This is a genomic window from Variovorax sp. PEI5, from assembly GCF_056679935.1.
Window position 1 is genome coordinate 3164723 of record NZ_CM155257.1, and the last position, 56842, is coordinate 3221564.

General features: G+C 70.8%; 51 protein-coding genes (2 of these 51 cut by a window edge). 24 read left to right on the top strand and 27 right to left on the bottom strand.

The features are described from left to right. The 10 genes from murD to AC1MLT_RS14565 form a co-directional block, all read left to right on the top strand. On the top strand, nt 1–658 hold the 3' end of the coding sequence (gene murD / locus AC1MLT_RS14520) for a UDP-N-acetylmuramoyl-L-alanine--D-glutamate ligase (protein WP_481032901.1). Its footprint begins 1343 nt before the window's first position; 658 of the gene's 2001 nt are visible here — the last part of the coding sequence; the start codon falls outside the window, past its left edge; its stop codon occupies nt 656–658. Between the two features lie 119 nt (nt 659–777). Beyond that, the gene (gene ftsW / locus AC1MLT_RS14525; protein ID WP_481035036.1) at nt 778–1980 is read left to right on the top strand and encodes a putative lipid II flippase FtsW; all 1203 of its coding nucleotides are present in this window, start codon (nt 778–780) and stop codon (nt 1978–1980) included. A gap of 29 nt (nt 1981–2009) precedes the next feature. Then, entirely contained in the window at nt 2010–3092 is a 1083-nt protein-coding gene (gene murG / locus AC1MLT_RS14530) for an undecaprenyldiphospho-muramoylpentapeptide beta-N-acetylglucosaminyltransferase (RefSeq protein WP_481035037.1), read from the top strand. Next, nucleotides 3089–4555: a UDP-N-acetylmuramate--L-alanine ligase gene (murC, locus tag AC1MLT_RS14535; protein ID WP_481032902.1), complete on the top strand. Its 1467-nt coding sequence runs from the start codon at nt 3089–3091 to the stop codon at nt 4553–4555. The genes murG and murC overlap by 4 nt, the downstream gene beginning before the upstream one ends. Further along, a complete protein-coding gene (locus AC1MLT_RS14540) occupies nt 4552–5550 on the top strand; it encodes a D-alanine--D-alanine ligase (RefSeq protein ID WP_481032903.1) in 999 nt (332 codons plus the stop codon). The genes murC and AC1MLT_RS14540 overlap by 4 nt, the downstream gene beginning before the upstream one ends. Nucleotides 5551–5552: 2 nt before the next feature. Next, entirely contained in the window at nt 5553–6338 is a 786-nt protein-coding gene (locus tag AC1MLT_RS14545) for a cell division protein FtsQ/DivIB (protein WP_481032904.1), read from the top strand. A 23-nt stretch (nt 6339–6361) separates the two neighbouring features. Then, nucleotides 6362–7591 (top strand): cell division protein FtsA, encoded by a 1230-nt coding sequence (gene ftsA / locus AC1MLT_RS14550; RefSeq protein WP_481032905.1) that lies wholly within the window; start codon nt 6362–6364, stop codon nt 7589–7591. Between the two features lie 181 nt (nt 7592–7772). Then, nucleotides 7773–8987 (top strand): cell division protein FtsZ, encoded by a 1215-nt coding sequence (gene ftsZ, locus AC1MLT_RS14555; protein ID WP_481032906.1) that lies wholly within the window; start codon nt 7773–7775, stop codon nt 8985–8987. Nucleotides 8988–9071: 84 nt separating this feature from the next. After that, the gene (gene lpxC / locus AC1MLT_RS14560) at nt 9072–9995 is read left to right on the top strand and encodes a UDP-3-O-acyl-N-acetylglucosamine deacetylase (RefSeq protein WP_481032907.1); all 924 of its coding nucleotides are present in this window, start codon (nt 9072–9074) and stop codon (nt 9993–9995) included. 22 nt (nt 9996–10017) lie between these two features. Further along, nucleotides 10018–10239, top strand: a complete 222-nt coding sequence (locus tag AC1MLT_RS14565; RefSeq protein ID WP_481032908.1) for a hypothetical protein — start codon at nt 10018–10020, stop codon at nt 10237–10239. Between the two features lie 12 nt (nt 10240–10251). Here AC1MLT_RS14565 and ruvC read toward each other — a convergent pair whose 3' ends face one another. The 7 genes from ruvC to AC1MLT_RS14600 all read right to left on the bottom strand — a co-directional run bounded on the left by ruvC (nt 10252) and on the right by AC1MLT_RS14600 (nt 17520). Beyond that, complete coding sequence (gene ruvC / locus AC1MLT_RS14570) at nt 10252–10800, bottom strand: crossover junction endodeoxyribonuclease RuvC (RefSeq protein ID WP_481032909.1); 549 nt, start codon at nt 10798–10800, stop codon at nt 10252–10254. A gap of 107 nt (nt 10801–10907) precedes the next feature. Further along, nucleotides 10908–12017, bottom strand: a complete 1110-nt coding sequence (locus tag AC1MLT_RS14575; RefSeq protein WP_481032910.1) for a porin — start codon at nt 12015–12017, stop codon at nt 10908–10910. Between the two features lie 134 nt (nt 12018–12151). Continuing rightward, nucleotides 12152–12934 (bottom strand): transglycosylase domain-containing protein, encoded by a 783-nt coding sequence (locus AC1MLT_RS14580; protein WP_481035038.1) that lies wholly within the window; start codon nt 12932–12934, stop codon nt 12152–12154. Between the two features lie 5 nt (nt 12935–12939). Further along, nucleotides 12940–13830: a shikimate dehydrogenase gene (aroE, locus tag AC1MLT_RS14585; RefSeq protein WP_481032911.1), complete on the bottom strand. Its 891-nt coding sequence runs from the start codon at nt 13828–13830 to the stop codon at nt 12940–12942. Between the two features lie 35 nt (nt 13831–13865). Further along, nucleotides 13866–14735, bottom strand: coding sequence for an energy transducer TonB (locus AC1MLT_RS14590; RefSeq protein WP_481032912.1), 870 nt, complete (start codon nt 14733–14735; stop codon nt 13866–13868). An 87-nt stretch (nt 14736–14822) separates the two neighbouring features. Next, nucleotides 14823–16901 carry a ribonuclease catalytic domain-containing protein gene (locus tag AC1MLT_RS14595; protein ID WP_481032913.1) on the bottom strand — a complete coding sequence of 693 codons (2079 nt, stop codon included), beginning with the start codon at nt 16899–16901 and terminating at the stop codon, nt 14823–14825. Between the two features lie 31 nt (nt 16902–16932). Then, nucleotides 16933–17520, bottom strand: a complete 588-nt coding sequence (locus AC1MLT_RS14600; protein ID WP_481032914.1) for a YqiA/YcfP family alpha/beta fold hydrolase — start codon at nt 17518–17520, stop codon at nt 16933–16935. 72 nt (nt 17521–17592) lie between these two features. Between AC1MLT_RS14600 and AC1MLT_RS14605 the strand changes: the two genes are divergently transcribed. The 5 genes from AC1MLT_RS14605 (at nt 17593) to AC1MLT_RS14625 (ending at nt 24520) form a co-directional block, all read left to right on the top strand. After that, nucleotides 17593–18372, top strand: coding sequence for a response regulator (locus tag AC1MLT_RS14605; RefSeq protein WP_481032915.1), 780 nt, complete (start codon nt 17593–17595; stop codon nt 18370–18372). A gap of 3 nt (nt 18373–18375) precedes the next feature. Next, the gene (locus AC1MLT_RS14610) at nt 18376–20259 is read left to right on the top strand and encodes a sensor histidine kinase (protein ID WP_481032916.1); all 1884 of its coding nucleotides are present in this window, start codon (nt 18376–18378) and stop codon (nt 20257–20259) included. Nucleotides 20260–20291: 32 nt separating this feature from the next. Continuing rightward, the gene (rodA, locus tag AC1MLT_RS14615; RefSeq protein WP_481032917.1) at nt 20292–21446 is read left to right on the top strand and encodes a rod shape-determining protein RodA; all 1155 of its coding nucleotides are present in this window, start codon (nt 20292–20294) and stop codon (nt 21444–21446) included. 241 nt (nt 21447–21687) lie between these two features. Continuing rightward, entirely contained in the window at nt 21688–23160 is a 1473-nt protein-coding gene (gene tldD / locus AC1MLT_RS14620) for a metalloprotease TldD (RefSeq protein WP_481032918.1), read from the top strand. A gap of 241 nt (nt 23161–23401) precedes the next feature. Further along, complete coding sequence (locus tag AC1MLT_RS14625) at nt 23402–24520, top strand: 3-deoxy-7-phosphoheptulonate synthase (protein WP_481032919.1); 1119 nt, start codon at nt 23402–23404, stop codon at nt 24518–24520. Between the two features lie 54 nt (nt 24521–24574). Here the strand turns inward: AC1MLT_RS14625 and mpl are convergent, their stop codons facing one another. After that, the gene (mpl, locus tag AC1MLT_RS14630; protein ID WP_481032920.1) at nt 24575–25993 is read right to left on the bottom strand and encodes a UDP-N-acetylmuramate:L-alanyl-gamma-D-glutamyl-meso-diaminopimelate ligase; all 1419 of its coding nucleotides are present in this window, start codon (nt 25991–25993) and stop codon (nt 24575–24577) included. Nucleotides 25994–26062: 69 nt separating this feature from the next. On the opposite strand from mpl, the gene AC1MLT_RS14635 reads away from it, so the two are divergent. The 8 genes from AC1MLT_RS14635 (at nt 26063) to AC1MLT_RS14670 (ending at nt 33456) form a co-directional block, all read left to right on the top strand. Next, a complete protein-coding gene (locus tag AC1MLT_RS14635) occupies nt 26063–26659 on the top strand; it encodes a hypothetical protein (RefSeq protein WP_481032921.1) in 597 nt (198 codons plus the stop codon). Beyond that, nucleotides 26656–27240, top strand: a complete 585-nt coding sequence (locus AC1MLT_RS14640; protein WP_481032922.1) for a TlpA family protein disulfide reductase — start codon at nt 26656–26658, stop codon at nt 27238–27240. The genes AC1MLT_RS14635 and AC1MLT_RS14640 overlap by 4 nt, the downstream gene beginning before the upstream one ends. A 142-nt stretch (nt 27241–27382) precedes the next feature. Further along, a complete protein-coding gene (accB, locus tag AC1MLT_RS14645) occupies nt 27383–27835 on the top strand; it encodes an acetyl-CoA carboxylase biotin carboxyl carrier protein (RefSeq protein WP_481032923.1) in 453 nt (150 codons plus the stop codon). A gap of 2 nt (nt 27836–27837) precedes the next feature. After that, the gene (accC, locus tag AC1MLT_RS14650; RefSeq protein ID WP_481032924.1) at nt 27838–29187 is read left to right on the top strand and encodes an acetyl-CoA carboxylase biotin carboxylase subunit; all 1350 of its coding nucleotides are present in this window, start codon (nt 27838–27840) and stop codon (nt 29185–29187) included. 5 nt (nt 29188–29192) lie between these two features. Beyond that, a complete protein-coding gene (prmA, locus tag AC1MLT_RS14655; RefSeq protein ID WP_481032925.1) occupies nt 29193–30077 on the top strand; it encodes a 50S ribosomal protein L11 methyltransferase in 885 nt (294 codons plus the stop codon). Nucleotides 30078–30202: 125 nt separating this feature from the next. Next, on the top strand, nt 30203–31513 hold the full coding sequence (locus AC1MLT_RS14660; RefSeq protein ID WP_481032926.1) for a zinc-ribbon and DUF3426 domain-containing protein: 1311 nt from the start codon (nt 30203–30205) through the stop codon (nt 31511–31513). 67 nt (nt 31514–31580) lie between these two features. Further along, nucleotides 31581–32483 (top strand): carbohydrate kinase family protein, encoded by a 903-nt coding sequence (locus AC1MLT_RS14665; RefSeq protein ID WP_481032927.1) that lies wholly within the window; start codon nt 31581–31583, stop codon nt 32481–32483. Between the two features lie 178 nt (nt 32484–32661). Beyond that, nucleotides 32662–33456, top strand: a complete 795-nt coding sequence (locus AC1MLT_RS14670) for a hypothetical protein (protein WP_481032928.1) — start codon at nt 32662–32664, stop codon at nt 33454–33456. 88 nt (nt 33457–33544) lie between these two features. Here the strand turns inward: AC1MLT_RS14670 and AC1MLT_RS14675 are convergent, their stop codons facing one another. From AC1MLT_RS14675 to AC1MLT_RS14705, 7 genes are all read right to left on the bottom strand, one after another. Then, the gene (locus AC1MLT_RS14675; protein ID WP_481032929.1) at nt 33545–34762 is read right to left on the bottom strand and encodes a ribonucleotide-diphosphate reductase subunit beta; all 1218 of its coding nucleotides are present in this window, start codon (nt 34760–34762) and stop codon (nt 33545–33547) included. Between the two features lie 152 nt (nt 34763–34914). Then, nucleotides 34915–37854: a ribonucleoside-diphosphate reductase subunit alpha gene (locus AC1MLT_RS14680; protein ID WP_481032930.1), complete on the bottom strand. Its 2940-nt coding sequence runs from the start codon at nt 37852–37854 to the stop codon at nt 34915–34917. Nucleotides 37855–38216: 362 nt separating this feature from the next. After that, the gene (ampD, locus tag AC1MLT_RS14685; RefSeq protein ID WP_481032931.1) at nt 38217–38864 is read right to left on the bottom strand and encodes a 1,6-anhydro-N-acetylmuramyl-L-alanine amidase AmpD; all 648 of its coding nucleotides are present in this window, start codon (nt 38862–38864) and stop codon (nt 38217–38219) included. Beyond that, nucleotides 38861–40453 (bottom strand): sigma-54-dependent transcriptional regulator, encoded by a 1593-nt coding sequence (locus AC1MLT_RS14690; RefSeq protein ID WP_481032932.1) that lies wholly within the window; start codon nt 40451–40453, stop codon nt 38861–38863. Before AC1MLT_RS14690 ends, ampD begins: the two co-directional genes overlap by 4 nt. After that, entirely contained in the window at nt 40450–42171 is a 1722-nt protein-coding gene (locus AC1MLT_RS14695) for a sensor histidine kinase (RefSeq protein WP_481032933.1), read from the bottom strand. The genes AC1MLT_RS14690 and AC1MLT_RS14695 overlap by 4 nt, the downstream gene beginning before the upstream one ends. Before the next feature lie 13 nt (nt 42172–42184). Further along, nucleotides 42185–42439 carry a PP0621 family protein gene (locus AC1MLT_RS14700; protein ID WP_481032934.1) on the bottom strand — a complete coding sequence of 85 codons (255 nt, stop codon included), beginning with the start codon at nt 42437–42439 and terminating at the stop codon, nt 42185–42187. A gap of 13 nt (nt 42440–42452) precedes the next feature. Beyond that, nucleotides 42453–43268: a cytochrome C assembly family protein gene (locus AC1MLT_RS14705; protein ID WP_481032935.1), complete on the bottom strand. Its 816-nt coding sequence runs from the start codon at nt 43266–43268 to the stop codon at nt 42453–42455. A gap of 140 nt (nt 43269–43408) precedes the next feature. Between AC1MLT_RS14705 and ffh the strand changes: the two genes are divergently transcribed. Beyond that, nucleotides 43409–44803: a signal recognition particle protein gene (ffh, locus tag AC1MLT_RS14710; protein ID WP_481032936.1), complete on the top strand. Its 1395-nt coding sequence runs from the start codon at nt 43409–43411 to the stop codon at nt 44801–44803. A 20-nt stretch (nt 44804–44823) separates the two neighbouring features. Here ffh and AC1MLT_RS14715 read toward each other — a convergent pair whose 3' ends face one another. The 12 genes from AC1MLT_RS14715 to AC1MLT_RS14770 all read right to left on the bottom strand — a co-directional run. Beyond that, on the bottom strand, nt 44824–45525 hold the full coding sequence (locus AC1MLT_RS14715) for an ankyrin repeat domain-containing protein (protein ID WP_481032937.1): 702 nt from the start codon (nt 45523–45525) through the stop codon (nt 44824–44826). Nucleotides 45526–45529: 4 nt separating this feature from the next. After that, a complete protein-coding gene (locus AC1MLT_RS14720) occupies nt 45530–46057 on the bottom strand; it encodes a GlcG/HbpS family heme-binding protein (RefSeq protein ID WP_481032938.1) in 528 nt (175 codons plus the stop codon). A 122-nt stretch (nt 46058–46179) separates the two neighbouring features. Further along, complete coding sequence (locus AC1MLT_RS14725) at nt 46180–46818, bottom strand: response regulator transcription factor (RefSeq protein ID WP_481032939.1); 639 nt, start codon at nt 46816–46818, stop codon at nt 46180–46182. Continuing rightward, on the bottom strand, nt 46815–48374 hold the full coding sequence (locus AC1MLT_RS14730) for a sensor histidine kinase (protein WP_481032940.1): 1560 nt from the start codon (nt 48372–48374) through the stop codon (nt 46815–46817). Before AC1MLT_RS14730 ends, AC1MLT_RS14725 begins: the two co-directional genes overlap by 4 nt. Before the next feature lie 113 nt (nt 48375–48487). Beyond that, the gene (gene mdoH / locus AC1MLT_RS14735) at nt 48488–50500 is read right to left on the bottom strand and encodes a glucans biosynthesis glucosyltransferase MdoH (RefSeq protein ID WP_481032941.1); all 2013 of its coding nucleotides are present in this window, start codon (nt 50498–50500) and stop codon (nt 48488–48490) included. A 6-nt stretch (nt 50501–50506) separates the two neighbouring features. After that, a complete protein-coding gene (locus tag AC1MLT_RS14740) occupies nt 50507–50713 on the bottom strand; it encodes a hypothetical protein (RefSeq protein WP_481032942.1) in 207 nt (68 codons plus the stop codon). Nucleotides 50714–50895: 182 nt separating this feature from the next. Continuing rightward, nucleotides 50896–52323, bottom strand: coding sequence for a sigma 54-interacting transcriptional regulator (locus AC1MLT_RS14745; RefSeq protein WP_481032943.1), 1428 nt, complete (start codon nt 52321–52323; stop codon nt 50896–50898). Nucleotides 52324–52384: 61 nt separating this feature from the next. Beyond that, nucleotides 52385–53122: a hypothetical protein gene (locus AC1MLT_RS14750; RefSeq protein WP_481032944.1), complete on the bottom strand. Its 738-nt coding sequence runs from the start codon at nt 53120–53122 to the stop codon at nt 52385–52387. 93 nt (nt 53123–53215) lie between these two features. Beyond that, nucleotides 53216–54643, bottom strand: a complete 1428-nt coding sequence (locus tag AC1MLT_RS14755) for a sensor histidine kinase (protein ID WP_481032945.1) — start codon at nt 54641–54643, stop codon at nt 53216–53218. After that, nucleotides 54643–56019, bottom strand: a complete 1377-nt coding sequence (gene miaB, locus AC1MLT_RS14760) for a tRNA (N6-isopentenyl adenosine(37)-C2)-methylthiotransferase MiaB (protein WP_481032946.1) — start codon at nt 56017–56019, stop codon at nt 54643–54645. The genes AC1MLT_RS14755 and miaB overlap by 1 nt, the downstream gene beginning before the upstream one ends. 83 nt (nt 56020–56102) lie before the next feature. Beyond that, nucleotides 56103–56600 carry a hypothetical protein gene (locus AC1MLT_RS14765; RefSeq protein WP_481032947.1) on the bottom strand — a complete coding sequence of 166 codons (498 nt, stop codon included), beginning with the start codon at nt 56598–56600 and terminating at the stop codon, nt 56103–56105. Nucleotides 56601–56676: 76 nt separating this feature from the next. Next, nucleotides 56677–56842, bottom strand: partial view of an alpha/beta hydrolase gene (locus AC1MLT_RS14770; RefSeq protein WP_481032948.1) — the 3' portion only. 848 nt of this gene lie beyond the right edge of the window; the window shows 166 of its 1014 coding nt (coding positions 849–1014); the start codon falls outside the window, past its right edge; the stop codon is at nt 56677–56679.

Genomic DNA, 56842 nt, shown 5'->3' on the forward strand with positions numbered 1-56842 from the left:
CCGGCGCGGCGCCGCCGCCGCCGCGGACGACGAGATCGTCCTGCAGCGCCTGATGCCGGCCGATGCGCTGCGCATCCGCGGCCACCACAACGCCCAGAACGCGCTGGCGGCCTTGGCCCTGGCCGGCGCGGCCGGCTGCGCGCTGGCGCCGATGCTCTACGGCCTGCGCGAGTACCGGGGCGAGCCGCATCGCGTCGAGCCGGTCGCCATCGTCGACGAGGTCGAGTACTTCGACGACAGCAAGGGCACCAACGTGGGCGCCACCGTCGCCGCGCTGGGTGGGCTGGGCGCCGAGCGCCGCGTCGTCGCCATCCTGGGCGGCGAGGGCAAGGGACAGGATTTCGCGCCGCTGGCCGAGCCGGTCGCGCGGTTCGCGCGCGCGGTGGTGCTGATCGGGCGCGACGCGCCGCTGATCGAGGGCGTCCTGGCCGCCACTGGCATCGCGCTGCTGCATGCCGCGTCGATGGACGAGGCGGTGGCGCTGGCCGCCCGGCGCGCCCGCCCGGGCGATGCCGTGCTGCTGTCGCCGGCCTGCGCCAGCTTCGACATGTTCAAGGACTACGCCCACCGCGCCGCCGTCTTCGTGGCCGCCGTGGAGGCACTGGCCGATGCGTCCGCGATGGCATCGCGGCAAGGCATCGAGGAGAACCATTCATGAGTCGCAACGCCGCCACGGCCACCGCCCCCGTCGAGACGCCCGAGGCCGCCGAGGCGCCCGCCAGCCGCCTGCGCCGCTGGTTCGGCCGCGCCGCCCAGAGCGGCATCGACGCGCTGCCGATGCATCTGCCGGTGCGCCTGGGCGGCGCCGACGTGGCCCAGACCAAGGCCGCGCCGGTGCGCGTGCTGGGCTTCGACCAGGCGCTGGTCTGGGTCACCTTCGCCCTGCTGGCCTGGGGGCTGGTGATGGTCTATTCGGCCTCCATCGCCATGGCCGACAACCCGCGCTTCGCCCGCGCCGGCAATGGACCGACCTTCTACCTGGTGCGCCACGCCCTGTTCATCGCCATCGCGTTCGTCACGGCGCTGCTGGCCTTCCAGATCCCCATGAAGACCTGGGAGCGCGTGGCGCCCTGGCTGTTCGTGCTGTCGATCCTGCTGCTGGTGGCGGTGCTGGTGCCGCACGTCGGGCGGGTGGTCAACGGCGCGCGGCGCTGGCTGCCGCTGGGGATCATGAACTTCCAGCCCTCCGAGCTCGCCAAGCTGGCCATGGTGCTCTACGCATCGAGCTACATGGTGCGCAAGATGGAGATCAAGGAGCATTTCTTCCGGGCCGTCTGGCCCATGGGCGCGGCCGTGGTGATCATCGGCATGCTGCTGCTGGCCGAGCCGGACATGGGCGCGTTCATGGTCATCGCCGTGATCGCCATGGGCATCCTGTTCCTCGGCGGCGTCAACGCGCGCATGTTCTTCGTCATCGCGGCCCTGATGCTGGTGGCCTTCGGTGTCATGGTGATGACCAGCGAATGGCGGCGCGAGCGGCTGTTCGCCTACCTCGATCCGTTCAGCGAGGCCCACGCGCTGGGCAAGGGCTACCAGCTCTCGCATTCGCTGATCGCCATCGGGCGCGGCGAGATCTTCGGCGTCGGCCTGGGCGGCAGCGTCGAGAAGCTGCACTGGCTGCCCGAGGCCCACACCGACTTCCTGCTGGCCGTGCTGGGCGAGGAGTTCGGCCTGGTCGGCGTGCTGCTGGTGCTGGGCATGTTCCTGTGGCTCACCCGCCGCGTGATGCACATCGGCCGCCAGGCGATCTCGCTCGACCGGGTGTTCTCCGGCCTGGTGGCGCAGGGCATCGGCATCTGGATCGGCTTCCAGTCGTTCATCAACATGGGCGTGAACCTGGGCGCGCTGCCGACCAAGGGCCTGGGCCTGCCGCTGATGAGCTTCGGCGGCTCGGCCATCCTGATGAACCTGGTGGCGCTGGCCGTGGTGCTGCGCATCGACTACGAGAACCGCGTGCTGATGCGCGGCGGACGGCTGTGAGCACCGGAGCGCGCCGCACGGCGCTGGTCATGGCCGGGGGCACCGGGGGGCACATCTTCCCGGGCCTGGCGGTGGCCGAGGCATTGCGCGAACGCGGCTGGCGCGTGCACTGGCTGGGCGCGCCCGGCGGCATGGAGGAGCAGCTGGTGCCGCCGCGCGGCTTCGCCTTCGAGCCGGTGCGCTTCGGCGGCCTGCGTGGCAAGGGGCCATGGACCGTGGCGCTGCTGCCGCTGCGGCTCCTGCGCGCCTTCTGGCAGAGCATCGGCGTGCTGCGCCGGGTGCGGCCCGACGTGGTGGTCGGCCTGGGCGGCTACATCACCTTCCCGGGCGGCCTCATGAGCGCGCTGCTGGGCCGGCCCTTGGTGCTGCACGAGCAGAACTCGGTCGCCGGGCTGGCCAACCGGGTGCTCGCGAGCGTCGCCCACCGGGTCTTCACGGCCTTCCCCGATGTGCTGAAGGGCGCCGAGTGGATCGGCAACCCGCTGCGCGCCGCCTTCGTGACGCAGCCCGAGCCCGGCGCGCGCTTCGCCGGCCGCACCGGCCCGCTGCGGCTGCTGGTGGTCGGCGGCAGCCTGGGCGCGCGGGCGCTCAACACGATCGTGCCGCAGGCCCTGGCGCGTCTCGCGCCCGGGATGCGGCCGAGCGTGGTCCATCAGAGCGGCGCCAGGCAGATCGACGAGCTGCGCGCCAACTATGCCGCCGCCGGCGTCGTGGCCGAGCTCACGCCCTTCATCGACGACACCGCTGCCGCCTATGCCGACGCCGACCTCATCGTCGCGCGCGCGGGCGCCAGCACCGTCACCGAAATCGCGGCCGTCGGCGCAGCAGCGCTGTTCGTGCCTTTCCCGTCGGCGGTGGACGACCACCAGACCACCAATGCCCGCTTCCTCGTCGACGCGGGCGGCGGCTGGCTCGTCGCCCAGCCCGACCTCACTCCCGAACTCCTGGCCGATTTGCTCAAGACAACCGAACGCTCCACGCTGGTGGACAAGGCGCGGTGCGCCCGCACGATGAAGAAGACCGAGGCGGTCGACCGGATGGTCCGCGCCTGCGAGGAACTCGCCGACCGGCGCGCCGCGCGCAAGGCCGCGCGCGAAGGACGCGCCTCGTGAAGCACGCCATCCGCCACATCCATTTCGTCGGCATCGGTGGCGCCGGCATGAGCGGCATCGCCGAGGTGCTGCTCAACCTGGACTACCGCATCTCCGGCTCCGACCTGTCCGACAGCGCCACGCTGCGGCGCCTGGCCGGCCTGGGCATCGTCACGTACGTGGGCCACGACGCCGCCAACATCGAGGGCGCCGACGCGGTGGTCACCTCCACCGCGGTGCAGGCCTCGAATCCGGAAGTCGTCGCCGCGCGCGAGAAGCGCATCCCGGTGGTGCCGCGCGCCATGATGCTGGCCGAGCTGATGCGCCTGAAGCAGGGCATCGCCATCGCCGGCACCCACGGCAAGACCACCACCACCAGCCTGGTGGCCAGCGTGCTGGCCGCCGCCGGCTTCGATCCGACCTTCGTCATCGGCGGCCGCCTCAACAGCGCCGGCGCCAACGCCCGGCTGGGCAGCGGCGACTACATCGTGGTCGAGGCCGACGAGTCCGATGCCTCGTTCCTGAACCTGCTGCCGGTGATGGCGGTGGTCACGAACATCGACGCCGACCACATGGAGACCTACGGGCACGACTTCGGCAACCTGAAGAAGGCCTTCGTCGACTTCCTGCACCGCATGCCGTTCTATGGCGTGGCGATCCTGTGCACCGACGACGCGGCGGTGCGCGAGATCGTGCCCGAGGTCACCTGCCCGGTGACCAGCTACGGCTTCAACGAGGACGCCCAGGTGCGTGCGGTCGACGTGCGCGCCGTCGGCGCGCAGATGCACTTCACGGCGCAGCGCCGCAATGGCGTCACGCTGCCCGACCTGCGCGTGGTGCTCAACCTCGCCGGCGAGCACAACGTGCTCAACGCGCTGTCGGTGATCGCCGTGGCGGCCGAACTCAACGTGCCCGACGCGGCGCTGCTGCAGGGCCTGGCCGACTTCAAGGGCGTCGGCCGGCGCTTCCAGAACTATGGCGAGGTGCCGGCCGCCCAGGCCGGCGCTGCCGGTGCCGCCGGCGGCTTCACCCTGATCGAGGACTATGGCCACCATCCGGTGGAGATGGCCGCGACCATCGCCGCGGCGCGCGGCGCCTTTCCCGGCCGCCGGCTGGTGCTGGCGTTCCAGCCGCATCGCTACAGCCGCACGCGCGACTGCTTCGAGGATTTCGTGAAGGTGCTGGGCACGGCCGATGCCGTGCTGCTCGGCGAGGTCTATGCCGCCGGCGAGGCGCCGATCGTGGCGGCCGACGGCCGCTCGCTGGCGCGCGCCCTGCGCGTGGCCGGCAAGGTCGAGCCGGTGTTCGTCGACGAGATCGGCGCCATGGCGCAGGCGGTGATCGACAACGCCCGCGCCGGCGATGTCGTGGTGTGCATGGGCGCCGGCTCCATCGGCGGCGTGCCGGGCCGGGTGGTCGAGCTCGGCGGGACCGCTGCGCCCCCGGTCGCGGGCCAGTTCACGCGCGAAGGACGCATCCTGTGACGACGACGACCAACCCCATCGACACCCCGGCGGCGATCGACGTCGCCGCGCTCGGCAAGGTCGCCGTGCTGCAGGGCGGCACCTCGGCCGAGCGGCCGATCTCGCTGCTGTCGGGCGCCGGCGTGCTGGAGGCGCTGCGGTCGCGCGGCGTCGACGCCCACGCCTTCGATCCGGCCGAGCGCGAGCTGGCCGAACTCCGGCGCGAGGGCTTCGCGCGCTGCTTCATCGCGCTGCATGGCCGCCATGGCGAGGACGGCACGGTGCAGGGCGCGCTCGAACTGCTGGGCATCCCCTACACCGGCTCGGGCGTGATGGCCTCGAGCGTGGCGCTCGACAAGGTCATGACCAAGCGCATCTGGCTGGCCGACGGCCTGCCAACCCCGCGCTACGTGCGCCTGGCGGCCGACCTGCGGGGACCCGAGCAGGTGCGCGCGGTGCCCGAGGTGCTGGGCCTGCCGCTGATCGTCAAGCCGCCGCGCGAGGGCTCCTCGATCGGCGTCACCAAGGTGCGCGATGCTTCGCAGATGCAGGAAGCGGTGACCCTGTCGGCGACCTACGACGCCGATGTGCTGTGCGAGGAATTCATCGAGGGCGAGGAGGTGACCTGCGCCGTGCTGGGCACCGGCGCCGGCGCCCGGGCCCTGCCGGTGGTGCGCATCGCCGCGCCCGAGGGCGCCTACGACTACCAGAACAAGTACTTCACCGACGACGTGAAATACCACTGCCCGAGCGGCCTGCCCGAGGCCGAGGAGCAGGAGATCCGCCGCATCACGCTGGCGGCCTTCCGCACGCTCGGCTGCCGGGGCTGGGGCCGGGCCGACGTCATGATCCGCGCCAGCGACCGCAAGCCCTTCCTGCTGGAGATGAACACCTCGCCCGGCATGACCACCCATTCGCTGGTCCCGATGTCGGCGCGCGCCGCGGGCATCGGCTACGAGGAGCTGTGCCTGCGGGTGCTCGCCATGGCGACGCTCGACTCGGCGGGCGCGCACTGACCATGGCCACCACCGCGCCCACCCCCTTCGACGTCCGGCTGATGAATTTCACGGCCACGCTGGTGTTCGTGCTGTTCGCGCTGACGCTGGTGGTCGCGCTCGCGTGGTGGGTGCTGCGCCAGCCCTTCTTCCCGATCGCCGCGCTCAAGGTCGACGGCGAGGTCACTCACAACAGCGCCGTCACGCTGCGCGCCACCGTCACGCCGCAGATCACCGGCAACTTCTTCACCGCCGACCTGGCGCGCGCGCGCACCGCCTTCGAGTCGGTGCCCTGGGTGCGCCAGGCGGTGGTGCGGCGCGAATTCCCGAACAAGCTGCGCGCCACCCTGGTCGAGCACGTGCCGGTCGCCCATTGGGGCGACGAGGCCAGCTCGCGGCTGGTCAACGGCTTCGGCGAGATCTTCGAGGCCAACGCGGCCGAGGTCGACGACAAGCTGCCGCGCCTGGACGGCCCGCCCGACCAGGCCGGCCAGATCCTGGGCATGTACCGCCTGCTGGTGCCATTGTTCGCGCCCTACGAGATCGGCATCGAGGAACTCGGCCTGTCGAGTCGCGGCAGCTGGCACGTGCTGCTCGACACCGGCGCCGTGCTCGAACTCGGTCGCGGACGCAGCGAGGAGGTCGTCGCCCGCACCGAGCGCTTCCTGCGCACGGTGGCGCAGGTGGCGGCCCAGTACGGTCGCACCGTGGCATCGGTCGAGGGCGCCGATCTGCGCCATCACGAGGGTTACGCCCTGCGCATGCGCGGCGTCACCACCGTGGTGAACGAGCCCCCCAAGAAAAAATGAGCGAACAGCGAGGACACACACGCATGCCCAGAGAATACAAAGACCTCGTCGTCGGTCTCGATATCGGAACCGCCAAGGTGATGGTGGTCGTGGCCGAGGTGCTCGGCGGCGGCGCGCTCAAGCTCGCCGGCCTCGGCGTCGCGCCCAGCAACGGCCTGAAGCGCGGCGTGGTGGTGAACATCGACGCCACGGTGCAGAGCATCCAGCAGGCCCTGAAGGAGGCCGAGCTGATGGCCGACTGCAAGATCGGTCGCGTCTACACCGGCATCACCGGCAGCCACATCCGCGGCATCAACTCCAGCGGCATGGTGGCGGTCAAGGACAAGGAAGTGACGGCGGCGGATGTCGCCCGGGTGGTGGAGACGGCGCGCGCCATCAACATCTCCAGCGACCAGCGCCTGCTGCTGGTGGAGCCGCAGGAGTTCGTCATCGACGGCCAGGACGTCAAGGAACCGATCGGCATGAGCGGCATGCGGCTCGAGGCCAAGGTGCACATCGTCACCGGCGCCCAGAGCGCGGCCGAGAACATCATCAAGTGCGTGCGCCGTTGCGGCCTGGAGGTCGACCAGCTGATGCTCAACCCGCTGGCCTCCAGCCTGGCGGTGCTGACCGAGGACGAGCGCGAACTCGGCGTGGTGCTGGTCGACATCGGCGCCGGCACCACCGACGTCGCCATCTTCACCAATGGCGCGATCCGCTTCACGGCCGTGATCCCGATCGCCGGCGACCTCATCACCAGCGACATCGCGATGGCCTTGCGCACGCCGACCAAGGACGCCGAGGACATCAAGGTCGAGAGCGGCTGCGCCAAGCAGCTGCTGGCCGATCCCGACACGCAGGTCGAGGTACCGGGCCTGGGCGATCGTGGTCCGCGCATGCTCAGTCGCCAGGCGTTGGCCGGCGTCATCGAGCCGCGCGTCGAGGAGATCTTCTCGCTCGTGCAGCAGGTGGTGCGCGAGTCGGGCTACGAGGAGGTGCTGTCGTCGGGGGTGGTGCTCACCGGCGGCAGCGCGGTGATGCCGGGCATGGTCGAGCTGGGGGAGGACATCTTCCTCAAGCCGGTGCGCCGCGGCATCCCGAAGTATTCGAGCGCCCTGTCGGACATGGTGGCCCAGCCTCGCGCGGCCACCGTCATGGGTCTCCTGGAGGAGGCCCGCTTCGCCCGCATGCGCGGCTACAAGGTGGCGCAGAAGAACGGTTCGGTCAAGACCGCCTTCGGCCGTTTCAAGGACTTCATCGTGGGGAACTTCTAGCCATGCCACCTTCCCCCATGTCGAGGATCGACCGGCGCTGTCCGCGCCTGCATTTCAACGAGCGATGGCGGCGCACCGGTCCGCCCTCGCGACAGCGCTGCGATGGGATCCAGCGAACGACGACGACGACGCGATTTTCAGCAACTACGGCAACAGCAACAGCAAATTCAAGGAGTCAGAAATGGCCATCGAAATGATCGAAGTGGAAGAGTTCAACCAGGGCACGCAGATCAAGGTCATCGGCGTGGGCGGCGGCGGCGGCAACGCGGTCGCGCACATGATCGAGCGCGGCGTGCAGGGCGTGCAGTTCTCCTGCGCCAACACCGACGCGCAGGCGCTCTCGCGCAGCAACGCGCCCAAGCTGATCCAGCTCGGCAGCAACGGCCTGGGCGCGGGCGGCAAGCCGGCCAAGGGTCGCGAGGCGGCCGAGGCGGCGATCGACGAGATCCGCACGGCCATCGATGGCGCGCACATGCTCTTCATCACCGCCGGCATGGGCGGCGGCACCGGCACCGGCGCGGCGCCCGTGATCGCCCGCGTGGCCAAGGAGATGGGCATCCTGACGGTCGGCGTGGTGACCAAGCCCTTCGACTGGGAGGGCGGCAAGCGCATGAGCAACGCCGACGAGGGCCTGGCCGAGCTGGAAGCCAACGTCGACTCGCTGATCGTGATCCTGAACGAGAAGCTGCTCGACGTGCTGGGCGACGACGTGACGCAGGCCGAGGCCTTCGCGCATGCCAACGACGTGCTCAAGAACGCCGTCGGCGGCATCTCCGAGATCATCAACGAGTACGGCGGCGTCAACGTCGACTTCGAGGACGTGCGCACCGTGATGGGCGAGCCCGGCAAGGCCATGATGGGCACGGCCGCGGCCAGCGGTCCCGACCGCGCCCGCATCGCCGCCGAGCAGGCCGTGGCCTGCCCGCTGCTCGAGGGCATCGACCTGTCGGGCGCCAAGGGCGTGCTGGTGCTGGTGACGGCCTCCAAGAGCTCGCTCAAGCTGGCCGAGTCGAAGCTCGCCATGAACACGATCCGCGCCTACGCCTCGGCCGACGCGCACGTGATCTACGGCGCCGCCTACGACGAGGCGCTGGGCGACGAGATGCGCGTGACGGTGGTCGCCACCGGCCTGTCGCGTCCGGTCGACGCGCGTCGCCAGGCGCCCGCGCTCGAGGTCATCCGCACCGGCACCGACAACATCCCGTTCCCGATGCCCTCGAACGGCGGCATGGGCCAGGCCGGTCACCACCACCACCAGCCGAACTACGAAGGCATGGCGGTGCCCAGCGTGTGGCGCACCAACCGCACCATGGCCGCGGCCAAGGTCGACGCGCTCTCCTCGGGCGGCATGGACGACTTCGAGATCCCAGCCTTCCTGCGCCGCCAGGCCGACTGATGACCCCCGGGCGGGCCCGCGCCTATGGCGGGCATAGCCGGCACGGTGGCGCGTCGTGGAGTTCGCGCTCCTAGAATCGCTGCCGTGCTGCAACAACGAACGCTCAAATCCATCACCCGCGCCGTCGGCGTCGGGCTGCACAGCGGCCAGCGCGTGGAACTCACGCTGCGCCCCTCGCCACCCGACACGGGCATCGTGTTCCGCCGCGTCGACCTGCCCGAGCCGGTCGACATCCCGATGACGGCCGAGTCCGTGACCGACACGCGGCTCGCGTCGACGGTCTCGCGCAGCGGCGCCAAGGTGCAGACCATCGAGCACCTGATGTCGGCCTGCGCCGGCCTGGGCATCGACAACCTGATCATCGACATCACGGCCGACGAGGTGCCGATCCTCGACGGCTCGGCCTCGTCGTTCGTGTTCCTGCTGCAGAGCGCGGGCATCGAACTGCAGAAGGCGCCCCGGCGCTTCATCAAGGTGCTGGCGCCGGTCGAGGTGCGCGAGGGCCAGGACGCCGATGCCAAGTGGGCGCGCCTGGAGCCCTATCACGGCTTCAAGCTGAGCTTCGAGATCGACTTCGACCACCGCGTGGTCGATTCCACCGGCCAGCGCTTCGAGTTCGACCTCGGCCAGGGTTCCTACAGCCGCGACATCGCGCGCGCGCGAACCTTCGGCTTCACCAAGGAGGTCGAGTACATGCGCAGCCGTGGCCTGGCGCTCGGCGGCGGGCTCGACAACGCCATCGTCATGGACGACACCAAGGTGCTGAACGTCGGCGGGTTGCGCTACGACGACGAGTTCGTCAAGCACAAGATCCTCGACGCGATGGGCGACCTGTACGTGGTCGGCCGGCCGCTGCTGGCGTCGTACAGCGCCTTCCGTTCCGGCCACGCGCTCAACAACAAGCTGCTGCGCGAGCTGCTCGCGCATCCCGAGGCCTACGAGATCGTCACCTTCGACGACGAACGACGCGCCCCGCGCGGTTTCGCCGAAGTCGCGCGCGCCTGGTAGGCCCCACGAGGACGCGCCTCCGATGTCGTCGCCCCAGCCGCTGCCGCTGCATCACTGGGGCAGCACGCTGCTGTCGCTGGCCCTGGGCCTGTCCGGGCTGCTGCTGCTGGCCACCCTCGCGTGCTTCGTCGTCTACCTGACCACGACGCAGGTGCGCTACCGGCGCCGCGGCGCGATCCTGGGAGCGTGGACGCTGTTCATGCTGGCGGTCTGCCTGGTGTGGGCGATCTCCGCGCGCGCCTGACCCGGCGTACCCTCAGCGCGTGCGGCCCTGGCGGTACATGCCGGAGGTGCTGCGCGACAGGCCGGCGGCCTCGCTGAGCCGGGCCATCGAGCTGCCGACGTGCGCATGCGTGATGGCGATGCCCAGGGCATCGGCGGCGTCGCTGCCGGGCAGGCCGGGCAGGTCCAGCAGGCGTTTGACCATCTCCTGGACCTGCGCCTTGGCCGCCTGGCCGTGGCCGGCGACGGCGCGCTTCATCTGCAGCGCCGTGTATTCGGCCACCGGCAGGTCGCGCGTCACCAGCGCCGTGATGCAGGCGCCACGCGCCTGTCCCAGCAGCAGCGTGGACTGCGGATTGACGTTGACGAAGATGATCTCGACGGCGGCCGTCTCCGGCTGGTAGCGCGCCGTGACCTCGCCGATGCCGTCGAACAGCACCTTCAGGCGCGCCGGCAGGTCGCCCAGCGCCATGTGGCGGGTGGTGATGGTGCCGCTGGCGACATAGCGCAGGGAGGCGCCCTCCGCGTCGATCACGCCGAAGCCGGTGCTCTGCAGGCCGGGATCGATGCCGAGGATGCGCATGGGACGGGAAGCCCGGGCGCGCGCCGCGTGCGCGCGCCGTCGAGGCGGGAGAGTGGGGAAGACCGCGACTGTAGTCGAGGTCCCGCGCCGATGCCCGGCGCCGCGCGTCAGAAGCGGTGGCGCACGCCGATGGTGTAGCCGTTGCGGCTGCGCGGACCGCCGGCGCTGGTCGTGCCGTTCAGGTTGGCATCGCCCTTCAGGCGCGTGGTGTCGAGCTCGACATAGGCATCGGTGCGCTTGGACAGCGCATAGTCGGCGGCCATGACGAAGAACGTCGCCCGGGCGTCGCCGGCGACGGTGGGACCGGACTGCTTGGTGCGGAACAGGTGGGCACCCAGGTTGAGCTGCGGCGTGATCTGGTAGCCCACGCCGACCTTGGCGATCTGGCGCTTGTCGGCGGCCAGGAAGGCCGGCCCGCCGAAGTTGCCATTGGCCGGGGACGTGCCGCTCCAGAGCGACGACAGGATCGCCAGGTCGACCGGCGCGGTCAGCAGGCCGTCGACGACCTTGTTCTGGCCGATGCCGGCGTTGAAGTACCAGCGGTTGACGCGATAGGAACCGCCCAGGGTCCAGGCCTCGATCTTGCGGCCCGAGCCGAAGACATAGTTCTGGAACGCGCCGCCGACGGCCAGGCCATCGGCCGCGTAGCGCAGGTAGGCGCCGGCGGTCCGCCCGCCGGTGGGCGCGTCCTCGCTCGGCGAGTACTGCACGCCGGCGCGCAGCGGGCCGTAGTCGATCACGTACTTGAGCATGTTGCTCGCGCGCGCGCTCAGCGAGAACCCGATCTCGGGCTTGAAGGCGTCGAAGTAGGGCGAATAGGGAAACGACGCATAGGTGCTGGTGACGACGTCGAACAGCACGTTGTACTGGCGCCCCAGCGTCAGGCGGCCGAAGCTCGCGCTCTGCAGGCCGACCCAGGACTGCTGGAAGTAGTTGGCCGTCGCGGGCGTGCCGTTGTCGGCGCCGAACCGGTTCTCCAGGTTGGCCAGCGCCTTCAGGCCGCCGCCGAGGTCCTCGGTGACGTTGATGCCCCAGCGGCTCTGCGACATGCCGCCGCCGATCATCTGCGTGAGCTTGCCGTCGCCGGCCGCGCCCTCGTTGGTCGTGTGGCGGATGGCCGCGTCCACGATGCCGTAGAGCTGCACCGACGATTGGGCCCAGGCGGCCGGCGCCAGTGCGGCGATGAGTGTGCTGGCCAGCAGCGGTTTCTTGCGCATCGATCCACCTCGTCTTTGTTATGGACAAAGACTTTAGGGGAAATGAGCGCCGTCGAAGGACCTCATCGCGTACTCGATTTCCCGGATGGGACGGTGTCGCGCGTTCCGATAGACGCGAGCCTCGGACGCCCGGCTCAGGGCAGTTCGGCCGCCGGCATGCGCGCGACGATGGTGGCGACGCGGCCGTTGAGGTAGGGCGAATTCGGCCGGCGCTCGAATGCCTTGGGACTCGGCAGCATGACGGCCAGCCGGGCCGCCTCGTTCGCGCTCAGGCGCGCGGCCGGCTTGCCGAAGTAGTGCCGGGCCGCGGCCTCGGCGCCGAACACGCCTTCGCCCCACTCGACGCTGTTGAGGTAGATCTCCAGGATGCGGCGCTTGCTCAGCAGCATCTCCAGGGTCGTCGCCAGCACCACTTCCTGGGCCTTGCGCAGCAGGGTGCGTTCGCCCGACAGCAGCAGGTTCTTGGCCAGCTGCTGGGTGATGGTCGAGCCGCCGTGCACCTTGGGCGCGGCCGGCTCCTTGCCACGCGCGCGCACCTGGGCGGCGCGGCGCGCGGCGATCTCCTCGGCCCGGGCGTTGTGGGCGCGGGCGCGTTCGATGGCCTCCCATTCGACGCCCCGGTGATAGACGAACTCGGCATCCTCGCTGGCGATCACGGCGCGCTTGAGGGTGTCGGCGATGCGGTCGTAGGGCACCCACTCCTGGGCCCAGGACGGCGCCGCGTCGTCGCGCCGCGCGGCCGGGCCGGCGGTGGTGTTGACGCGGCCCTGCGTGGCGATCTTCCAGGCCTCGGAACGCTGGAACGTGGTCGACTGCGGATCGACGACCACCATGAGCGCGATGCGTCCGATGAAGAAGAGCTGCAGCGCCAGCCCGGCCACGGCCAGGCAGGCCAGCCAGCGCACCAGGGCCCGCAGGGCGTTCAAGCGTCGCGCGCCGGCGGGGCCGCCGGCATGGCCGCGGCGCGCAGCACCCCGCGCAGTTCGGCCAGCACCTGCGCCGCGGGCGGACGCACGCCGCGCCAGCCCTCGAAGGCCTCGGCCGCCTGTTCCACCAGCATGCCCAGCCCGTCGCGCGGCACGGCGCCATGGGCCTCGGCCCAGGCCATGAAGCCGGCCGCGGCCGGGCCGTACATCATGTCGACGGCGAGGGCGCCACGACGCAGCACGCGTGCCGCCACCGGCACCTCGCCGCCCGCCAGGCTGGAGGCGGACCCGTTGACGACGAGGTTGAAATCCCCCGGCACCTCCTGCAGTTCGCAGGCCTCGAGCCGCATGCCGCGCGCATGCGCGAGATCGTTGTGCCGGCGCACCAGGGCGATCGCCTTGTCGAGCGTGCGGTTGGCCACCGTCACGCGCCGCGCGCCGGTCTCGATCAGCGGGCCGAGCACGCCGGCGGCGGCACCGCCGGCGCCGATGAGCAGCACGTCGGCGCCGGCCAGCGCCATGCCGGCGTTGCGCACGATGTCGTTGACCAGCCCGACGCCGTCGGTGTTATCGCCGCGGATGCCGCCATCCGTGGCCGGGTCGCCGAAGGTCAGGGTGTTGACCGCGCCGGCCAGGGCGGCGCGCGGGGTCAGGTGGCCGGCGGCGACGTCGGCGGCATCGAACTTGAAGGGCACGGTGACATTGCAGCCGCGCGCCGTGCCGGCCGGATCGGCGCGGAATGCCGCGACCGCCTCGGCGAAACCGCCCAGCGGCACCAGCCGGCGGCGGTAGTCGAGGGTCTGTCCGGTGAGTTCGGCGAAGCGGGCCTGGATCCAGGGCGAGCGGCTGTGCTCGACCGGATTGCCCATCACGCAGTAGAGGTCCATGGCGGGAGTGTTCCTTGATTGGCGTGGGCGCGATCCTAGCGGCTCGTCTTCAGCGTCTCGTCGCGACCGAACTGGAATCGCGACGGCAGCACGATCTGGTCGGCCTGGGTGCGCATGGCTTCGGGGAAGCGGCCGAAGTTGCCGATGCTCGTCACGATGGCCTGGGCGCGCCGGTCGAGCATGTCGCTGCCCGAGCCCTGGATGATCTCGGCGCCGAGCAGCCGGCCGTCGGCATCGACGGTGACCAGCATGGTCAGTTCGCCATAGAGCTTGCGGCCGGCGAGTTCGGGGAAGTTGCGCGTGCCGCGCGCCTCGATGCTGCGACGCAGGCGGTCGACATAGGCCGCATAGGCGGCCTCGCGCGTCGCCGGACTGACATAGCGCTTGCGCGGCTGCGCGTTGTCACGGTTCAGGCGGCGTTCGATCTCGGCGAGCTGGTCGACCAGCTCGCGCCGGCGTTCCTCGGGCGCGAGCGCGGCCTGGCGTTCGGCCGGCGTCGTCTCGGGCCGGGGCGGTGTCGGCGGCGCGATGCCGGCCGGACCGACCAGTGCCGCGAGGATCGGTACGGCGGGCGTCTCGGCCGGCGCCGCCTCGGCCTCGCGGCGCGTCTCCTCGGCCGCGTCGCCCTCGGCGGCGAAGGCCGAGCGTGGCAGGGGGCTGGTCGCCCGGCCCCGGGCGGCGGCGCCACCGCCGGCGAGCGTGTGCTGGGCCAGCGCCGCCGGATGCTCGGGCGCCTCGGATCGTTCCCGGGACCGGGCGTTGACGAGGATCAGCTCCAGCGGCGCGCTGGCGGCGGGCCGGGCCGGCGCGGGCGGATCGACGAAGTGCACCGCCAGCGCCAGCGCGTGCAGCGCGACCGACAGGCCGAGCGCGACGGGCAGGACACCGGGGCGTCGGGAGGACATGGCGACGGGGCGGGGCGGCGGAGGGGCCGGTGCCGGCTCGGATGCGGGCGTGGACGTGAGCGTGGACGCGCGGGGAGCGGTCCGGCCTCAGGCCGGCGTGCCGGCCGCCTGAGGCGCGGCGCCGGGCGCGTCGGCATCGGCCAGATCCACCGCGATGGCGATCGGACCGGCCACTTCCTCGTCGTCGTCGCCGGCATCGTCCGGGGTCGCGGCGGCGGCATCGGCGCCGGGCAGGTCCAGCCGCTCGAGCACGGTGCCGTGGACGTCGAGCGCGATCTCGTCGATCTCGCCGAGCTTCACGCGCAGGCGGGCGCCGCGCGGCTGCGCTCCGGCCACCGGGAACACCAGGGGCAGCGTCTCGGCCCGCACCAGCGCGCCATTGGGCAGGTCCTTGATGACGCTGACCTCGAGTTCGGTGATGCCCTGCTGCTGCAGGTACTTCAGGGTCCAGAAGCGCTCCATGCCCCCCTGGTGGGCGTTGTAGGTGGCATAGGCGGCGTCGAAGCCCGACAGGATCGAGAACAGGTCGGCGTCCTTGGGCTTGAAGGGCGCGGCCAGCGGGGCGGTCCTGCCGTGGCGCGCGGCCGCGATGATCTGCCACTGGTTGACCAGGTCGGTGTAGCGGCGCAGGGGCGAGGTGCTCCAGGCATAGCTCTTCACGCCCAGGCCGGCGTGCGGCAGCGAGCGCGTGCCCATGCGCACCTTGATGCCGGGCGCCAGGCTGGCCTGGCTGCGATAGAGCCCGGGCACGCCGAGCTCGCCGAGCCAGGCGCCCCAGCTGCTGTTGGCCAGGATCATGGCCTCGGCCACGATCAGGTCGAGCGGCGCGCCACGCTGGCGCGTGGTGATGCCGACCTGCTCGTCGCCCACCGGTTCGCCGGTGTGGCCCGTGAGGCGGAAGTTGTAGTCGGGCCGGTTGAAGTTCTCCGGCTTGCCGCGCGCCACCTCGCGCTGCGCCTTGAGCTGGCGGGCGAGCCGGAACAGGAAGCTCAGCGGCGCGCGCAACGCCGCCACGGCCTCGGGCGTGTCCGGATGCGTCGCGTCCGCGTCCTCCAGCCAGGCCTGGGTGATGATGCCGTCGAGCTGGTCGTGGCGCAGGTTGGCGACGATCGGCACGCGTTCGAGCCGGGTCTCGGTGCCCTGGAGCTCGAGCGTGGTCTCGTCGAAGCGCGCGTAGAGCGACACCGCCGGGCGGTCGCCGCCTTCGAGCAGGGTGTAGGTCTGCACGATGTCGTCGGGCAGCATGGTGATCTTGTGGCCCGGCATGTAGACCGTCGACATGCGCGCGCGCGCCACCTGGTCGATGGCGCTGCCCGGCACCAGCGCCAGGCCCGGCGCGGCGATGTGCACGCCGACCGTGACGGTGCCGCTGCCCAGCCCCTGCACCGACAGGGCGTCGTCGATCTCGGTGGTCTGCGAGTCGTCGATGGAGAAGGCCGCGACGCCCTCGGCGCGCGGCAGGTCGTCGGCGATCGCCGGCGCCGCCAGGGCCGGGAAGCCGGTGCCCTTGGGGAAGTTCTCGAACAGGAAGCGCCGCCAGTGGAACTGGTAGGGCGAATCGATGGCGCCGGCGCGCTCGAGGAGTTCGAGCGGCGCGCGCTGGGCGGTGCGCGAGGCCTCGACCACGGCGCGGTACTCCGGCGCGTTCTTGTCGGGCCGGAAGAGGATCTTGTAGAGCTGCTCGCGCACCGGCGCCGGGCACTCGCCGGCCACCAGCTGCGCCGCCCAGTCGGCGATCTGCGCCTGCACCTGCTTCTTCTTCTCGATGGCGGCGAGCGCCTGCTGGATGATCTCGGCCGGCGCCTTCTTGAAGCGGCCCTTGCCGGCGCGGCGGAAGTAGTGCGGCGCGTCGAACAGCGCGAACAGGGCGGCGGCCTGCTGCACCAGCGTCGGGCTGGACTGGAAATACTCGGTGGCCAGCTCGGCCGAGGAGAACTCGCCCTCGGGCGCGAATTCCCAGGCCAGGTCGAGGTCGACGGTGGCGGCCAGTTCGCGCGCCTGCGCGATCAGCTCGGCCGGGGCCGGCTTGTCGAAGCGCAGCACGATGTGCGCGCTCTTGGCCTTGACCCGCTTGCCGGTGTCGAGCTCGACCTGGGCCGAGGCCTCGGCCTCCGAGATGACGCGACCGCCGAGATACTTGCCGGCTTCTTCGAACAATACAAACATGGGCCGGATTCTCCCACGCCCGATCCGGCGCTCAGACCGGGTCCAGGAAGGCCAGTACGTCGTCCAGGTGCCGCGCCTCGAAGTCCGACAGCGCGTGGTCGCCGCCCTCGAGCAGCCGTACCCGGCTGCCCGGATAGCGCGCCGTCATCTCGCGCCAGTCGAGCACCTCGTCGCCCTGGGCGACGATCGCCAGGACGCGTTCGGGCCGCTCCAGCGGTCCGACCTCCAGGGCGCGCAGTTCGTCGATGAACCCGGGCTGGAAATGGAACTGCTGCGTCGGGTCGTGCCAGCCGGTCTGCGCGCCGATGTGCCGGGCCAGGTCGCGCGCCGGATCGACGGCCGGGTTGAGCAGCACCGCCGGGCAGCCCGTCAGGGCCGCGACGCGGGTCGCGTAGAAGCCGCCCAGCGACGAGCCGACCACCGCCATGGTCGCGCGGGGCCAGTCGGCGATGCCGTCCATGATCAGCGCCATCGCCTCGCGCGGGGAGGGCGGCAGCGCCGGACACCACCAGCGCACCTGCGGATGACGCGCGGCCATGCGGGCGGCCATCTGGCGCGCCTTGGTGGACTGCGGCGAGGAGCGGAAACCGTGCAGGTAGAGCAGATGGGTGGTGGGCATGGTCCGGCATGCTAGCGGCGCCGGCCCATCGAGGCCCCCTGAAAGCGGAGTGACCGCTTATGCTTCGGCTCCATGCACATCGAGGCAAGCACCCGGCCACCGGCGTCCTGGACGGTCCTGGTCGTGGAGGACGATGTGCGCCTGCGCGATACCCTCGAACGCAGCGTGCGCGCCGAGCCCCGGCTGCGCTGGCTGGCCGGACTGGGCACGTTGCGGGAGGCACGCGCCTGGCTGGGCACCACGACCGAGGCGCCGGACCTGCTGCTGGTCGATCTCGGCCTGCCCGACGGCAGCGGCCTCGAGGTCATCCGCGCGATGGCGGCCCGCTTCCCGGCCTGCGATCCGGTCGTGCTGTCGATCTATGGCGACGAGGCCAGCGCGCTGGCGAGCATCGAGGCCGGGGCCGTCGGCTACCTGTACAAGGACGCGGCGCCCGCGGACATCGCGCGCACGCTGCTCGACGTCAAGGCCGGCGCCTCGCCCATCTCGCCCATGCTCGCGCGTTCCGTGCTGACCCGGTACCGTCGCCTGCGGCTGGCGGCGGATGCGGCCGGCGCCGCGCCCGGGGCATCCGCTGCGCCCGCTGCCTCCGGCACCTCCGGCCCCTGGCTGGCGCGCGGCGCGGCGACGCCGGAGGCCGTCCGGCCGGCCTTCCTGTCGGCGCGCGAGCAGGAGGTGCTCGACCTCATCGCCCGGGGCTTCTCCTATGCGGAGATCGCCCGACTGAAGGACCTGAGCGTGAACACGGTGCAGACCCACATCAAGAACCTCTACGCCAAGCTGGCGGTGCATTCGAAGAACGAAGCCGTCTTCGAGGCGTCGCGGCTGGGGCTGCTGCGGCAGCCGGACTGAGCCATGCGCGCGACCGGGGGCCTGGCGGCGATCCGGCGCGGCGTCGCGGGCCTCCTGCCGAGGGTGCCGCTGTTGCTGCTGCTGCTGCTGGGACCCGCCGCCGCCCCTGCGCAGGCGCCGGCCGCGGAGGCCCTGCTCGCACTGCGCGCGGGCAGCGTCGTCAGCACGGTCGACGGCGCCACGCGCGAGGCGTCCGTGGGGCTGCCCTATCACTGGGACCGCGTGCACGCGGGGCGGCCGGGCGAGGCGCGCTTCACGTTGCCCTTCACCCTGGCCGAAGCGCCGGCCGGGCCCTGGGGCCTGTTCATCCCGCGCGTGGGCAGCGTCTTCGAGGTCGCGGTCAATGGCAGCCTGCTGCAGACCCACGGCGATCTGGCGCGCGACCACGGCGCCGACTATGCCAAGGTGCCCATCTACCTGCCGTTGCCGGCCGGCCTGCTGCGCGCCGGAGACAACCGCCTGCAGATCCGCATCCGCGCCGATTCCGGCCGTCGCGCCGGGCTGGCGGTGCCCACGATCGGGCCGGCCACGACCGTGCGCGACCGCCTGTTCGCGCCGGCCTATGCCTGGCGCTTCACGGGCGCCGTGCTGCTGTCGGCCTTCAGCGGGGTGATCGGGGCGATCGCGCTGGGCCTGTGGCTGACGCAGGTCGAGCCCGCCGGAACCGGCGCCGGCCGGCCGCGCCGGGACCGGCTCTACCTGTGGGCGGCACTGGCGCAGTGGTGCTGGGCGCTGCGGGTGGCGGATGGCGCCATCGTCGAGCCGCCGCTGCCCTGGGTCGCGTGGGGCGTGCTGATGACGGCCTGCTACTCCGGCTGGGCCGTTTCCTGCGTCATGTTCTGCCAGCACGTCGCCGGCTGGCAGGACCGGCCCACCATGGTCCGGCTGCAGCGCGCGCTGGCGCTGATCTTCACCGTGCCGGTGTTCGCCTGCTACGTGGCGCTCTCACGGGGCGAACCGTTCTGGCTGACCGCCTGGCTGGGCGTGGAGATCGTGGCGATGACGGCCTATGTCTGCCTGTTCATCGGCGCCACGCTGTGGCGGCCGACCGCCGCGCGCCTGCTGGTGGCGGCGGTCATGGCGCTCACGCTGGCGGTGGCGGTGCGCGACTGGCTGGTCATCCGCATGAGCGATGCCTATGGCGAGACGACCTGGGTGCGCTATGCCTCGATGCTGTTCGGGCTCGCGCTGCTGGGTCTGGTGATGCGGCGCTTCCATGCGGCGAGCGCCCGGTCGCGCGAACTGCCGCGCATGCTCGCCGCGCGCGTGGCCGAGCGCGAGCGTGAACTGGCGGCGGCCTACGACCGGCTCGAGATCGGCGCGCGCGCCCAGGAACGCGCCCTGGAGCGCGAGCGCATCCTGCGCGACATGCACGACAGCGTCGGCGCCCACCTCAGCACGGCGATCCGCCAGATGCAGTCGGATCAGGTCCGCCCGAACGAGGTCCTGCACACCCTGCGCGACTCCATGGACCACCTGAAGCTCTCCATCGATGCCCTGCAGCTGCCGCCGGGCGACGTGCAGATGCTGCTGGCCGGCCTGCGGCATCGCTTCGAGCCGCGGCTGGCCGGCTCCGGCCTGGTCCTCGAATGGGCCGTGGAGGAGCTCCGGCCGCTGCCCCGGCTCGACGCCCCGGCGTTGCGCCAGCTCCAGTTCCTGCTGTTCGAGGCCCTGTCCAACGTGCTGCAGCACGCGCGGGCCCGCACCCTGCGGATCGAGGCGGCGCCGACGGACCGGGGGATCCGCATCCGGGTGATCGACGACGGCATCGGCTTCGACGTCGCGGTGCCGCCGCGCGCCCTGGCATCGCGCGCCCGGGAGATCGGCGCGGCGCTGGCGCTCCAAAGCCGTCCGGGGCGCACGGTCGTCCAGATCGATCTGACCTGAGCGGGCGGTCCGCGCCCCGATAATCCGCGCCCATGTCCGCCGTCTTCCAGCAACCCTCCCTCGCGCGGCGCATCGCCCCCATCTTCCAGGGCTTCGACGGCCTGCTGGCGTTCGCGGTGGTCCTGCTGGCCTGCGCCGGCCTGCTGACGATGTACTCGTCGGGCTTCGACCACGGATCGCGCTTCATCGACCACGGCCGCAACATGCTGCTGGCCGGCTTCATCCTCTTCGTCGTCGCGCAGGTGCCGCCGCAGCGGCTCATGATGTTCGCCGTGCCGCTGTACCTGGCCGGCGTCGGACTGCTGATCGCGGTGGCGCTGTTCGGCATCACCAAGAAGGGCGCCACGCGCTGGATCAACGTCGGCATGGTGATCCAGCCGAGCGAGATCCTGAAGATCGCCACGCCGCTGATGCTGGCGTGGTGGTTCCAGCGACGCGAGGGTCACGTGCGCCCGTTCGACTTCGCCTTCGCGATGGTGCTGCTGATGATCCCGGTGGGGCTCATCATGAAGCAGCCCGACCTGGGCACGGCGCTGCTGGTGATGGCGGCCGGGCTGTCGGTGATCTTCTTCGCCGGCCTGAGCTGGAAGCTGATCGTGCCGCCGGTGGCGATCGGCGTGGTGGCGGTGGTGCTGATCGTCGGCTTCGAATCGCAGCTGTGCGCCGACGGCGTCGACTGGCGCGTGCTGCACGACTACCAGAAGCAGCGCGTGTGCACGCTGCTCGACCCGAGCAAGGACCCCCTGGGCAAGGGCTTCCACATCATCCAGGGCATGATCGCCATCGGCTCCGGCGGCATCGGCGGCAAGGGGTTCATGCAGGGCACCCAGACGCACCTCGAATTCATCCCCGAGCGCACCACCGACTTCATCTTCGCCGCCTATGGCGAGGAATTCGGCCTGGCGGGCAACCTGTTCCTGATCGGCGCCTTCACCTTCCTGATCTTCCGCGGCCTGGCCATCGCCCTGTCGGCGCCGACCCTGTTCTCGCGCCTGCTGGCCGGCGCGGTCACGATGATCTTCTTCACCTATGCCTTCGTGAACATGGGCATGGTCAGCGGCATCCTGCCCGTCGTCGGCGTCCCGCTGCCCTTCATCAGCTATGGCGGCACCGCCATGGTCACCCTCGGCCTCGCCCTGGGCATCCTCATGTCCATCTCCCGCGCCCGCCGCCTGATGCAGACCTGACGCACTCCGCGCCGCGCCGTTCCGCCCCGCGCCGCCCCGCGCAGCCCGGCGCAAAGGGCCGTGGCTCCCGCGCGAATGGCGTGGATCCGGCTTGGCCGGTCCGCCGCCATTGCCCCCTCGAGGGGGTAGGCGCTGCCACACGAAGTGGGCAAGCCTGGGGGTGGTCCTCATTCTCCCCGGTGGGGGGTGGGCGAAGCGGACACGCAGTGCGCCGCAGCCTGGGGGCGAGCAATAATCCAGGATGATCTCCCGCGAACCCACGATCGAGCGCCTCGCGACGGCGCAACAACTCCTGCTGACGCCCTTCGGCCTCGACGAATCCCACCTGAGCCGGGCCCTGGCCGAGATCAAGGCGCATCGGGTCGACGACGCCGACCTCTACTTCCAGTACACCCGCAGCGAGGGCTGGAGCCTGGAGGAGGGCATCGTCAAGACCGGCAGCTTCAGCATCGACCAGGGCGTCGGCGTGCGCGCGGTCAGTGGCGAGAAGACCGCCTTCGCCTATTCGGACGACATCTCCGAGGCCTCGCTGCTCGATGCCGCGCGCACCGTGCGCTCCATCGCCGCCACCGCGCGCGGCGGCCGCGTGAAGGTGCCCAGTCGCAAGATCGCCTCCAGCCGTTCGCTCTACGACGGCATCGATCCCATCGCCACGCTCGACAGCACCTCCAAGGTGAAACTGCTGGAGAAGGTCGAGCAGCTCGCGCGCAGTCGCGATCCGCGCATCGCCCAGGTCATGGCCGGCCTGGCGAGCGAATACGACGTCGTGCTGGTCGCGCGCGCCGATGGCACGCTGGCCGCCGACGTCCGGCCGCTGGTGCGGCTGTCGGTGACGGTGATCGCCGAGCAGACCATCGCCGGCAAGGTGCGGCGCGAGATCGGCTCGGGCGGCGGCGGCGGGCGCTTCGGCCTGGCCTACTTCGACGACGAGCACATCGCCCAGTATGTCGACCAGGCCGTCAAGGCGGCCCTGACCAACCTCGAGGCGCGGCCGGCGCCGGCCGGCGAGATGACCGTCGTGCTCGGCCCGGGCTGGCCCGGCATCCTGCTGCACGAGGCCATCGGCCATGGCCTGGAGGGCGACTTCAACCGCAAGGGATCGAGTGCCTTCTCCGGGCGCATCGGCGAGCGCGTCGCGGCCAAGGGCGTCACGGTGCTCGACGATGGCACCATCGCCGACCGCCGCGGCTCGCTCAACGTCGACGACGAGGGCAACGCCAGCCAGCGCAACGTGCTGATCGAGGACGGCATCCTCAAGGGCTACATCCAGGACTCGCTCAACGCCCGCCTGAGCGGCGTCAAGCCGACCGGCAACGGCCGTCGCGAGAGCTATGCCCACATGCCCATGCCGCGCATGACCAACACCTACATGCTCGGTGGCGACAAGGATCCGCAGGAGATCGTCGCCAGCATCGAGAAGGGCCTCTACGCGACCAACTTCGGTGGCGGTCAGGTCGACATCACCAGCGGCAAGTTCGTGTTCTCGGCCAGCGAGGCCTATTGGGTCGAGAACGGCAGGATCCTCTACCCGGTCAAGGGCGCGACCATCGTCGGCAACGGCCCCGACGCCCTGACGCGCGTGACCCTGATCGGCAACGACATGGCGCTCGACTCCGGTGTCGGCACCTGCGGCAAGGAAGGCCAGAGCGTGCCCGTGGGCGTCGGCCAGCCGACCCTGCGCATCGACGGCCTGACCGTCGGCGGCACCGCCTGAGGCGCCGCATGGCAGGGTTTGCGAGGCCTCCGGCCCCCGGACCCTGTGCTACATTGCCTGCCATGTCGCTGCGCGCCGCCTTCTTCTTTTCGTACTTCTGGTTCCGGTTCTCCGGCGGCCTAGAGACGAGCGCGTAAAGACAAACGCACAACCCCTCTGAAAACCGCCGGTGCTCACGCCCCGGCGGTTTTTTTTTGGTTCCCCCGATTCCCTTCCATCCCCATCCTCCAGGAGCCCCGCGATGACCCATCCTTCCGCCCCGACCAGCGACAGCTGGTATGCGCACGTCGAGAAAACCAGCCAGACCGACGACGAACGCATCAAGGACATCAACGTGCTCCCGCCTCCCGAACATCTCATCCGCTTCTTCCCGATCCGTGGCACGCCGGTGGAGACGCTGATCACCGGGACGCGCCGGCGCATCCACGACATCATGGCCGGCACCGACGACCGGCTGCTGGTGATCATGGGACCCTGCTCGATCCACGACCCCGCCGCCGCGCTCGACTACGCCCGGCGCCTGAAGGCGCAGCGCGAGAAGTACGCCGACTCGCTGGAGATCGTGATGCGTGTGTACTTCGAGAAGCCGCGCACCACGGTCGGTTGGAAGGGCCTCATCAACGACCCCTACCTCGACGAGAGCTTCCGCATCGACGAGGGCCTGCGCATGGCGCGCCAGCTGCTGATCGACATCAACCGCCTGGGCCTGCCCGCGGGCAGCGAGTTCCTCGACGTCATCTCGCCCCAGTACATCGGCGACCTGATCTCGTGGGGCGCGATCGGCGCGCGCACCACCGAGAGCCAGGTGCATCGCGAACTGGCCTCGGGCATCTCGGCGCCGATCGGCTTCAAGAACGGCACCGATGGCAACATCCGCATCGCCACCGACGCCATCCAGGCGGCGGCGCGCGGGCACCACTTCCTGTCGGTGCACAAGAACGGCCAGGTCGCCATCGTGCAGACCAACGGCAACCCCGACTGCCATGTCATCCTGCGCGGCGGCAAGGCGCCCAACTACGATGCCGCCAGCGTCGCCGCGGCCTGCGACGACCTGGGATCGGCCGGGCTGGCGCCGCGGCTGATGGTCGACTGCAGCCACGCCAACAGCGCCAAGCAGCACCAGAAGCAGCTGGAGGTCGCCGCCGACATCGGCACGCAGATCGCCGGCGGCAGCCGCAGCGTCTTCGGCGTCATGATCGAGAGCCACCTGAACGCCGGGGCGCAGAAGTTCACCCCGGGCCGCGACTCGATCGGCGGTCTCGCCTATGGCCAGAGCATCACCGATGCCTGCCTGGGCTGGGACGATTCGGTGGCCGCGCTCGACACGCTGTCGCAAGCGGTTAGGGCGCGTCGCGGCTGATCCCGCGCCGATGTCGGGGTCCCGATCGCCATCGGGGGCGTCGGGGCCGGGTCCTCAGGACGCCTTCAGGGCGTCCAGCAGGCGGTCGTGGATGCCACCGAAGCCGCCGTTGCTCATGCACACGATGTGGTCGCCCGGCCGCGCCGCCGCCGCGACCTGCGCGACCAGCGGCTCGATCGCCGCGACCACCCGCGCCCGCTCTCCCAGCGGCGCCAGCGCCGAGGCCACGTCCCAGTCGAGGCCGGCGCCGTGGCAGAACGACAGGTCGGCTGCCTCCAGGCTCCAGGGCAGCTGCGCCGCCATGGCGCCGAGCTTCATGGTGTTGCTGCGCGGCTCGAGCACCGCCAGCACGCGGTCGTCGCGCCGGCCCTCGTCGTCGAGCTTGCGCCGCAGGCCGTCGAGCGTGGTGCGGATGGCGGTCGGATGGTGCGCGAAGTCGTCGTACACCGTGATCGTGCCCTCGGAGCGCGTCACCGTGCCGCGCAGTTCCATGCGCCGGCGCACGTTGCGGAAGCCGCCCAGCGCCGTGGCGGCCTCGGCCGGCGACACGCCGACGTGCTCGGCCGCGGCGATGGCGGCCAGCGCGTTCATGCGGTTGTGCTCGCCCGACAGCTCCCAGGCGACATGGCCGAGCATCCGGTCGCCGCGCACGACGTCGAAGTCGTCGTGCGCGCCGCGCGCCCACCAGCCGCTGCCGCCGTCGCCGCCGGCATCGGCGGTGGCGCCGAAGCGCACCACCTCGCTCCAGCAACCCTGCGCCAGCACGCGCCGCAGGCTGTCCTCGTTGGCATTGACGACCACGCGGCCGCTCGCCGGCACCGTGCGCACCAGGTGGTGGAACTGGCGCTCGATCGCCCCCAGGTCGTCGAAGATGTCGGCGTGGTCGAACTCCAGGTTGTTCAGGATGGCCGTGCGCGGGCGGTAGTGGACGAACTTGCTGCGCTTGTCGAAGAACGCGGTGTCGTATTCGTCGGCCTCGATGACGAAGCACGGTCCCTGGCCCAGGCGGGCCGAGACGCCGAAGTCCAATGGCACGCCGCCGACCAGGAAGCCGGGCGTCCGGCCGGCGCGCTCCAGGATCCAGGCCAGCATCGACGTGGTGGTGGTCTTGCCGTGGGTGCCGGCCACGGCCAGCACGTGGCGGCCCTGCAGCACGTGCTCGGCCAGCCATTGCGGGCCGCTCGCATAGGCGGCGCCGGCGTCGAGGATGGCTTCCATCAGGGGGAACTTGGGCGCGCCGTCGGCGCGCCGGGCACGCGAGACCACGTTGCCGATGACGAAGACATCCGGGCGCAGGGCGAGCTGGTCGGCGCCGAAGCCTTCGATGAGGTCGATGCCCAGGGCGCGCAACTGGTCGCTCATCGGCGGATAGACGCCGGCATCGCAGCCGGTGACGCGGTGGCCGGCCTCGCGCGCCAGGGCGGCGACGCCGCCCATGAAGGTGCCGCAGATGCCGAGGATGTGAATGTGCATCGGCCGATTCTAGGGACGTACCCAGGGGTCACTCCCTGCGCCGGCCGCCATGCGAGGCAGAATGGATGCATGGACACGCCCAAGCGCGAAATCGCCGCCGTCGCGGCCCGGCTCGTGGTCGAGGAGGGGCTCGAATACGGGCCCGCGAAACGTCGCGCCCTGCGCGAGATGGGGCTGAGCACGCGCACCGCGCTGCCCCACAACGACGAGGTCGAGGCCGAGGTGCGCGACTACATCCAGCTGTTCTGCGCCGACACCCAGCCGCGCGAACTGCGGGAGCTGCGGCTGCTGGCGCTGGAATGGATGGAGCGCCTGCGGCAGTTCCGCCCCTACGTCGGCGGCGCGGTCTGGCACGGCACCGCGACGCGGCTGTCCGATGTCTACATCCAGCTGTTCTGCGACGACTCCAAGTCCGCCGAGATCGCGCTGATCGACCACCACGTCGACTACGAGCCGCGCATGGTGACCGGCTTCCACGGCGAGAAGGTCGAGGCGCTGAGCGTGCATGCCACCAGTCGCGCCCTGGGCGAGGAGATCGGCGTCCATCTGCTGGTCTACGATTTCGACGACCTGCGCGGGGCCCTCAAGCCCGATGCGCAGGGCCGGGTGCCGCGCGGCGACATCGAGGCCTTGCGGCGGCTGCTGGCGCAGGAAGGGCAGGCGTGACGTCCTCCGACCTGCCGGCGGAGGACGCCGATCCGGCCGCGTCCCGTTCGCGCCGCCGCTGGCTGCTCACCGGCGGCATCGCCGCGGCGGCGCTGGGCCTGGGCGCCGGCACGGCCCTGTGGCGGCATCGCGCCGCGGCTCCGGCGGCCGGCGAGATGCTGGATCCGGCCTTCTGGTCGATGCGCTACGAGCGCCCCGAGGGCGGCGAGCTCGAGCTCGCCACGTTGCGCGGACAGCCATTGCTGGTGAACTTCTGGGCCACCTGGTGCCCGCCATGCATCGAGGAACTGCCCTTGATCGATGCCTTCTTCCGGCGCCAGTCGACGGCGGGCTGGCGGGTGGTGGGACTGGCGATCGACCGGCCCGACGCGGTGCGCCGGTTCCTGGCGGCCACGCCGGTGAGCTTTCCGATCGGGGTCGCCGGACTGGCCGGCACCGACCTGGTCCGGCGCCTGGGCAACAGCGCCGGCGGCCTGCCGTTCACGCTGGTCGTGACCGGCGACGGCCGGGTGTCGGCGCGTAAGATGGGCAAGCTCGGTCAGGCCGATCTGGATGCCTGGCGTGCACAAGTTCACAGTTAGAATTCGCCCCCGCCAGCGGCAGTTGGCGCTCAAACGCCGGAGTAGGCCGACGTAGGTCGACATAAGACGTCGAACCCTGCGGATCGCGTCTTCCTCCAGGCAACTTATTTCCGAAGGGCCGGACAACCGGCAATGGAGTCCCATGGATCTGCGCAAGCTCAAGACACTGATCGACCTGGTGTCTGAATCGAATATTTCCGAACTGGAGATCACCGAGACCGAGGGCAAGGTACGCATCGTCAAGGGTGGCATCGCCGCGCCCGTGCAGTACGTCCAGTCGGTGGCGGCACCCGCGGCCGCGCCGGTCGCCGGACCGGCCGCCGCCGCCGAGCCGGCCGCCGCCGCAGCTCCGGTGGTCACGGGCCACCTGGTCAAGTCGCCCATGGTGGGCACGTTCTATCGCTCGTCGAGCCCGGGCGCCGCGGCGTTCGTGGAGATCGGCACCCAGGTGAAGGAAGGCGACACCGTCTGCATCATCGAGGCGATGAAGATCCTCAACGAGATCGAGGCCGACAAGTCCGGCACCGTCACGCAGATCCTGGGCGACAACGGCCAGGCGGTCGAATACGGTCAGCCGCTCTTCGTCATCGAATGACCATGTTCAAGAAGATCCTGGTCGCCAACCGCGGCGAGATCGCGCTGCGCATCCAGCGGGCCTGCAGCGAGCTCGGCATCAAGGCCGTGATGGTCTATTCGGAGGCCGATCGCGACGCCAAGTACGTGAAGCTCGCGCAGGAGGCCGTGTGCATCGGCCCGGCGCCGTCGGCGCTGAGCTATCTCAACATGCCCGCCATCATCTCGGCCGCCGAGGTGACCGATGCCGAGGCCATCCACCCGGGCTACGGCTTCCTGAGCGAGAACGCCAACTTCGCCGAACGCGTCGAGCAGAGCGGCTTCCAGTTCATCGGCCCCACGCCCGAGTCGATCCGGCTGATGGGCGACAAGGTCTCGGCCAAGCAGGCCATGATCAAGTCCGGCGTGCCGTGCGTACCCGGCTCCGAGGGCGAGCTGTCCGACGACGCGGCCACCAACAAGCGCATCGCGCGCGCCATCGGCTATCCGGTCATCATCAAGGCCGCGGGCGGTGGCGGCGGGCGCGGCATGCGCGTGGTGCACACCGAGGCGGCGCTGGTCAACGCGATCCAGATGACCAAGGCGGAAGCCGGCGCGGCCTTCAACAATCCGGCCGTGTACATGGAGAAGTTCCTCCAGAACCCGCGCCACGTCGAGATCCAGATCCTCGCCGACAAGCACAAGAACGCCGTCTACCTGGGCGAGCGCGACTGCTCGATGCAGCGCCGCCACCAGAAGGTGATCGAGGAATCACCGGCCCCGGGCATCCCGCGCAAGCTGATCGAGAAGATCGGCGAGCGCTGCGCCGCGGCCTGCAAGCGCATCGGCTATCGCGGCGCCGGCACCTTCGAGTTCCTCTACGAGAACGGCGAGTTCTACTTCATCGAGATGAACACGCGCGTGCAGGTCGAGCATCCGGTGACCGAGTTCACCACCGGCATCGACATCGTGAAGACCCAGATCATGGTCGCCGCCGGCGAGAAGCTGCCGTTCACGCAGCGCCAGATCGAGATGCGCGGCCATTCCATCGAATGCCGCATCAATGCCGAGGACGCCTACAAGTTCACGCCGTCGCCGGGCCGCATCACGATGTGGCACGCGCCGGGCGGACCGGGCGTGCGGGTCGACTCGCATGTCTACACGAACTACTTCGTGCCCCCGAACTACGACTCGATGATCGGCAAGATCATCGTCCACGGCGACACCCGCGAACAGGCGCTCGCGCGCATGCGCACGGCGCTCAACGAGACCGTGGTCGAAGGCATCCAGACCAACATCCCGCTGCATCGCGAACTGATGGTCGATGCCAAGTTCATGGCCGGCGGCACCAACATCCACTACCTCGAGGAGTGGCTCGCGGCGCGGGCCCGTTGAACGCCATGTTCGAACTGCGTCTCCTGGCCGCCGAGGACCGTGTCGAGGACGTGAGCGACGCCCTCGACGCGCTCGACGCATTGAGCGTGTCGGTCGAGGACGCCGATGCCCAGACCGATGCCGAGCAGGCGTTGTTCGGCGAGCCCGGCATGCCGCCGCCCAAGGACGGCTGGCAGCGCTCGCGCGTGATCGCGCTGTTCGCCGACGAGGCCGCCGCGCGCGAGGCGGCGGACGTGCTGGTCCTGCAGGACTTCTTCGCTGGATGCCAGATCCTGGGCGTGGGCCACGTGCCCGAGCAGGACTGGGTGCGCCTGACGCAGTCGCAGTTCGCGCCGGTCGAGATCACGCCGGAGTTCTGGATCGTGCCGACCTGGCACGAGCCCCCGGCGCAGGCCAGGCGGGTGATCCGGCTCGACCCCGGACTCGCCTTCGGCACCGGCACCCATCCGACCACCCGCATGTGCCTGCGCTGGATCGCCACGCGCGCCGAGGGCCTGTCGGGCCGCGTGCTCGACTATGGCTGCGGCAGCGGCATCCTGGCGATCGGGGCGGCGAAGTTCGGCGCCACCGACCTCGACGCGGTCGACATCGATCCGGCGGCGGTCGAGGCCACGCGGCTCAATGCCGAGGCCAATGGCGTCGCGCTGGCGGCCGGCCTGCCCGATGCCGCCCGGGGCGCCTACGACATCGTGCTGGCCAACATCCTGGCGACGCCCCTGAAGGTGCTGGCGCCACTGTTGTGCGCCCACGTGAAGCCCGGCGGCGCCCTGGTGCTCGCCGGCATCCTCGAGCGGCAGGCCGACGAGCTCAAGCAGGCCTACGCGCCCCACGCGGTGCTCGAGGTCAGCGATAGCGAGGAAGGCTGGATCCTGATGACGGCGCGGTTCTGATTCCGGCGCGGACGCCACGCCCGACGTCCCGCCGCCGTCCCGCTCCCTTCCTTCTTCTCCCTTTCGATTCCCTCCGGCTGCCGCCACGGCGCACCGGCGACTCCGCTCCCGAGGATCCCCGCGCCATGAGTTCCGCCACCCGCTGCCCCGCCTGCGGCACGACCTTCCGGATCGAGCCGGAACAACTCGCGCTGGCCGACGGCTGGGCGCGTTGCGGCCGCTGCAGCACGGTCTTCGATGCGGCGGCGGAACGCCGCGAGCCCGCGGACGTCGGCATGCCGCCGGCATCGGCACCGGCGTCGGCACCGGCATCGGTGAAGGCGGCGGCATCGAGCGATGCCGATGCCTTCGCGGCGGCGTTGCTGAGCTTCGGCGGCCCGGCGCCGCTGGCATCCGTGCCAGCGACCAGCGATCGTGGCGATGCCGCCGAGGACCCGGCCGACGACGGCGACGGGACCGTGGATGCCGATCCCGGCCGCCCCGTCGACGTCGATGCGCCGGAAACCGGCGCGATGCCGGCGACGGGTGCCTTGTCGCCCTCCGCGCCGCCGATTCCCGCCGCCTTCGATCCCTGGCGCGAACTGCCCTCGCTGAGCCTGGGTCCGGACCCGGCAGTGGCATCGCCATCGCCATCGGCGGCAGTGCCGACGCCGACGCCGGCATCGTCGCCCCTCGATCCTGCGTCGCCCGTGGCCGCCCCTGGAGCCATGGCCGCCGAGGCATTGCCGGCGACGCCGCCGGCTTCGCCTGACATGCCGGACACGCCGGCGCCGCCGTGGTCGGCGCCACCCAGCGGCGCGGCAGCGGCAGCGCCCGGGTCGTCGGGCGTCCGACCGGCCGTGCGTCCGGAATCGGTGGCGCCGGCCGGCGTGATCCAGGCCGCCAGCGAGCCGCTGGGCGATGCCGACGCCGAGGGCGGCCGGTCGGCCGGCGGCCACCGACATCGCTCGTGGCGCGTGGTGCTGCTGGTGCTGGCGATCGTGCTGCTGCTGGTGCTGGCGGCCCAGCTGCTGTATCGGCAGCGCGATGCCGTCGCCGCGCGCCATCCGGCATTGCGTCCCGCGCTCGCGAGCCTGTGCCACGTCGCCGGCTGCGCGATCGGTCCGCTGCGCCGGCCGGATGCCATCGCCATCGAGGGCGCGAGCTTCACGCATGCGCAGGACGGCGATCGCTACCGGCTGGCCTTCGCCTTGCGTAACCAGGCCGACATGCCGCTCGCGATGCCGGCGATCGAGCTGTCGCTGCTCGACGCGCAGGAGCGCGCGGTGGTGCGGCGCGTGCTCCTGCCAGCGGACTTCGGCGCCGCCGGCGCGGCCCTGCCGGCGCTGTCGGAGCATGCCGGAGCCGTGTCGTTCGCGCTGGACGATGGCGCGGGCTCCGATGGCGAGCCATTGCCGCGCATCGCCGGCTATGCCATGGTCGCCTTCTATCCCTGACCGGACCCGGCGGCGCGCGATCCCGCCCGCCGCCGATCCTTCATTCCTCCTCTTCAAGGGCCTTCCCATGGCAGCAGTGATTTGCGGTTCCCTCGCGTTCGACACCATCATGAATTTCGACGGCCGGTTCGCCGACCAGATCCTGCCCGGGCAGCTGCACATCCTGAACGTCTCGTTCCTGGTGCCGGCCCTGCGGCGCGACTATGGCGGCTGCGCCGGCAACATCGCCTATGGCCTCAATGCCCTGGGTGGCCGGGCCCTGCCGATGGCCACCGTCGGCAGCGATGGCGCCGACTATGTCGCGCGACTGCGCGAGCTGGGGATCGGCACCGAGTTCGTCCGGGCGCTGGACGACACCTATACCGCCCAGTGCTTCATCACCACCGATCGCGACAACAACCAGATCACGGCCTTCCATCCCGGTGCCATGCAGCAGGCCCATCTCACGCGCATCGAGGCGCGCGAGGACATCCGCCTGGGCATCGTCTCGCCCGACGGGCGCGATGCCATGCTGCAGCATGCCGAGCAGTTCGCGGTCGCGGGCATCCCCTTCGTCTTCGATCCGGGCCAGGGCCTGCCGATGTTCGATGGTGACGAGCTCGCGCGCTTCATCGACCAGGCCGACTGGGTCACCGTCAACGATTACGAAGGCAAGATGCTGAGCGATCGCACGGGCTGGAGCCACGCGGAGATCTCGCACCGCGTGCGGGGCCTGGTCGTGACGCTGGGCGCCGAGGGCTGCGAGGTCTGGATCGATGGCGAGCGCACCCACGTGCCAGCCGTCGCGCCCGCGGCGATCGTCGATCCGACCGGCTGCGGCGATGCCTGGCGCGCCGCACTGCTGTTCGGGTTGGAGCAGGACTGGCCACTCGTGCGCTGCGCCGAACTCGGCAACCGCATGGGCGCGCTGAAGATCGCGCAGCGCGGTCCGCAGAACTACGAGGTCGACCGCGCCGCGCTCGGCCTCTGAGACGCCATCCAACGAAGAAGCCCGGCGTTCCTCTCGCGAGAAACGCCGGGCTTTGGAGGACGGGACGGGTGACGTCGCGTCACCAGTCGCCGACGCCCGCGGGCGTCGGCACCCTCCTCAGGGCTTGCCAGCCGTCGGAAAGGGCCAGGCCGCTTGCGGGTTCAGCGTGGTCTGAGCCGTGGGCGCCGTCGCGGGCGCGGCGCTGGTCTTGGCCTTCTTGGACGCCGGCTTGGCCGCCGTCGTCTTCTCGGCGGCCTTGGCGGCCGGCTTCGCGGCGGTGCTCTTGGTGGCGGTCGCGGTCTTGGTGGCCGCCGTCTTGGCGCTCGTCTTGGCCGGGGTGGCGGCCTTGGACGAGGTCTTCGTGGCGGCGGTCTTGGTCGCCGACGTCGTCTTGGCGGACGAGGTCTTCGATGCCGTGGCGGCCGGCTTCGAGGCGGTCGCCTTCTTCGCCGGTGCCTTGGAGGCCGTGGTGGAGCCGGACTTCTTGGCCGTCGCGGTGGTCGACGCGGCCTTCTTCGACGGCGTCGAGGCGGTGCTCGTCTTCTTGGCCGTGGCGGTCGTCGAGGTCGACTTCTTCGCCGCGGTCGCCGTCTTGCCGGCAGCCGCCTTCTTCGCCGGTGCCGCCTTCTTGGCCGGTGCCGCCGCCTTCTTCGCCGCCGGGGCCTTCTTCGCCGCGGGCTTGGTCGCCACCTTGGTCGCCGGCGCCTTCTTGGCCGGGGTGGTCTTGGCCGACGTCGTGGCCTTCTTGGCCGTCGCCGTCTTGGCGGTCGAAGTCTTGGCCGTCGCGGTCTTGGCCGCGTCGGTCTTCTTCTCCGGGGTCTTCTTGGCGTCGGTCTTCGCAGCCGTAGCCTTCTTTGCAGTTGCCATTTTTTTCTCCTTGATCAAGTTGAGATATCAACCTTCGGGGCACTTCGTCCGCGCTGTTGCGGACGAAGCGATGCATGGTGCTGGAGACCGGTCCCCAGCATCATGAACACCAGCGCCCCAGCCGTCTCCGTGCTCTTCGGCACGTGTCGACGGTGGGGCAATTCTTGAATGCACTTGTCGGTTCTTCGAACAATTCAATCCCAGGAGAGGGCACCGCCCGACTGGTACTCGATGACGCGGGTCTCGAAGAAGTTGCGTTCCTTCTTCAGGTCGATCATCTCGCTCATCCAGGGGAACGGGTTCTCCTCGTTCGGGAACAGCGTCTCGAGACCGATCTGCTGCGCGCGCCGGTTGGCGATGTAGCGCAGGTAGCCCTTGAACATCGAGGCGTTCATGCCCAGCACGCCGCGCGGCATGGTGTCCTCGGCGTACTGGTACTCGAGCTCGACCGCCTTCATGAAGAGGTCCTTGATCTCGGCCTTGAACTCGGCGGTCCAGAGCTGCGGGTTCTCGAGCTTCAGCTGGTTGATCAGGTCGATGCCGAAGTTGCAGTGCATCGACTCGTCGCGCAGGATGTACTGGTACTGCTCGGCGGCGCCGGTCATCTTGTTCTGCCGGCCGAGCGCCAGGATCTGCGTGAAGCCGACATAGAAGAACAGGCCCTCCATCAGGCAGGCGAACACGATGAGCGACTTGAGCAGGGTCTGGTCGGTCTCGTGCGTGCCGGTCTTGAAGTTGGGATCGCTGATCGCCTCGATGAAGGGGATCAGGAACTCGTCCTTGTTGCGGATCGAGGGCACCTCGTTGTAGGCGTTGAAGATCTCGCTCTCGTCCAGACCCAGCGACTCGACGATGTACTGGTAGGCGTGCGTGTGGATCGCTTCCTCGAAGGCCTGGCGCAGCAGGAACTGGCGGCACTCGGGCGCCGTGATGTGGCGGTACGTGCCCAGCACGATGTTGTTGGCGGCCAGCGAATCGGCGGTGACGAAGAAGCCGAGGTTGCGCTTGACGATGCGGCGCTCGTCCTCGGTCAGTCCGTTCGGGTCTTTCCACAGCGCGATGTCGCGCGTCATGTTCACTTCCTGCGGCATCCAGTGGTTGGCGCAGGTGGCGAGGTACTTCTCCCAGGCCCACTTGTACTTGAAGGGCACCAGCTGGTTGACGTCGGTCTGGCCGTTGATGATGCGCTTGTCGGCGGCATTGACGCGGCGCGCGACGGCGGGCTGGGACGTGGCAGGGAGGGCGGAAGCCGGAGGGGTCGCGCTGTCGGCGCTGCGTGCCGGGGGGGTGATCGGCGAAGTCGGGAGTGCCGACGAACGCGCGGCGGGCGCGCCGTTGGGCGATGTGTGATGCAACCCTTGCTGCATGTCCTTCGATGAGGATGGCTTGACTTCTTCGTCCCAGGTCAACATAGAAAAATCCAGTGCTCAAATTATGTGAGCAACGATGCGAGTTGCAAAGAGTTCGACTCGTACCGTGCTCTGATTATCTCGTGCGAAACCCGTTCTCGGACAGCGTGATCTTGTCAGGCGATGCCGCGAACGAGCTTCGATTCATGCCGACGTCACTGGCACGCTTCGCAGGTCGGATCGTCGACGCCGCAGAACGCGATGTCGGTCGCGGGCATGGCGGCGAGCTGCGCCTGCGCGGCCAGCGCGGCGGCCTCCAGGGCGCTCGGCGCCGCGGCGTTCGGGGCCATGGCGGAGGCATTGCCGCCACCCGACGTCACGGCGTTGAGCCGGCCCGACTGCACGGTGGATTTCTCCGCGTGCGTGGCGCTCTGCGTGCGCAGGTAGTAGGTGGTCTTCAGGCCGCGCAGCCAGGCCAGCTTGTAGGTCTCGTCGAGCTTCTTGCCCGATGCGCCGGCCATGTAGATGTTGAGCGACTGCGCCTGGTCGATCCATTTCTGGCGCCGCGCCGCGGCCTCGACCAGCCACTTCGTCTCGACCTCGAACGCCGTGCCGTAGAGCGCCTTGATGTCCTGCGGCACGCGGTCGATGGGACGCAGCGAACCGTCGAAGTGCTTGAGGTCCATGACCATCACGTCGTCCCACAGGCCCAGGCGCTTGAGGTCGCGCACCAGGTAGTGGTTGATGACGGTGAACTCGCCCGAGAGGTTCGACTTGACCGACAGGTTGCCGAAGCACGGCTCGATCGAGGCGTCGACGCCGATGATGTTGGAGATGGTCGCGGTCGGGGCGATGGCCACGCAGTTGGAGTTGCGCATGCCGTCGGCCTTGATCTTGCGACGCAGCGCGTCCCAGTCGAGCGTGACCGAGCGGTCGACCTCGACATAGCCGCCACGGGCCTGCTCGAGCATGTCGAGCGTGTCGATCGGCAGCACGCCCTGGTCCCACAGCGAGCCCTTGTAGCTGGAGTACTTGCCGCGTTCCTTGGCCAGATCGGTGGAGGCCCAGTAGGCGTGGTAGCAGATGGCTTCCATCGAGCGATCGGCGAACTCCACCGCTTCCTGCGAGGCGTAGGGGATGCGCAGCGCATAGAGCGAATCCTGGAAGCCCATCAGGCCCAGGCCGACCGGGCGGTGGCGCAGGTTGGAGTCGCGCGCCTTCTTGACGGCGTAGTAGTTGATGTCGATCACGTTGTCGAGCATGCGCATCGCCGTGGAGATGGTGCGCTTGAGCTTCTCCTGATCGACCTGGCCGTCCTTCAGGTGCTGCAGCAGGTTCACCGAACCCAGGTTGCAGACGGCGGTCTCGGTGTCGCTGGTGTTCAGCGTGATCTCGGTGCAGAGGTTCGACGAGTGGACGACGCCGGCGTGCTGCTGCGGCGAGCGCACGTTGCAGGCGTCCTTGAAGGTGATCCAGGGATGACCGGTCTCGAACAGCATCGTGAGCATCTTGCGCCACAGGTCGCTCGCCGGCACGGTGCGCGAGGGCGAGATCTCGCCGCGCGCGGCCTTGGCCTCGTAGGCCACGTAGGCGGTCTCGAAGGCGCTGCCGAAGAGATCGTGCAGGTCGGGCACGTCGTTGGGCGAGAACAGCGTCCACTGGCCCTTCTCCATCACGCGGCGCATGAAGAGGTCGGGGATCCAGTTGGCGGTGTTCATGTCGTGCGTGCGGCGGCGGTCGTCGCCGGTGTTCTTGCGCAGTTCCAGGAACTCCTCGATGTCGAGGTGCCAGGTCTCCAGGTAGGTGCAGACCGCGCCCTTCCTCTTGCCGCCCTGGTTCACGGCCACGGCCGTGTCGTTGACCACCTTCAGGAACGGCACCACGCCCTGCGACTCGCCATTGGTGCCCTTGATGTGGCTGCCCAGCGCCCGCACGCGGGTCCAGTCGTTGCCCAGGCCGCCGGCGAACTTCGACAGCAGCGCGTTCTCCTTGATCGACTCGTAGATGCCGTCGAGGTCGTCGGGCACGGTGGTCAGGTAGCACGAGGACAGCTGCGAGCGCAGCGTGCCGGCGTTGAACAGCGTCGGCGTGCTGGACATGAAGTCGAACGACGACAGCACCTCGTAGAACTCGATGGCGCGCGCCTCGCGGTCCACTTCGCCGAGCGACAGGCCCATCGCCACGCGCATGAAGAAGGCCTGCGGCAGTTCGATGCGCGACTTGCGCACGTGCAGGAAGTAGCGGTCGTAGAGCGTCTGCAGGCCGAGGTAGTCGAACTGCAGGTCGCGCTCGGCCTTGAGCGCGCCGGCCAGGCGCGGCAGGTCGAACTGCAGCAGCTTCTCGTCGAGCAATTCGTGGTCGACGCCCTTCTTGATGAACTGCGGGAAGTAGTCGACATAGGCCTGGGTGCGCTCGGTGGGCATCACCTCGCGGCCGATGATCTCCTTGAAGATCGTGTGCAGCAGCAGGCGCGCGGTGGCGAAGGTGTAGTCGGGGTCCTTCTCGATCAGCGTGCGGGCCGCCAGGATCGAGGCCTTGTAGACCTCGTCGAGCGGCACGCCGTCGTAGAGGTTGCGCATCGTCTCGGCGACGATCGGCGCGGCCGTGATGCTCTCGCCGAGGTTCTCGCAGGCCGATTCGATCAGGCCCTTGAGCTCGTCCATGTCGAGCGCGACGCGCTGGCCGCCGTCGAGCACGTGCAGGGCCGGCGCGGCCGGGGTCTCCTGCGCGACCTGGCGGGCGCGCTCCTGCGTGCGGCGCTCGCGATAGAGCACATAGGCGCGGGCGATCTCGTGATGGCCGCCGCGCATCAGGCCGAGCTCGACCTGGTCCTGCACGTCCTCGATGTGGAAGGTGCCGCCACCCGGACGCGAGCGCACCAGGGCGCGCACGACGGCCTGGGTCAGCGTGTCGACGGTCTCGCGCACGCTGGCCGAGGCCGCGCCCTGCGTGCCATGCACGGCCAGGAAGGCCTTCATCATGGCCACGGCGATCTTGTTGGGTTCGAAGGGCACCACGGCGCCATTGCGGCGGATGATCTGGTAGTGCGAGAGGGCGTCGGCCGAAGGCGCGCCGGCGGTGTCGCGCAGCGGGGTGGCACTGGTCTTCGACGCCGGGGCGCGAGACGTGGAGGGGGTGTTCAGGGCAGATTGCATGAGGTCCTCTGAAAGAAATTCCGAAAGGGGCGGCAGCTTGGCGTGGAGCGAGGCTGCGACGGCGCCGGCGAGGCGCCGGCCAGGACCGCCGGACGGTGTGTGTCGGGCAGAGGAGGCACTATATCTGGTGTCCGTCGTCGCCGTGAACACTACCTGTAGTGTTTTGACGTCGTTCCATGCCGCTTCGACGCGGGCCTGGATGACGCTCGTGTGACTTCCTGCCGCATCACTTCTGGATCGTCGCCCCGCAGGCCCCGCCAATGCTGGGTTTCAAGCCGTTTTCGCGCTGCAGGGCGCATGGCGACTGGACCTCGCGACGTGTCAAGCCGGCTATCGCCGGGCCGGTGCGAATTATAAAAATTTCACGTTTTCCGACGATCGGCAGTGGGTGTGACGGTGATGGCGGGTCCGGGCTCCTCGCGACCGGCCGGCGGCTCGGCCGAGACGAAGACCCTCGGCGTCCAGGCCAGGCGCGCGCGCAGGTCGGGCCAGTCGAAGCCCGCGCCGGGATCGCTCTTGCGACCGGGCGCGACATGCTCGTGGCCGGCGATGCCGGTCAGCGGATAGCGCGATGCCAGCGCATCGCACAGGCGCGCGAGCGCGTCGTACTGGGCCGTTTCGAAGGTCGCGCCCTCCAGGCCCTCGAGCTCGATGCCGATCGAGTAGTCGTTGCAGTCCGCCCGGCCCCGCCAGCTCGAGGCGCCGGCATGCCAGGCGCGGTCGTCGCAGCTGACGAACTGCCAGAGCTCGCCGGTGCGCCGGACATAGAAATGCGCCGAGACCCGCAGGCCCCGGATCTGCTGGAAGTAGGGGTGGGCGTCCCAGTCGAGCCGGTTGGTGAACAGGCGCTGCACCTCGTCGCCGCCGTAGCGCCCGGGCGGCAGGCTGATCGAGTGCACGAGCACCAGCTCGATGGCCGCCCCGGCCGGTCGCGGGCCGAAGTTCGGCGACGCCAGGTGCCGCGCCGGTAGGTACCAGCCGGCGTCCCAGGGCGGATGCGGGCCGCTCATTCGGCCTGGCCGCCGGCCGGCCCGGTGGCACCGTCGCCATCGCGTGGCATGGCGATGTCCAGCCGCGCGATGCGATAGCGGATCTGGCGCAGGCTCAGGCCGAGGCGGGCGGCGGCGGCCGTGCGGTTGAAGCCGCTCTCGCGCAATGCGTGCACCAGGATCTCGCGCTCCTGCTGGTCGAGGTAGCTCTGCAGGTCGGCCGGCACCGCCGGTGGCGCCTTGGCCACGCCCGGCGGCGCGGCCGCAGGGGTCGTCGTCGAGGACGACGACGCCACCTCCGCCGCCGTGTCCGGTGGCGCTGGCGTCGGCAGCAGCGCAGGCGCCGCATCGCCGGCCTCGACGTCGATGTGCAGCTCGTCGCCGTCGTTGAGGGCGACGGCGCGGTGCAGCAGGTTCTCCAGCTCGCGCACGTTGCCGTGGAACGCATGCGCGCCGAGCCGCTCGATCACCTCCGGCGAGAGCACCGGCACCGGCATGTGGGCGTCGTGGGCGATGCGCGCGAGCAGCGCGGCGCACAGCGCCGGCAGGTCCTCGCGCCGCTCGCGCAGCGCCGGCATGGCGATCTCGATCACGTTGAGGCGATAGAACAGGTCCTGGCGGAAGCGCCCGGCCCGCACGCCGGCCTGCAGGTCCTTGTGGGTCGCGCTCACGATGCGGACGTCGACGGCTTCCTCCTGGGTCGAGCCGATGGCGCGCACGCTGCGCTCCTGGATCGCGCGCAGCAGCTTGGACTGCATCGCCAGCGGCAGGTCGCCGATCTCGTCGAGGAACAATGTGCCGCCGCGCGCGGCCTGGAAGTAGCCATCGCGGTCCTGCACGGCGCCGGTGTAGGAGCCCTTGCGCGCGCCGAAGAACTCCGCCTCCAGCAGGTTCTCCGGGATGGCGCCGCAGTTGACGGCGACGAAGGGCCCGTCGCAGCGCTGGCTGCAGGCGTGCACGGCGCGCGCCACCAGTTCCTTGCCGGTGCCCGATTCGCCGCGCACCAGCACCGGGGCCATGCCGCGCGCGACCCGCACGATGCGCGACTTGACCAGGCGCATCGGCTCGGAGTCGCCCACCAATCGTTCGAGCGCCGCCTGCGCGGCCGGTGCCGGCGCGGCGGTGGCGGTGACCGTCGCCGGCAGGGCCGGCGCCGCGTCGGGGGCCGGCACGACGAGCGGCGCCGCACCCGCGGGTCCGGTCGTCGTCGCCAGCGGGGTCGGCGCCAGCACGGCCGAGGCGACGACGGTGCGGAACTGCTTGAGGTCGACCGGCTTGGTGAGGTAGTCGAAGGCGCCGGCCTTGAGCGCCTCGACCGCGTTCTCGGCCGAGCCATAGGCCGTCATGACGATGCAGCGCTCGGGCCGGTGGTCGCGCTGGAGGTGCTGCAGGATCTCCATGCCCAGGCCGTCGGGCAGGCGCATGTCGGTGATGACGGCGTCGAAGCGGGCGGCCTCCAGGTGACGCAGCGCCTCGGCCACGCTGCCGGCCGCTTCGACGTGGTGGCCCTCGCGCAGCAGCGTGAGTTCGTAGAGGACGCGCAGGTCCGGCTCGTCGTCGACGACCAGGATGCGGGCGGCGCGCGCAGGCGGTGGGATCGGGGTGCTCACGTGGCGGATTGTGTCAGCCGCCCCGCGCGGGGCGGCGGCGCGTCGGCGAAGCCGACCCGGAACTCGTTGCCCTCGGGACCGTCGGCGGCGGCGGCGGGGCATCGTTCGTAGCCGATGGTCGCGCCATGGCGCGCGCACAGTTCGCGGCACAGGAACAGGCCCAGGCCGCTGGACCGGCTCTCCGAGGAGAAGAAGGGTTCGAACAGGTGGCGCTGCACGGCCGGCTCCAGGGGCGCGCCATCGCTCCAGACGCGCAGGCTGGCGTCGCCGCGCGGTCCGGCGCGGGTGGCGATGCGGATCGAGTCCGGCCGGTCGCTCGCATAGCGCATCGCGTTGTCGAGCAGGTTGACCAGGATGCGGCGCAGGTGCTCGGCGTCGAACATCACCTGCCGCCCGGGCGCCTCCAGCGACAGCCGCAGGCCGGCGCACTGCGTCTGGCGCATCCATTCGCCGGCCAGCGCGTGCACGGTGGCGTCGAGCGGGATCTGCTCGCCGGGCGGCGGCACGCGCTGCTCGCGCACGCGGGCGACGTCGAGCACGTCGTCGACGATGCGCGAGAGGCGACGCGCGTTCTGCGCCACCAGGGCGAGCAGCTGGCGCTGCCCCGGATCGCTCAGGTCCTCGTCGAGCAGCGCGCTGGCCTGGGTGATGGCCGCGAGCGGATTGCGGATCTCGTGCGCCACGGCCGCCGACATGCGGCCCATGGCGGCCAGCTTCTCGGTGCGGATGCGCGCCTCGAGTTCGCGCAGGTCCTGCAGGAACATCACGCACAGGCTGTTGCCCGACAGGCCGCTGACGGGAGTCAGGCGCGTGCGCACGCGCACCTCGCGCGCCGCGCCGCGCGGCTGCGCCACCGGGATCTCGTGGGTCTGCGGGGCGTGGTGGGCGAAGGTCCGCTCGGAGATCTCGGCCAGGGTGCCCCAGGCCGGATGGGCGCCGAGCGCGAACGGCACCGCGAGGCCGGCCAGGCCCTGGCCCAGGATGGCGTCGGCGGCCGGGTTGGCGGCATGCACGCGGCCCTCGACGTCGATCACCAGCACACCCTCGCTGAGCGTCTCGATCACCAGGTCGTTGACCCGCGCCTGCACCTGGGCCGTGCTGCGGCTGCGCTGCGCGCGTGCCTCCTCGCGCGCCAGACGGCGCGACAGCTCGTGCGCCAGCAGCACCACCAGGAACAGGCCGGTGCTGGTCAGCGCGGCCTGCAGGAAGCGGGTGGGCGAATCCGAGGGCTGCGCCGCGAGCCAGCGCCAGCCGGCATCGGCCAGCAGCAGCAGGCTGACGGCCGCCGTGGTGCCCAGGCCGACCGACACCGTGCCCAGCACCGCGCCCATCAGCACGGGCATCGCGAACAGCGGCGTGTAGTCGATGCTGCCGGCCTGCAGGACGTGCAGCGTCGCGAAGGTCGCCAGGTCGATGCCGATCGTGACGACCCAGGCCGGGCCCAGCGCGCGCATCGGCAGTTGCACCGGCGCCCAGCGCAGGCCCGCCAGCGCCGCGGCCAGGTAGGCGAGGGCGACGGCGCTGGCGATCCAGTGCCCCGGCTGTCCGAGAGCGAAGGTGACCAGCTGCAGCAGCATCACCACCACGCCGACGCAGCAGCGCGCCAGCAGGAAGCCCCGGCGCAGCCGCAGCAGGGCGGAGCTCCCGCTGCCCTGCGCGTCGAGCGCGGCCCAGTCGGTGTAGGGAGGTTCGCCCATCGACCAGCCGGCGACGCTCATGGCGCGGCGCTCCTCAGCGTTCGACGAGCTGGCGGTGCGCGGGACTGCAGTACGCCGCACCCGAGTGGCCGGCGACGGCATCGACGGCCGGCAGGTGCAGGCCGCAATGGGCGCAGCGCACCATCGCCTGGGGCGGTGCCACGGCGGGTGGCGCGGCCGGCCGGGGCGGGACGGCGGCGGCCGCGCGTTCGCGCATCGCGTCGCGCCGGTTCTGGCGCCAGAGCCAGATGCCGACCGTCACGACCACCAGGACGAGGAAATATTTCAAGGCGGGAAACCTCTCAGGGCAGGGGGCGCCGGAGCACGACCTCGAGCACGAAGCGTGAACCGACATAGGCCAGCAGCAGCAGGGCCGAGCCGGCATAGAGCACGCGTCGCGCCTTGCGCCCGCGCCAGCCGAAGCGGACGCGGCCGGTCAGCAGGATGGCGAACGTGAGCCAGGCCAGGATCGAGAACAGCGTCTTGTGGTTCCACCGGGCGGCGCGCTCGGCGGCGCCGTAGAGCGTCTCGCTGAAGAACAGGCCGGCCAGCAGTGTCGCCGACAGCAGCACGAAACCGGCGGCGACGAAGCGGAAGGTGAGCTTCTCCAGCGTCAGGAGCGGCACGCCGCTGCCCTGCGACTCGGGCGCGGCCAGCCGGATCTGCTTCTCGGCGCGCGAGATCAGCCAGGCATGCACCACCGCCGCGCCGAACAGGCCGTACGAGGCGATCCCCAGGGCCAGGTGCAGCGGCAGCCAGGGCGAGGCCGCGACATGCAGCGGCGAGCCGGGGAACAGCAGCGCCAGCAGCACCGCCAGCGCCCCCAGCGCCGCCAGCACGCGGCGCACCCGCAGCTGTGGATAGAGGCGGCTCTCGACGGCGTAGACGGTCAGCACCAGCCAGGCCGTGATCGACAGCGCCGGGGCGAAACCGAAGCGCGGCACGTCGCCGATCAGGCCCCAGCCGAGCACCAGGGCGTGAAGCAGCCAGGCCAGGCCGAGCAGGCCTTGCGTGGCGGGGCGTTCCAGGCGGGACGAGAGCGCCGCGGTGGCGGCGTAGGCCGCTGCGGCGGCGATGCCCAGTGCCACGCCGAGCGGGGAGGGGATCGCTAAAATCATCCTTTGAGTCTAATGGCTCGCCCCCGGTCCGCGCTGCCGGCGCGCCGCGGACGCCGCCGGCTTCCGGGTCGCCCCGGCTTTCCCATCCATCCATCCATCGCTCCTCCGGCCCGCACCGCGCCGGCAACCAGGCATTCCCCATGGCAACCGCCCTTTCCGACAAGTTCTCCCGTCTCGTCAAGCAGGTGAGCGGGCAGGCCCGCATCACCGAGGCCAATGTGCAGGACATGCTGCGCGAGGTCCGCATGGCGCTGCTGGAGGCCGACGTCGCGCTGCCGGTGGTGCGCGACTTCGTCGCCCGCGTCAAGGAGAAGGCGCTGGGCCAGGAGGTGCTGAGCTCGCTCAAGCCCGGCCAGGCGCTGGTGGGCATCGTCAACCGCGAACTCGCCAGCACCATGGGCGAGGGCGTCTCCGACATCAACCTGGTCGCGCAGCCGCCGGCGATCATCCTCATGGCCGGCCTGCAGGGCGCGGGCAAGACCACCACCGTCGCCAAGCTGGCCAAGCACCTGATCGACAAGCGTCGCAAGAAGGTCCTCACGGTCTCGGGCGACGTCTACCGGCCCGCCGCCATCGAGCAGCTCAAGACCGTGACGAAGCAGGCCGGCGCCGAGTGGTTCCCCAGCACGCCCGACCAGAAGCCGCTGGACATCGCGCGCGCCGCGCTCGACCACGCCCGGCGCCACTTCTTCGACGTGCTGATCGTCGACACCGCCGGCCGCCTGGCGATCGACGAGGTGCTGATGACCGAGATCAAGGAGCTGCACGCGGCGCTGCGCCCGGTCGAGACGCTGTTCGTGGTCGATGCCATGCAGGGCCAGGACGCGGTCAACACCGCGCGCGCCTTCAGCGACGCGCTGCCGCTGACGGGCATCGTGCTGACCAAGACCGATGGCGACTCGCGCGGTGGCGCGGCGCTGTCGGTGCGCCACGTGACGGGGGTGCCGATCAAGTTCGCCGGCACCAGCGAGAAGATCGACGGCCTGGAGGTGTTCGACGCCGAGCGCCACGCCGGGCGCATCCTGGGCATGGGCGACATCGTGGCGCTGGTCGAGCAGGTGACCGCCGGCGTCGACGTCGCCGCGGCGCAGAAGCTCGCGGCCAAGGTCAAGAGCGGCGCCGGCTTCGACCTCAACGACTTCCTCGGCCAGCTCCAGCAGATGAAGCAGATGGGCGGGCTCTCCAGCCTGATGGACAAGCTGCCCGCGCAGATGGCGGCCAAGGCGACCGAGGCCGACATGACGCGCGCCGAGCGCGACATCCGCCGCAAGGAAGGCATCATCAACAGCATGACCCCGCTGGAGCGCCGCAAGCCCGACCTGCTCAAGGCCACCCGCAAGCGCCGCATCGCCGCCGGCGCCGGCGTCCAGGTGCAGGAGGTCAACCGCCTGCTCAACGAGTTCGAGCAGATGCAGACCATGATGAAGAAGATGAAGGGCGGCGGCCTGATGAAGATGATGAAGAAGATGGGCGGCATGAAGGGCATGCCGCCGATGGGCGGGGGCATGGGCGGCGGCGGGCTGCCGCGCTTCTGAGCGGGTCCGGCCAAGCTCCGTCAGCGCGCCCCGGCCGCCTCCAGCATCGCGGCCATCGCGGCATGGCCGTGCTCGCGGGCCAGCCGCAATGGCGTGCGGCCCTGGCGGTCGGTCAGGGCGAGGTTCGCGCCGGCACCGATCAGCGCGGCCAGCGTGCGCTGGTGGCGCGGGCCGCCGTCACCCAGCACGATGGATTCGATCACGGCGGTCCAGTGCAGGTTGTTGACGTGATCCAGCGGCGCGCCGGCGGCGATCAGCCGTCGCACGACCTCGTCGTGACCCAGGTGCGCGGCGGCGATCAGCGCGGTGCCGTCCCAGCGGCTGGTGGTCTGGCCCGGCTTCGCGCCCAGCGACAGCAGCAGCGCCAATGTCGGCACGTCGTCGGCCACGGCGGCGATCGTCACCGCGTCGTAGCGGTCGGCCTCCAGCGCGTCGAGCGACGCCCCCGCCCGCGCCAGCACGCGGATCGCATCGAGACGATGCGCGTGGGTCGCGACGTGGAGGGCGGTGCGGCCCCGTGCGTCGCGTGCCTCCAGGGGCGCTCCGGCGGCGATCAGCTTCTGCAGCCTGGGCACGTCGCCCTCGATCGCGGCCCGCAGCCAGCCGTCGTAGGCGCGCATCTCGGCGGCCGATGGCGCCACCTGGGCCCGGGTCGCCGGCGTGGCGACCAGCGTCAGCAGCCCGGCCAGCAGCAGGCCCGCGAGGGGATGCGCGCGCGTCATCGGGTCAGCCCAGCAGGCCCTTGACCTTCTCCAGCGCCGCGTTCGCGCACTGCTCGTCGAGATGGCCGCCGGGCGCGCCGCCGACGCCGACGGCGCCGATCACCTCGCCAGCGGCCTTGATCGGCACGCCACCGCCGAGCAGCAGGGCGCCGGGCAGGTACACCAGATTGGCGGCGGCCGGGTTCTTCTGCGCGCCTTCCATCAGCGCCTGCGTCGGGCTCTTCCAGGAGGCCGAGGTCCAGGCCTTGCGCTCGCTCGATGCCAGCGTGTGCGGGCCGGCGCCATCGGCGCGCTGCACGGCGCGCACCGTGCCGGCCCGGTCGACCACCGTGGCCGAGACGCTGTAGCCGTTGGCCGTGCAGGCCGCGACGCTCTCGGCGGCGATCTGGCTGGCCAGGGCGAGCGAGAGGTTGCGCTCGACGCGCACGACGGGCGCTGGCGCGGGGGCGGACGCGGTCTGGGCCTGCGCGAACGGGGCGGCGAGCAGGGCACCGAGCAGGCCGGCGATGGCCAGGCGAGGGGAGTGGTTCATGACGGGATCTCCATGGAGGGGTGGGGTTGCAGGACCCGACCAATGTAGGAAAACGCTGCGCTCCGCACCATTCGTACGCGCACGCGCCGCCTCCGTAGAACTACGCAGCCGACGTCGTCGCGTCAGCCGCCCGGCTCGTCCACCAGCATGGCGTAGCGCCGGATCAGCTGCGCCAGCGAATCGCATTCGAGCTTGGCGAACAGGTTGGCGCGATGCGTCTCGACCGTGCGCGGCGACAGTCCGAGCGCGCGCGCGATCTCCTTGTTGGTCAGGCCCCGGGCGATGAAACCCAGCACCTCGCGCTCGCGTTCGGACAGCTGCGCGAAGCGGTCGCGCGCTGACTGGTCGGCCTGGGCGCGCTCGCGCGAGCGCACGTGCTGGCGCACCGCGTGCTGCAGCGCCTCCAGCAGCTGCTCGTCGTCCACCGGCTTCTCCAGGAACTCGGCGGCGCCGGCCTTGAAGGCGCGCCGGCACATCTCGACGGTGCCATGGCCGGTGAGCATGATCACCGGCTGGTCGACCCCCTGCGCCTTCAGGCGGTCCAGCACGCTCAGGCCGCCGATGCCCGGCATGCGCACGTCCAGCACGATGGCGCCGATGCCGCCCCGGTCGAAGCCATCGAGGAAGGCCTGCGGATCGGCCCAGTCCTGCACCCGCAGGCCGACGGTGGCGATGAGCAGCGCCAGGCTCTCGCGCACCGCGAGGTCGTCGTCGATCAGGTGGATCAGCGGGGAGAGCGGCGGAGCGGCGATCGGTGTCATGGCACGGAGGTCTCCGTGGCGGTCGAAGGGGCCGGTGTCGGCGTCGTGCCGGGCTGGGCGGGGTCGCCATCGCTGGTCGTCGCCAGCGGCAGCATCAGCGTGAAGCAGGCGCCATGGGGCGACAGGTTGGTCGCGCCCAGGCTACCTCCCATGCCGGCGGCCAGCGTCTCGCACAGGCTCAGTCCCAGGCCGAGGCCGCCCTCGCGGGTACTGAAGAAGGGCTCGAACAGGCGCGGCAATGCCTGCGGCTCGATGCCGGGGCCGTTGTCGCTCACCGCCAGCACGCCCTCGGCGCCATTGCTGCCGACCACCAGGGCGAGCCGGCGGCCATCCGCGCCCGTGCGTTCGAGCGCCTGCAGCGCGTTCAGGATCAGGTTGTGGACGATCTGCTCCAGCGCCACCGGATCGGCGCGCACCCGCACCGGCGGCTGCGCCCGGGCCTCGAAATGCAGCGCGACGCCACGCTGCGCGAATTCGGGTTCGAGCAGGTGCAGCGCCTGGCCGGCCGCCTCCTGCAGCACGATCGATCGCGTCGCCGCGCCGGCGGCGCCGGCGTCGGGCCGCTGCTCGATCAGGCCGCGCAGCCGGCCCAGCACGTCGGCGGCACGGCGGGCCTGCTCGGCGGCCCGGCCCATGGCGATGCGGGCGGTGTCGAGGTCCGGCGGCTCGTCGTCGAGCAGGCGCCGCGCCGCCTGGGTGCTGGCGAGCACGGCGGTCAGGGGCTGGTTGAGTTCGTGCGCCAGTCCGGCCGACAGCTCGCCGAGCGAATCGAGGCGCGCCACGCGTCCCAGGCGCAGCAGTTCCTCGGCGCGGCGCCGGGCGACGCGCTGGCGCTGCAGGCCGCGCAGGACGGCCAGCACCACCGCCATCGCCGTCGCCCACCCGGCCATGCGGCGCCATGGCAGCTCGGCAAGCCCGACCTGCCGGGACGCGACGACGTCGAAGGCCTGGCTGGCGGAGGCGAGCACCTTGTGGAAGTCGAAGCGCCAGCCATTGGCGGCGGCCCGGCCGGGCTGGATCACCCACTGCCGGCCCTGGTGCTCGAGGGCCACGCGCGTCGCGCTGGCCTGCGGGTCCATCGGCCAGTCGCGCCACGGCACGCTGCCGGCCAGGTTGATGTCCAGCGCATAGCTGGTCGGCGTGGCGCCGATCACGAGCCAATAGCGGCCGCGCGGCAGGTCGAGCGCGGCGGATTGCGGCCGCTGCGCCTGGCGCGACATCGCCTCGGCGGCGGCGAAGTCGGCGGCGCGCGGACCAGCGGGCCAGGTGCCGTCGGCATCGCGCCGCTGGACGTCGAGGATGGAGGCATAGACCGAGGACAGGCCGCGACCCAGGCGGGTGGCGTCGGCATCGGATTCGAGCAGGGCGAGGGTCGCCAGGATGGCGTCGTACTGCACCACCTGCTGGCTCAGGAGCCGGTGGGCGATGCGGGCGTCGGTCTCGAAGTCCTGCCGCAGGCGCTCGAGTTCGGCATGCGCCAGCCACGCGGCGCCGGCGGTCGACAACGCCAGCCATGCCACGCACCACGCACCCTCGGACCACCACCACTTCTTCATGGGCGCGATTCTGCCCGGGGCGCACATGCGCGTCGGCAAGAAAAAACGGCGGCCCCGGTCGATGCCGGGGCCGCCGTCCGGGGTCCGTCGGGACCCGGTGCGAGGAGGAAGGATCAGGCCACGGCCAGGACCGGGCGGGCCAGGCGGACGGCGTGCATCCAGGCACGGCGCAGCACGGCCGGCGAGCGCGATTCCTCGGGGATCAGCAGGAAGCCGCGTTCGCGCAGGGCGGTGCCCAGGGCGATCTGGCTGGTCAGCACGGTCAGCGGGATGGCCAGCAGCAGCGGCAGGCCCACCGGCGCCAGCCATACCAGGGCGCTGGCATCGATCATCGCGATGCCCACGGCCAGCGCGGCGACCACGAAGGTCATCGGCGCGAGCTGCGACAGGGCGATCTTCCACGGCACGGCGGCGGCTTCGCGCGGGGGCGACTTCCAGTCGAGCTTGATGCCGGTCAGGGCGACCACGACGAACAGCGAATGGGCCAGCATGCGCACCGGCGCCTGCACGATGGCCAGGGCGCTCTCGAGCGCGGAGCTCTTGATCAGGCCCCACAGGCCGCCGTACTGGCGCTGCTCGCCACGCATCAGCACCGCGGCGATGCCCATCACGCGCGGCAGGAACAGCAGGCACAGGGTCCACAGCCACAGGCCGGCGAGTTCCATCGGCAGCACGTTCCAGCTCGACACGATGCTCGAGCCCGACAGCCACAGGGCGGTGCCCAGCGTCAGGAAGGCGAGCCACAGGGGCGCGGAGACATAGGCCATGGTGCCGGTCACGAACATGGCGCGATGCACGCGGTGGATGCCGGGTTCGGCCATCAGGCGGGCGTTCTGCAGGTTGCCCTGGCACCAGCGGCGGTCACGCTGCAGTTCGGACAGCAGGTCCGGCGGTTGCTGCTCGTAGCTGCCGACGAGGTCGGCGCACAGCCACACGTGGTAGCCGGCACGGCGCATCAGCGCGGCTTCGACGAAGTCGTGCGACATGATGCCACCCGACATGCCGCCGGTGCCCTCGATGGGCGCCAGGGCGCAGTGGTCCATGAAGGGCTGCACACGGATGATGGCGTTGTGGCCCCAGTAGTGCGACTCGCCGAGCTGCCAGAACTGCATGCCCAGGGTGAACAGGCGGCCCGTCACGCGCGAGGCGAACTGCTGGGCGCGGGCGTGCAGCGTGACGTGGCCGATGGCCTGCGTCGCGGTCTGGATGATGCCGGCGGTCGGGTTGGCTTCCATCAGCTTGACCATCGAGGTCAGGCAGTCGCCGCTCATCACGGAGTCGGCATCGAGCACGACCATGTAGCGATAGTCCTTGCCCCAGCGGCGGCAGAAGTCGGCCACGTTGCCGGCCTTGCGGTGGGTGCGACGCTTGCGCAGGCGGTAGTACACCTCGACCTGCGGCTGGTTCGGGCTGGTGGCCAGCGCGGCGCGCAGGTCTTCCCAGGCGGCGCGCTCGGCGGCGGCGGTCTCGGGGTTGTAGCTGTCGGACAGCACGAAGACATCGAAATGCTTGGCATGACCGGTCGAGGCGACCGATTCGCAGGTGGCGCGCAGGCCGGCGAACACGGTGGCGACGTCCTCGTTGCAGATCGGCATGATGATCGCCGTGCGGGCCTCGGGATTCATCGGGTGGCCGGCGATCTGCTTGACCGACAGGGCATGCTTGTCGCCGCGCACCGAGACGTAGAAGCCCATCAGCGCGGTCACGAAGCCTGTGACGACCCAGCCGGAGAGCAGGCCGTAGAGACCGATCTGTCCATATTCGAGCCAGACGTTGTTGTAGTCGGGCTGGACGCTGGCGAACAGCGACGAGGCGATGGCCGTGCTGACGATCGCCAGCAGCATGAAGGCCAGGCGACGCTGGCGCGCGGCGCGCTGCCACGGCTGCTCGACGTCCGAGAGTTCGGGGAAGGTCTCGCGGGCCTCGGCGCCACCGGCGCCGAGCCGGACCAGCATGGCGGTCCCGATGCTGTTCCAGAAACCGCGCCAGGGGCGTGGCGCCATCGAGCCGCGATGCACCGGCGGCGCGGTCACGGAATTGGGATGACGCTCTTCGCGCGGCAGGACGCGGCGCGAGAAGTCGTCTTCGGTCAGTACGCGCATCTGCGAGAAATCAGTGGGTTTCATGGCGGCTTACCAACGGTTCTTGAGAGAGAGGGCGGACGTGTCGCCGATTGCCGGAAAGCGCTTGGTGACGCAATCCAGGAACGGCGCGCCGCTGGTTTCGGATCCAGCCCCGGAGTGGCCCGGCACGCGGGACTTGGAGAGGAGGGCCTGCTTGGAGCGCAGGCCATCGCGCTGCGTACGCATCGCGAATGAGGGGCTGGAATGGGCGGTCATGCCATTCATATGGCAAGCCCTGTGCCAGAGTCTGAAAACCCTTTCGAATCAACGACTTGGCATTGATTTCCAGGGTTTCCCCTGGGCTGATGCCACGATCGACCCCTCAAACCCCGGGAATTTGTCGCTCCAGCCCGACAAGCATTGGACCCCCAACCCGGGAATCCAATGAAATCAACGACTTAGCGTTGTCGCTCGTCGGCGACAGCTTCGCTGCCCGGCGACGGGGGGGTGTCGGCCTTGAAGTGGCCCGGGGTCAGTTCGTGCTTCTGCAGCAGGCGATAGAACTCGGTCCGGTTGCGATCGGCCAGGCGCGCGGCATCGGCGACATTGCCATCGGTGAGCTTGAGCAGGCCGACCAAGTAGTCGCGCTCGAAGCGCTGCTTGGCATCGGCATAGGTCTGGACCTCGACCGTCGGCACCCGCAGGGCGCGCTGGACCAGCGCCAGCGGGATCAGCGGCGAGCCCGACAGCGCGCAGACCTGCTCGACGACGTTGAAGAGCTGGCGCACGTTGCCCGGCCAGGAGGCGGTGGTCAATGCCTTCATGGCCTCGGGCGCGAAACCCGAGAGACGCTTGCCGTACTTGGTCGACAGCCGCTGGAGGAAGTGGTTGGCCAGCAGCGGGATGTCCTCGCGCCGCGCCGACAGCGGCGGCAGCGTGAGCGTGACCACGTTGAGGCGGTAGTACAGGTCCTCGCGGAACTGGTTCGCCTCCATCGCCGCGTCGAGGTCGCGGTGCGTGGCCGAGACGATCCGCACGTCCACCGCGATCGACTGCGCCGCGCCGACCGGCCGCACCGCGCGCTCCTGCAGCACGCGCAGCAGCTTGACCTGCAGCGCCGGCGGCATGTCGCCGATCTCGTCGAGCAGCAGGGTGCCGCCGTCGGCCTGCTGGAACAGGCCCTTGTGATTGGCCACCGCGTCGGTGAAGGCGCCCTTCATGTGGCCGAAGAGCTCGGATTCGAGCAGCGCCTCCGGGATGGCGCCGCAATTCACCGCCACGAACGGCCGCGCCGCGCGCGAGCTGGCCTTGTGGATGGCACGCGCGAGCAGTTCCTTGCCAGCGCCGCTGTCGCCGCGCAGCAGCACGCTGGCATCGGACTTGGCGACCATGTGCGCTTCCGCCAGCAGCTCGGCCATGCGGCTGCTGCGGCTGACGATCTCGGAGCGCCAGCTGTCGTCGCCGCCGGCGCCGCCGGGGGTCGCGGCCGGAGCGCCCAGCGCCAGCGCCTGGCTGATCTTCTCGAGCAGTTCGCGGGCGTCGTAGGGCTTGGTCAGGTAGGTGAAGACACCGCGCGCCGTCGCCTCGACGGCATCGGGGATGGTGCCGTGCGCCGTCAGCAGGATCACGGGCAGGGTCGGATGGTGCTTGCGGATCTCGTCGAACAGCGCCAGGCCGTCGCGCCCGGGCAGCCGCACATCGCTCAGCACGAGCTGGGGATGTTCGATCTCCAGCTGGTTGAGGGCCGATTCGGCCGAGGTCACGGCCTTGACCTGGTAGCCGGCCGCGTTCAGGCGCAGCGACAGCAGGCGCAGCATGTCCGGGTCGTCGTCCACGACCAGCAGCCGGGCGCCGGGATGCCTCGTGGTGGGGGCGGTATCGGTCATGGCGTGGTTCCTTGGAAGATCGGCGGGATTCGATGGCAATCGGCGGGCGATGGCGCGACCGTCAGGGCGCGGGCCCCGGCCGGTTGCTGCCGCCGTTGCCGTTGCCGCCGGACGACGGCAGGGTGTGGCTGCTGTTGGGGCGCGAGAAGCTGCGCTCGATGGCGCGCAGCGCCTCGATGCGTTCGTTGAGCTGCTCGATGCGCTTCTGGCTCTCGCGCAGCTGCTGGACCTGACGGTCGCGGTCGTCCTCGATGCGGCGCTGGTCGAGATAGCGCGCGGCCAGGGTGCGCGCCAGCGGCTGCAGCGCCAGCGCCTCGGTCGCGCTGCTGGCGATCACGCGCTGCAGCAGGGCCAGGGCGCGCGCCAGATCGGCCGAGGCGCGGGTCTGCGCCAGCACCAGGGCGGCCTGCATCTGGACCGTCGGCGAGTCGCCCGGGTCGCCCAGTCGCGCCAGTTCGGCGGCCAGCTCGGACGCCGCCAGGGGCCGCAGCTTGTCGGCGTAGAGCAGCATGGCGTCGATGGGGCCGAAGCCGCGCGGCACGTAGGCCAGGGCGGCTTGCGTGGCCGGCGCGACGGGCTCTGCCTCGACCGGCATCACGCGCATCGGCGGCAGCGCGGCCGTGGCGGAGGCGGGCCGCGCCGGCCGTGCGCCCGCCTCGGCGGTGGCCGCCGCCGTCGTGGCGGGCGTGGTGGCGGCATCGGGCTGGCGCGGTGGGGCGACGCAGGCCGCCAGCGACAGCGACAACGCGACGGTGCCCGCCACAGCGGAGGGCAGCCTGTGGACGGACGGGAAAGGCATGGTTCGGAACGGCACGAGGGACAGCGGAAAAAGCGGTGGAGACGACGGCTCGGGCGACGGGTGTGCGGTGCGGCGGTCCGGCAGCGGCGACGCTCAGCCCGAGCGTGGCAGTTCGATGCGGAACCGCGCGCCCGGTCCATCCGGAAGCAGCACGACGCGACCGCCGTGCGCAGCAATGTACTCCTGCACGATCGACAAGCCGATGCCGGTGCCCTTGACCGCATGCTCAGGCTGGCGACTGCCGCGATAGAAGGGTTCGAAGATGCGTTCGCGGTCGCCCTCGGCGATGCCGGGGCCGGCGTCGGCGATGTCGATGAAGGTCGTCTCGGGCGTGCCCGAGACCCCGATGCGGATGATGCCTCCGCGCTCCGAGAAGCGGATCGCGTTGGACAGCAGGTTGGCGATCGCCGCGCCCAGCTTGGTCCGGTCGATCACCACCGACAGCGGCTCGCCACCGACCTCGATGCGCAGCCCGTAGGCATGCCACTGCAGGCGCTGCGCCTCCACCTGCTCCTCGATCAGCGGCAGCAGCGGCGTGCGTTCGCGGTGCAGCTCGCGCGCCTCGAAGGCGGCGGCGTTGAAGCGCAGCAGCGCCTCGATCTGGCCCTGCAGCGAGATCGCGTTCTGCTGCAGGATCTGCGCCACCTCGCGTTGCGCCGGGTTCAGGGCGCCGGTCACGCCGTCCTCGAGCAGCGAGATGCCTTCGCGCAGCGCGGCCAGCGGCGTCTTGAGTTCATGCGAGACGTGGCGCAGGAAGCGTGCCTTGTCGGCGTCGAGTTCGGTCAGCCGCAGGCGCAGCCATTCGAGCTGCTGCGACACGCGCCGCACGTCGGCCGGGCCGCGGATGTCGATCGGCTCGTCCAGCCGGTTCTCGCCCAGGCCGACGATGGCGCGCTGGAGCCGCTTGAAGGGCCGCGCCAGCCAGACCCCGAAGGCCAGCGCCAGTGCCACCGCCAGGGCGCTGGCGGCCAGCACCTGGCGCATCAGGCGCACGCGCGCGCTCTCGATGCGCTGCTCCAGCGCCTTGTTCTGCGCCTCGATCTGGGCCTGGGCCTGCTGCGCGATGGCGGTGTTGGCGGTGTCGAGTTCGCGGAACTGCATCGCCATGGTCGACTCGCGCGAGAGCGCGGTCTCGGTCGGCCCGAGCAGCAGCGTCTGCAGCGCGGCGAGCTGGGCGCGCCAGGGCTCGATGGAAGCAGCGGGCACGCCGTTGTCCTCCAGCCGCTCGACGATGGCGCGCGCATCGCGCGCGGCGTCCTCGAAGCGGCGGCGCAGCACGGCATCGTTGAGCACCAGCGACTGCCGCCCGGCGCGCTCCATCGCGGCGCTGCGCTCGGCCAGCGACTGCGCGGCGCCCGACAGCGCCAGCGCGCGCGAGGCGGCGTCCCGGTTCTGCGTCATGAGGGCGTCGTACTGGAATACCGCGCGCAACGCCACGCCCACCAGCAGCGCGGTGATGAGCAGGAAGGCGAACAGCAGGAGCTGCTGGAAGGAGCCGCGCACGGCCTTGAAGTGCGCCATCAGACGGCGAGCGGCGCGACGGCGGCGGAGGCCGGCAGCGGGTCGTCCGACCCGCGCAGCGGCACCTCGCCGCGCAGCGTGTAGGCCATCGAGCGCGTGATGCGCAGGTCGATCATCTGGCCGACCAGCCGCGCGTCGCCGGCGAAGTTGACGACCCGGTTGCAGTCGGTGCGCCCCATGAGCTCGTTGGCGTCCTTGCGCGAGCTGCCCTCCACCAGCACGCGCTGCGTGCTGCCCACCAGGGCCTGGCCGAAGCGCTTGACGTTGGCGTCGATGGCCGCCTGCAGCCGGTGCAGGCGCGCCAGCTTGACCTCGTGCGGCGTGTCGTCGTGCAGGGCGGCGGCCGGCGTGCCGGGGCGCGGGCTGAAGATGAAGCTGAAGCTGGCGTCGAAATCCATGTCGTCGATGAGCTTCATCATCCGCTCGAAGTCGTCCTCGGTTTCGCCGGGGAAGCCGACGATGAAGTCGCTCGACAGCGCCAGGCCCGGGCGCAGGGCGCGCAGCTTGCGCACCGTGCTCTTGTATTCCATGGCCGTGTAGCCGCGCTTCATGGCCATCAGGATGCGGTCGCTGCCGTGCTGCACCGGCAGGTGCAGGTGCGAGACGAGCTGAGGGATGTGGGCGTAGGCCTCGATCAGACGGGGCGTGAATTCGTTGGGATGGCTGGTGGTGTAGCGGATGCGCTCGATGCCGGGGATCTCGGCGACGTACTCGAGCAGCAGCGCGAAGTCGGCGATCTCGGTGGTGCCGCCCATGGCGCCTCGGTAGGCGTTGACGTTCTGGCCCAGCAGCGTGACCTCGCGCACGCCCTGCGCGGCCAGCCCGGCGACCTCGGCCAGCACGTCGTCGAACGGCCGGCTGACCTCCTCGCCGCGGGTGTAGGGCACCACGCAGTAGCTGCAGTACTTGGAGCAGCCCTCCATGATCGAGACGAAGGCCGTCACGCCCTCCACGCGGGCGGGCGGCAGATGGTCGAACTTCTCGATCTCGGGAAAGCTGATGTCGACCTGCGGACGGTCCAGCCGCTCGCGCTGCGCCAGCATCTCCGGCAGGCGGTGCAGCGTCTGCGGACCGAACACCACGTCGACATAGGGCGCGCGCTCGATGATGGCCGCGCCCTCCTGGCTGGCCACGCAGCCGCCGACGCCGATCTTCACGCCGCGCGCCTTCAGGTGCTTGACGCGGCCGAGGTCGCTGAAGACCTTCTCCTGGGCCTTCTCGCGTACCGAGCAGGTGTTGAAGAGGATCAGGTCGGCCTGCTCGATGTCGCGCGTGGCCTCGTAGCCCTGGGCGGCCCGGAGCACGTCGGCCATCTTGTCCGAGTCGTACTCGTTCATCTGGCAGCCGAAGGTTTTGATGAAGACTTTCTTGGACATGGCGTGGGGGGAGCGTGGGGGTCGGGGAGAAAGGGAGGAACCGGGAGCGCCGGTGTCGGCCGGTGGCGGGAGGAAGGGCGCGGTCACTGCGTGTAGCCGGGCAGGTCGGCGAAGGGCGTGCGACCGTCGTCGCGCGCGCCGGGAGGAGAGGCGAAGGGCCAGAAGTCGAGCAGGGGTCGGGTGGCGGCGTCGCGCGGGGCCCGGGCCTCGTCGGTGCTCAGCACCCACACCTCGCGCACCAGGCCGGCGGCATCGCGCGTGTAGTTGACCAGCAGGTCCTGGCCGGTGACGGTGCTGCTCACCACCAGTAGATTGCGGGCATCGCGGATGCGCACGCCGGGCGAGAAGCGATCCTCCCGGCCGTCCAGGCGGATCACCGGTGGATCGACGACCCGCAGGCGGCCGCGCAACGCGTCGGCGGGGAAGTTGCGCCCGCCGAAGGCGGCTTCGCTGGAGATGCCCGCGGCCTCGACCGGGGTCTGGGCCCGGGCCGGCGACGCCACGAATGGCGTGGCGAGCAGCGCGGTGGCCAGCACGGCGACGCCGCGCAGCGGCGAGGGTGGGGAAGGGCAGCGGTTCATGGGGTATATCCAGAGGCTGGGGAACCCCCCATTTTGCGCGATCGGACCGGTGTCCGACCGGCCCGGGCGTTTGGCCCTAGTACACCGTTTCGATGAACCCGCGATCCGCCTTGCGGGTCTGGCGCGAGCCGCCGGCGGCCTTGGCCGGCGCCAGGGCGCCCCAGGCGCTGGGCGTCTCCTCCTCGGCCGTTTCGAGGTGACCGGTGCCGGACTGCACCAGGCCCAGGGTCGAACCCGGCATC

What these genes read in the sequence shown, in the direction of transcription:
- AC1MLT_RS14610 (WP_481032916.1), top strand. Translation starts at nt 18,376, where the DNA reads ATGCGCGCGACCGGGGGCCTGGCGGCGATCCGGCGCGGCGTCGCGGGC.
- miaB (WP_481032946.1), bottom strand. Translation starts at nt 56,019, where the DNA reads ATGTCCAAGAAAGTCTTCATCAAAACCTTCGGCTGCCAGATGAACGAG.
- ftsA (WP_481032905.1), top strand. Translation starts at nt 6,362, where the DNA reads ATGCCCAGAGAATACAAAGACCTCGTCGTCGGTCTCGATATCGGAACC.
- AC1MLT_RS14755 (WP_481032945.1), bottom strand. Translation starts at nt 54,643, where the DNA reads ATGGCGCACTTCAAGGCCGTGCGCGGCTCCTTCCAGCAGCTCCTGCTG.
- accB (WP_481032923.1), top strand. Translation starts at nt 27,383, where the DNA reads ATGGATCTGCGCAAGCTCAAGACACTGATCGACCTGGTGTCTGAATCG.
- AC1MLT_RS14565 (WP_481032908.1), top strand. Translation starts at nt 10,018, where the DNA reads ATGTCGTCGCCCCAGCCGCTGCCGCTGCATCACTGGGGCAGCACGCTG.
- AC1MLT_RS14545 (WP_481032904.1), top strand. Translation starts at nt 5,553, where the DNA reads ATGGCCACCACCGCGCCCACCCCCTTCGACGTCCGGCTGATGAATTTC.
- AC1MLT_RS14660 (WP_481032926.1), top strand. Translation starts at nt 30,203, where the DNA reads ATGAGTTCCGCCACCCGCTGCCCCGCCTGCGGCACGACCTTCCGGATC.
- AC1MLT_RS14720 (WP_481032938.1), bottom strand. Translation starts at nt 46,057, where the DNA reads ATGAACCACTCCCCTCGCCTGGCCATCGCCGGCCTGCTCGGTGCCCTG.
- AC1MLT_RS14740 (WP_481032942.1), bottom strand. Translation starts at nt 50,713, where the DNA reads ATGACCGCCCATTCCAGCCCCTCATTCGCGATGCGTACGCAGCGCGAT.
- aroE (WP_481032911.1), bottom strand. Translation starts at nt 13,830, where the DNA reads ATGGACCTCTACTGCGTGATGGGCAATCCGGTCGAGCACAGCCGCTCG.
- AC1MLT_RS14590 (WP_481032912.1), bottom strand. Translation starts at nt 14,735, where the DNA reads ATGTCCTCCCGACGCCCCGGTGTCCTGCCCGTCGCGCTCGGCCTGTCG.
- AC1MLT_RS14635 (WP_481032921.1), top strand. Translation starts at nt 26,063, where the DNA reads ATGGACACGCCCAAGCGCGAAATCGCCGCCGTCGCGGCCCGGCTCGTG.
- ruvC (WP_481032909.1), bottom strand. Translation starts at nt 10,800, where the DNA reads ATGCGCATCCTCGGCATCGATCCCGGCCTGCAGAGCACCGGCTTCGGC.
- AC1MLT_RS14765 (WP_481032947.1), bottom strand. Translation starts at nt 56,600, where the DNA reads ATGAACCGCTGCCCTTCCCCACCCTCGCCGCTGCGCGGCGTCGCCGTG.
- murG (WP_481035037.1), top strand. Translation starts at nt 2,010, where the DNA reads ATGGCCGGGGGCACCGGGGGGCACATCTTCCCGGGCCTGGCGGTGGCC.
- accC (WP_481032924.1), top strand. Translation starts at nt 27,838, where the DNA reads ATGTTCAAGAAGATCCTGGTCGCCAACCGCGGCGAGATCGCGCTGCGC.
- ftsW (WP_481035036.1), top strand. Translation starts at nt 778, where the DNA reads ATGCATCTGCCGGTGCGCCTGGGCGGCGCCGACGTGGCCCAGACCAAG.
- AC1MLT_RS14600 (WP_481032914.1), bottom strand. Translation starts at nt 17,520, where the DNA reads ATGCCCACCACCCATCTGCTCTACCTGCACGGTTTCCGCTCCTCGCCG.
- AC1MLT_RS14680 (WP_481032930.1), bottom strand. Translation starts at nt 37,854, where the DNA reads ATGCAATCTGCCCTGAACACCCCCTCCACGTCTCGCGCCCCGGCGTCG.
- rodA (WP_481032917.1), top strand. Translation starts at nt 20,292, where the DNA reads ATGTCCGCCGTCTTCCAGCAACCCTCCCTCGCGCGGCGCATCGCCCCC.
- tldD (WP_481032918.1), top strand. Translation starts at nt 21,688, where the DNA reads ATGATCTCCCGCGAACCCACGATCGAGCGCCTCGCGACGGCGCAACAA.
- AC1MLT_RS14665 (WP_481032927.1), top strand. Translation starts at nt 31,581, where the DNA reads ATGGCAGCAGTGATTTGCGGTTCCCTCGCGTTCGACACCATCATGAAT.
- mdoH (WP_481032941.1), bottom strand. Translation starts at nt 50,500, where the DNA reads ATGAAACCCACTGATTTCTCGCAGATGCGCGTACTGACCGAAGACGAC.
- AC1MLT_RS14715 (WP_481032937.1), bottom strand. Translation starts at nt 45,525, where the DNA reads ATGACGCGCGCGCATCCCCTCGCGGGCCTGCTGCTGGCCGGGCTGCTG.
- AC1MLT_RS14625 (WP_481032919.1), top strand. Translation starts at nt 23,402, where the DNA reads ATGACCCATCCTTCCGCCCCGACCAGCGACAGCTGGTATGCGCACGTC.
- AC1MLT_RS14745 (WP_481032943.1), bottom strand. Translation starts at nt 52,323, where the DNA reads ATGACCGATACCGCCCCCACCACGAGGCATCCCGGCGCCCGGCTGCTG.
- AC1MLT_RS14725 (WP_481032939.1), bottom strand. Translation starts at nt 46,818, where the DNA reads ATGACACCGATCGCCGCTCCGCCGCTCTCCCCGCTGATCCACCTGATC.
- AC1MLT_RS14575 (WP_481032910.1), bottom strand. Translation starts at nt 12,017, where the DNA reads ATGCGCAAGAAACCGCTGCTGGCCAGCACACTCATCGCCGCACTGGCG.
- ftsZ (WP_481032906.1), top strand. Translation starts at nt 7,773, where the DNA reads ATGGCCATCGAAATGATCGAAGTGGAAGAGTTCAACCAGGGCACGCAG.
- AC1MLT_RS14675 (WP_481032929.1), bottom strand. Translation starts at nt 34,762, where the DNA reads ATGTTGACCTGGGACGAAGAAGTCAAGCCATCCTCATCGAAGGACATG.
- prmA (WP_481032925.1), top strand. Translation starts at nt 29,193, where the DNA reads ATGTTCGAACTGCGTCTCCTGGCCGCCGAGGACCGTGTCGAGGACGTG.
- AC1MLT_RS14595 (WP_481032913.1), bottom strand. Translation starts at nt 16,901, where the DNA reads ATGTTTGTATTGTTCGAAGAAGCCGGCAAGTATCTCGGCGGTCGCGTC.
- ampD (WP_481032931.1), bottom strand. Translation starts at nt 38,864, where the DNA reads ATGAGCGGCCCGCATCCGCCCTGGGACGCCGGCTGGTACCTACCGGCG.
- AC1MLT_RS14695 (WP_481032933.1), bottom strand. Translation starts at nt 42,171, where the DNA reads ATGAGCGTCGCCGGCTGGTCGATGGGCGAACCTCCCTACACCGACTGG.
- AC1MLT_RS14750 (WP_481032944.1), bottom strand. Translation starts at nt 53,122, where the DNA reads ATGCCTTTCCCGTCCGTCCACAGGCTGCCCTCCGCTGTGGCGGGCACC.
- mpl (WP_481032920.1), bottom strand. Translation starts at nt 25,993, where the DNA reads ATGCACATTCACATCCTCGGCATCTGCGGCACCTTCATGGGCGGCGTC.
- AC1MLT_RS14730 (WP_481032940.1), bottom strand. Translation starts at nt 48,374, where the DNA reads ATGAAGAAGTGGTGGTGGTCCGAGGGTGCGTGGTGCGTGGCATGGCTG.
- ffh (WP_481032936.1), top strand. Translation starts at nt 43,409, where the DNA reads ATGGCAACCGCCCTTTCCGACAAGTTCTCCCGTCTCGTCAAGCAGGTG.
- AC1MLT_RS14705 (WP_481032935.1), bottom strand. Translation starts at nt 43,268, where the DNA reads ATGATTTTAGCGATCCCCTCCCCGCTCGGCGTGGCACTGGGCATCGCC.
- AC1MLT_RS14605 (WP_481032915.1), top strand. Translation starts at nt 17,593, where the DNA reads ATGCACATCGAGGCAAGCACCCGGCCACCGGCGTCCTGGACGGTCCTG.